A 57,671-nucleotide genomic window follows, 5' to 3' on the forward strand; every position below is an offset into this window, starting at 1 on the left:
TCCGGGAACCGGCCCTCCTGCTTGCGGACTTCGGTCAGGCGAGGCTGAAGTCGTCGGCGTAGACCGCGGCCTGGCCGTACCAGCCGTGGACGTAGACGGTGACCGTTCCGCTGCTGCCGGTGGTGAAGCTGACCTTGAGCTGGTTCCAGCTGCTGCTGTTCGACCAGGTGCTTGCGGTGGCACCGCCGCTGACGCCCAGATAGGCGTACGGGCCCTGCACCCAGCCGGAGAGCGTGTAGGTGTGGTTGGGGGAGAGGGTGACGGTCTGGTCGCATTCGCCGGTGCCGCTGGAGCTCGGCGTGACCTGGAGGCTGTGGCTGCCGCTGTGGACCGGGCCGGAGACGACCGTGCTGCCGCCCGTGCAGGTCCAGGGGCTCGTACTGCCGCTCTCGAAGCCCGCGTTGGTGAGCGAGCCCCCGCCTCCGCCGCCTCCGCCGCCGGAGGAGGTGACCGTGAGCGTGTAGGTCGCACTGTGGCTGCCGCTCGCGGCGGTGCCGGTGACGGTGATCGGGTAGCTGCCCGTGGCCACCGACGAGCCGACCGTCGCCGTCAGCGTCGAACTGCCCCCGGACGTCACGGAGCCGGGGCTGAAGGAGACGCCGACCCCGGAGGGCGCGCCGGAGGCGGAGAGGGCGACGGACTCGGCGCTGCCGGAGGTGACGGCGGTGGCGACGGTCGCGGTCGCCGAACCGCCCTGCGCGACCGAGGCGGAGCCCGGCGACAGAGCCAGGGAGAAGTCGGTGGTGGTGCCTCCGCCGCCCGAACCGCCTGTGTAGGGCACGAACGCGTCGGTGAACGCGAGCGGGTTCTGGCTGATCTCACTGCACGTGGACAGCGAGTTGGCGGTTCCGCTGCACGGCTGGTCCCGGTTGGCCGACCAGAACGCCAGCCGCCCGACGCTGTTCTGCGCGGCGAAGCTCTCCACCGTCTGGGCGTCCGCCAGGGTGAAGGTGGATCCGTCGTCGTTCTTGCCGATCATCGGGGTGATGCCGAGGTTGGCGTAGCTGTAGCCGGAGTCGACGGACTGCATCTGCGCCAGCGTGGCCCGGGACGCGGAGAGGGCGGCCTGGCCCATCTCGGTGCCGGTGCCGGCGTAGTAGTCCATGGTCATGATGTTGACGACGTCGATCTTGATGCCGGCGTTCTTGGCGGCCTTGAGGATGTTGACGCCGTCGCCGGTCAGTCCGCTCGTCAGCACCGGCAGGGTCATGGAGAACTGAAGGCCCGGGTTGGCGGCCTTGAGGTCCTTCATCGCCTGCATCTGACGGGCCGCGGCCGCGGTGTCCGCGATGGCGGCGCCCTCGATGTCGAAGTCGAGCTGGGTGACGCCGTAGTCGTTGATGATGGCCTGGTACCCGGCGTCGATGCTGCTCTGGTTCGAGCACGTCCACGCGAGCGCCTCGCCGGCCGCACCGCCGGAGGAGATGATCACGGAGGCGCCCTCGGCCTTCGCCCTGGCGATCTCCGGGTCGGTGTAGGGGTCGTTGCCGATGGGGAGCGTGTCGCCCCAGATCTGGGTGCAGCCCACGCCGAGGACGAAGGCCGCCGTGTAGGCCTTGAGCCCGTGTCCGGTGACGGCGGTGTCGAGCAGGCCTTCCTGACCGTTCGACATGTCGACGTAGGGCGCCACGGAGTAGACGCTGCCCGCCGCGGCGCTGCCGGCGGGGGCCAGTGCGACGGCGGCGCCGGTGGCCGTGAGGGCGAGGGCGCACGCGGAAGCCGCGAGTCTTGCCAGGTGCATGACAGTGGCCCTTTCGGAATGCCCAACGAGGGCGGAGGGGTGGGGGGGGCCCCGGGGGCCCGCGGGTTTTTTGCCTTGGTTTTTCAGGGGGCCCTTTTGGAACTCCCCAGGGGGGGGGGGGGGGGGGGGGGGGGCCGGGGAGGGGTATTGGTACATACCAAACTCCCCGGGGGTCTCCGCCGTCAAGAGGACTAGACCAAAGGCTCTCCCAAGACGCGCGTCTCCCGTCTCCGGCAGGCGGGTGGCCGGGCCGGAGACGGGAGACAGCGGGCTACTTCGCGGTCAGGAACTCGTCGCCGGACAGCGGGCGGTCGACGATCCGGATGTCACCGATGCCGCCGTGGAACACGATGTCGACGGCGCCCGCGTACTCGTGGCCGCCCACCAGCCAGGGCAGCCCGAGCGAAGTGAGGCCGACCGACAGGCGCTTCGGGTTGTCGACGACCGGAGCGCCCTCGACGTACAGCTTCGTGTGGCGGCCGTCGTTGACCACCGCCAGATGCCACCACTTGAGCTCCACCAGGCCGTGGCCCCAGTTGGTGGTCGGGTAGGTGTCGTTGAGCGGGTAGTGGTTGAACTGCGGCTCACGGCCGTTGTTCGAGATGGCGAGCTGGAGCACGGGCTCGCCCGGGTCGGTGTTCTTGCCGTGCTTGCCGGCGTCGCCGGCCGAACCCCGGCGGCTGAGTATCGACGCCCAGCCGTTGCGGCCGGCGTCCCAGTCCAGCGGCATCCGCACGAACGTCTCGATGGTGTACCCGGACGTGAACGTCTCGGCGTTCAGCGGAGCCTTCGCCCCGGTGGTCAGGTACGAACCGTGGAGCGGGTTCCGGCCGCCCGCGAACGTCAGGCTGGCGTGCGCGGGCTGGTCGGGGTGGTGGTCGTCGGACCAGGTCAGCGCGGAGGCGGCGGTGCCCGGCAGGGTCACCACCGTCAGGTCGTTGCCCTTGCCGGACAGGTCGGGCACGGTCTGGCCCGCGGCGAGCGCGGTGCCGGACGTGCCCTGCCCGTCGAAGCGCCAGTACGCCAGGGTGCCCTTCACCAGCTCCCGGGCGGCCGGCCGGGCCGGGCGGACCGGGACGGGGGCGAAGCCGGAGAACCGCTTCGTGAAGTCGATCGGCACCGAGAAGTTGTCGACCGGGCCGGTGATCCGGGCGTGCTGGGCCGCCAGTTCGGTGCGGGACTCCGGCTTCTGGGCCAGGATCCAGGGGTTGACCGTCTCGACGTCGATCGTGTTCCGGGCCAGGTCGAAGTGGTACAGGCGGATCATGCCGCCACCGCCGAAGTAGCGGTTCTGGTAGTTGGTGATGTGCAGGTGCACCTCGTTGCCGGCGGCGTTCTTCGCCGTGGTGCGCGCGGGCGGCCAGTAATGGCCGTTGAGGGTGAGGAAGACCTGGTCGTTGTCGTTGATCAGCCGGTCCCAGACCGTGCGGCCGTAGTCGGAGAGTACGGCGTTGTCCTCCGGGTCACCGGACTCGTACGGGAAAACGTTGTCATCGTAGTTCGAGTAGACGAGGTCGTGCGTCGTAAGGATCACCGGAAGCTTCGGGTGGGCCTTGATGACGCCGTCGGCCCAGGCGAAACCCTGCTCGCTGGTCCGCCAGTCCAGGGCCAGCAGCAGCCAGGAGCGGCCCGCGGCCTCGAAGACGTGCGCGGTGTTGTAGCCGGTCGCGTCCGCCCCGGCGAACGTCTTGGCGCGCTTGAACCGCTGCGGGCCCATGGTCCGCAGGTACGCGGTGTCGCCGCGGCTGTCGTCGCCGCTCACGTCGTGGTTGCCGGCCAGCACGCTGTAGGCGGCGCCGTGCGCGTCCAGCAGGTCGAACGCCTTGTCCACCTGCTGGAACGAGGACGGGTCCGCGTCCTGGGTCAGGTCGCCGAGGTGTGCCATGAAGACGATGTTGTCGTCGGAGGCGCTGCCGCTGTTGCCGATGACGTAGCGGAACGACTCCTCCTGCGGCGTCCGGTCGACGCTGTCCTGGCTGCCCCAGTACAGGAACTGGGTGTCCGGCATCACCGCGAGGGTGAACCGGAGGGCGGTCGGGTCCGGTCTCCAGGTGCCGGTCCTGCCGCTCTGGGAGGTGCCGGCGGCGAACGCGGGTGTGCCGCCGAGCGTGGACGCGCCCACGGTCGCCGCCCCCGCACCGGCCAGCGCCGCGTTGCGGAGAAAACCACGCCTGCTCTGCCCGGTCGATTCTTGTGACGGAGTGTCATCCTGCATGGACATGGGGCCTTCCCGGGTCGGTGGTTCAAACGGCCACGACGCTACCCAGAAGGATCCTGGGCCGGGCGGACAGGAGATGACAGGCGAAGGCCGGGCAGCTGTCCGGGATCCAAAGACCGACACGTGCACCGTCGTTCCACCCGGCTGCCTTCCGGTCGCCAGGCAGCTCGCTCAGGCCGAGGTCTCCGGCACCGTGTGCCGGCCGCGCCGGACGGTGACGAGGGCCGCCCACCCGATGGCGATCAGCGGAATGACACCCGAGACGATCACCTGGCCCCGGCTGGAGACCAGGCTGTTCGGGGTGCCCAGCAGGAAGCCGAGGCCGATGCAGCTGCGGGACAGCGCCTGGAAGCAGGCCCAGGCGCTGCCGTGCAGTTCGGCCGGTACCCGCGAGTGCACCGCGTTGCGCAGGCCTACGTTGCACGCGCCGTTGCCGAAGCCCGCGATCAGGAACAGCGGGAAGATCACCGCGGCGACCGGGATCAGACCGGCGAGGAGCAGGCCCAGGCCGATGCCCGTGATGCCGCCGAGGATCAGGAGGATGTGCCGGTCCGCCCAGTCCACGCGGCCCGCGAGCAGGGCTCCGGGGACGGACCCCAGGGCCCAGGTCGCCAGGAAGAGGCCGAAGACGGTGTCGTTGCCGTGGACGACGTCCCGGAGATAGAAGACGCCCGCGACGTTCTCGATGCTGGTGGCCAGCATCGCCGCCGCCAGTGCCGGCATCAGCGCGCCCACCACCGGGGCGTCGCGCAGCGCCCGGTAGCCGTCCGCGAGTTTCGTGGCGGGGCGGCGGCCGATCGCCACGTCGACGCTGCTCGGCACCGCCAGCATGGTGCAGCCCGCGAGCACGAGGAAGGACACGGCGTCCACCGCGAGGAGCACGCCGGTACCCCACTGGGAGTTGAGGAAGCCGGTCAGCGGCGGCCCGATCAGCCCCGCCACGGAGAGGCCGGCCGTCAGCAGGCTGTTCGCCCGGCCCGTGTGCCGGTCACCGGCGACGGCGGGCAGCATCTTGAACCCGGCGGCCACCGAGGCCACTCCGGCCAGGGCCGACAGCGCGATCAGCGCGACCTTCGCATGGAACCCGCCGACGACGGTGGCCGCACCGAGGGACAGCGACTGGGCCAGCAGCGCCCACAGACACACCGCGCGCGCACTGAACCGGTCCACCAAGGAGCCGATCAGCGGTGCCGCGAGCACCGTGGGGACGAGTTCGGCGAGCATCACCTCGGTCACCCCGAAGCGGATGTCCCGGTCCGCCGCGTGCAGCACGAGCCCCAGCGAGGCGAGAGTGTCGCCGAGACGGGAGAAGAGCGTTCCCGCGATGAGCACCTGCGCGGCGACCGGCATCGCGGTACTCCGGCGCAGCGCGGCGAACGGCGCTCTCCGCGTCTTTTGCGTGTCCAATCCAGTCCTGTCCGTCCGCTTGCTGTGCCCATTCAGACTGCTCGCCGATCAGATTAGGCTTGCTCGCAGAGTGATGGAGCGTTCACCGGCCACCTGGACGGGCCGCTTTCCGGCCTTTGTACGCCCTGCCGGAATCCGGGGCGGGATCCTGATTTCTCGGCCACGCGGGGTGCTTCACCGAAAATCCACACATGTTCCACATCGGCTCCGGCCGGGCCGGGACGTGTCGGCATGTTCCGGGTGTCACCCGCGACGATGTGCATCCGGGGCGTTCCGGACGTCCTTTACCGGACCGGCCGGGCCGGTGAAGGGGATGAACGTCCTGATGTCCCGCTGGGCGCCGTAAAGCGTGTTTTTCGGCCAATCGCTGGAGTTGCGGCGGTCTCTTCCGGTGAACCTGCTCCACGGCCGTTCACCGAACCGGAAAGCGCCTTCCGTGACGGCGGAGTTATCGATGCCGGCCAGGTGAATGTCCGGAAAATGTCGGGAGTACGAGCCGCCTCATTCCCCGAGGAGCGGCGAAAAGGGAACGAACCGGTATCTCCGGGAAGCACAGGTCCCCTGGTCGGGAAACCGGGGTGCCGTGTCCCGGACCCCTTGCGTGCACTCGCTCGGTATCACGCACCGTAGCCGCGGAAGGCGGGCGCGGTGCTTTGCCGCGACGAGTTCGGACGATTGAGGGGAGGGAGGGTCATGTGCGGCCGCGCGGCCGCCGTCTCTTCCGGTTCCCGCTGCGAGGTGATCCTCGTTCCCCGTCCCTCCGGCGCCCGCTGCGCGGCCGGCGCCGGGCCCCGTGACGCCGGGTCGGGCTTTCAACTCCTGTCATATGCCAGGGCATTGATGTTCCATCAGTTGCAGCCCGGTGAACTCCGCCGCACGGGAATTGCGCCGCCCATTCCAGGCTCCGCCCGGGAACCGCATTCGAAAGGCAACGGGTCATGCGCACCGAACTCCACCCGAACTCCGTCGGCCCCCTTGCATGCGTTCGTAACCTGGGCATCCTCGCCCACGTCGACGCCGCAAAGACCACCGTCACCGAACGCATCCTCTTCGCCGCCGGCACCATCCACAAACGCCGCGAGGTCCACGACGGCACCACCGTCACCGATTTCGACCCCCGGGAACGCGACCGCGGCATCACCGTCTTCGCCGCGGCCGTCGGCTGCGCCTGGGCCGGCCATCGCGTCAACCTCGTCGGCATCCCGCCCCGGCGCCACGCTGTGCACGCCGGACGCCCCGCCGCTCCTGGAGCCGCCCGCCGCCTCGAAACGGTGGTCTCCGTCGCCGTCGAGGGCCGTCGCCGTACGGACACCGACCGGCCGGCCCAGACGCTGGTCCGGCCGGCCGAGGAGGACCTCGCCGCACCGCATCCCCCCGTCGAAACACAACCGTTGTGGAACGCCCCGCCGGCCCTCTCTGCGCAGGTCACGTGCCTTCGGCGCAGGTCACGGCGCCGGGCGTGCGCGTACCACCGACTCGGAACCCGGTGTTCCCCGGCCAGCCTGCACGGATACCCGTGCCGGATCCCTTGACGAGTTACTGTTCGGGGGATTAACTCACGTCCTAAATTAAGCCATGAGGGGCTTCGGGAGCCGAACGGTGGTCTCGGCCTTCGCAATCGCGGGCGGCCGGCCTTCGCGAAGCCCTCTCGGGGTTCTCGACTCCCGGAAAGGCACAGCTGGAGCCATGCGCAGCATCCGAGCCGCGGCCGTAGGCGCCGTCACCATGTCTCTCGCCCTCGCGGCCACGGCCTGCGGTGGCGGTTCATCCACCGGGGGCGGGTCCAACGACTCCCCGAAGACGCTCACCTACTGGGCCTCCAACCAGGGTGCCAGCGTCGAGATCGACAAGAAGGTACTCCAGCCGGAGCTCGACAAGTTCCAGAAGCAGACCGGCATCAAGGTCAAGCTGGAGGTCGTGCCCTGGTCGGACCTGCTCAACCGGATCCTGACCGCGACCACTTCCGGCCAGGGCCCCGACGTGCTGAACATCGGCAACACCTGGAGCGCCTCGCTCCAGGCCACCGGTGCGCTGTTGCCCTGGGACGCCAAGAACTTCGACAAGATCGGCGGCAAGGACCGCTTCGTCGACTCCGCGCTCGGCTCCACCGGCGCCGAGGGCAAGGACCCGGCGGCCGTACCGCTGTACTCGATGGCCTACGCCCTCTACTACAACAAGAAGATCTTCGCCGACGCGGGGATCGCCAAGCCCCCGGTCACCTGGGACGAGCTGATCGCCGACGGCAAGAAGATATCCGCCAAGGGCAAGTCGGTGCTCGGCGCCGAGGGCGGCAACGTGTCGGAGAACATCCACCACACCTTCGTCTTCGCCAAGCAGCACGGCGCCGACTTCTTCACCGCCGACGGCAAGCCCAACTTCACCGACGACAAGGTCGTCGCCGCGGTGAAGCAGTACGTCGACCTCATGGCCAAGGACAAGGTCATCCCGACCGGCGACGCCGAGTACGCGCAGAACCAGTCGGTGAGCGACTTCGCCAAGGGCAATCTGGCGATGCTGCTGTGGCAGTCGGCGTCCTCCAACCTCAAGTCGCAGGGCATGAGCGACAGCGACTACGGCATCGCCCCCGTGCCCGTGCAGTCCGGTGCCCCCGGCACCGGCGCCCAGGTCAACTCGATGGTCGCCGGCATCAACCTGGCGGTCTTCAAGAACACCAAGAACCTCGACGGTGCCACCAAGTTCGTGAAGTTCATGACCAGCGACGACGAGCAGAAGATCCTCAACACCGCCTACACCTCCATCCCGCCGGTCAAGGCCGCCCAGGAGGACCCGGCGTTCAACACCCCGGCCAACTCGGTCCTGAAGAACACGCTCGCCACCAGCGCCGCGGCCCTGCCCCAGGTGGCCGCCGAGTCGCAGTTCGAGACGACCGTCGGCACCGCCGTGAAGAACCTGTTCGCCGCCGCTGCCGCTGGCAAGGCCGTCACTACCGACTCCGTGAAGGCCGAGCTGGAGAAGGCCCAGCAGCAGATGCCGGCGGCCTGAGCACCATGACGACCACCACCGCCGTGCACGAGCCGGTGCAGGCGAACTCCCCCGGGGCGGCGGGCGGCTCGGGCCGCCGCCCCGGGCGGATCCGCCGGATCGGACTGCCCTACCTGCTGCTCCTGCCCGCCCTGCTGCTCGAACTCCTCGTCCATCTCATCCCGATGGTCATCGGCGTCGTGATGAGCTTCAAGGAGCTGACCCAGTTCTACATCCGCGACTGGGGCACCGCCCCCTGGTCCGGGTTCGACAACTACCGGACGTCGATCGAGTTCAACGCCCCGGTCGGCAAGGCCCTGCTGCACTCGTTCCTCGTCACCGTCGGCTTCACCCTGCTCTCGGTCGGCCTGTGCTGGCTGATCGGCACCGCCGCCGCGGTGTTCATGCAGGACACCTTCCGCGGCCGGGGCCTGCTGCGGACCCTGTTCCTGGTGCCCTACGCGCTGCCGGTCTACGCGGCCGTCATCACCTGGGTGTTCATGTTCCAGCACGACAACGGCCTGGTGAACCACGTCCTGCACGACCAGCTGCACCTCACCGACAAGCCGTCCTTCTGGCTGATCGGCGACAACAGCTTCTACGCACTGCTCACCGTGTCGGTGTGGAAGGGCTGGCCGTTCGCCTTCCTGATCGTGATGGCCGGCCTCCAGAACATCCCGCGGGAGCTGTACGAGGCGGCCGCCCTGGACGGCGCCGGCATGTGGCAGCAGATCCGCCGGATCACCCTGCCCTCGCTGCGCCCGGTCAACCAGGTGCTGATCCTGGTCCTGTTCCTCTGGACGTTCAACGACTTCAACACGCCGTTCGTCCTGTTCGGCAGGTCCGCCCCGGAGGCCGCCGACCTCATCTCGGTCCACATCTACCAGGCCTCCTTCGTCACCTGGAACTTCGGCACCGGCTCGGCGATGTCCGTGCTCCTGCTGCTCTTCCTGCTGGTCGTGACCGGCGTCTATCTCGCGCTCACCTCACGCGGACGGAGGACCTCCGATGTCTAGCCCCAGTTCGCCGATGGCCCCGCCGCGCTCATTCCTCTGGGCCCGGGGGATCTTCCTCACGCTGCTCACCGGGTTCGTCCTGATCCCCGTGTACGTGATGATCTCCAGCTCGCTGAAGCCCCTCGCGGACGTCACCGGCAAGTTCCGCTGGCTGCCCAGCGGGCTGACCATCCGCCCGTACATCGACATCTGGTCGACGATCCCGCTCGCCCGGTACTTCGTGAACTCGCTGATCGTGGCAGTCGCGGCGACCGTCTGCTCGGTCGTCGTCGCGGTGTTCGCCGCCTACGCGGTCAGCCGCTACGAGTTCCGCGGCAAGCGTGTCTTCACGGTCACCGTGCTGTCCACGCAGATGTTCCCGGGCATCCTCTTCCTGCTCCCGCTGTTCCTGCTGTACGTCAACATCGGCAACGCCACCGGCATCGCCCTGTTCGGCTCCCGCGGCGGCCTGATCCTCACCTACCTGACGTTCTCACTGCCGTTCTCGATCTGGATGCTGATCGGGTACCTCGACTCGGTGCCCAGGGACCTGGACGAGGCGGCGCTGGTGGACGGCTGCGGGCCGCTCGGCGCGCTGTTCCGGGTGGTCGTGCCGGCCGCGATCCCGGGGATCGTCGCGGTCGCCGTCTACGCCTTCATGACCGCCTGGGGCGAGGTGCTGTTCGCGTCGGTGATGACCAACGACACCACCCGCACCCTGGCCGTCGGCCTCCAGGGCTACTCCACGCTCAACAACGTGTACTGGAACCAGATCATGGCCGCCTCGCTCGTGGTGAGCGTCCCCGTCGTGGCCGGCTTCCTGCTGCTCCAGCGCTACCTGGTCGCCGGGCTGACGGCGGGCGCCGTCAAGTGAACCCCCCTTGTTCTGAAGTTCCGAAGCTTGTCGCGAAAGGAATTACGTGACCATCGACCTCGCCGCACTCCCGCACGACTTCCTGTGGGGAACGGCAACCGCGGCGTACCAGATCGAGGGAGCCGTCGCCGAGGACGGCCGCGCACCCTCCATCTGGGACACCTTCTCGCACACCCCGGGGAAGATCGCGGGCGACGACAACGGCGACATCGCCTGCGACCACTACCACCGCTGGCGCGAGGACATCGGCCTGATGGGCCGGCTCGGCACCAACGCCTACCGGCTGTCGATCGCCTGGCCGCGGGTGCGGCCCGGCGGCGACGGCCCGGTCAACGCCAAGGGTCTCGACTTCTACGACGAGTTGATCGACACCCTGCTGGCGGCCGGGATCACCCCGTCGGTCACGCTCTACCACTGGGACCTGCCGCAGGCCCTCCAGGACCGGGGCGGCTGGCCCGAGCGGGCGACCGCCGAGCACTTCGCCGCCTACGCCTCCGTGGTCGCCGAACGGCTGGGTGACCGGGTCCGGCACTGGACCACCCTCAACGAGCCTTCCTGCTCGGCCTGGATCGGCCATCTGGAGGGCAAGATGGCCCCGGGCCTGACGGACCTCACGGCCGCCGTCCGCGCCTCCTACCACCTGCTCCTCGGCCACGGCCTGGCCGCCCAGGCGATCCGCGCCGCCGCGCCCGACGCCGAGGTCGGCATCGTGAACAACCTCTCCACGGTGTTCGCCGCCTCGGACCGCCCCGAGGACGCGGCCGCCGTCCGCCGCCACGACGGGCACGTCAACCGCTGGTGGCTGGACCCGGTGCACGGCCGCGGCTTCCCGGCCGACATGGTCGAGACGTACGGCGTCGAACTCCCCGAGCGCCCCGGCGACCTGGAGACCATCGCCACCCCGCTCGACTGGCTGGGCCTGAACTACTACTTCCCGGCGTACATCGAGGACGACCCCACCGGGCCCGCCCCGTTCGCCCGTTCGGTGCGCCGCCCCGACGTCCCGCGTACCGGCATGGACTGGGAGATCGACGCGAGCGGCATCGAGACGCTGCTGCTGCGCCTCACCGACGAGTACGGCGCCCGCAAGCTCTACGTCACCGAGAACGGCTCGGCGTACCCGGACGTGGTCCGCCCGGACGGCACGATCGACGACCCCGAGCGCCAGGAGTACCTGGCCGGCCACCTCGCCGCCTGTGCCTCGGCGGCCCGCAAGGGCGCCCCGCTGGCCGGGTACTTCGCCTGGTCGCTGCTGGACAACTTCGAGTGGGCCTACGGCTACGACAAGCGGTTCGGCCTGGTCCATGTCGACTACCGCACCCAGGTCCGCACCATCAAGGGCAGCGGCCACCGGTACGCGGAGATCATCCGCGACCACCGGGGACAGGCCCGCCGGGCGGCCTGACCTTGACCGCGGTGGGCGCGGACCAGGGGAGTTCCGCGCCCACCGCACCGCACTCTCACACGCATGCACGACGGTCCGTGGACACCGCACTCTGAACTGTCATGAACACAACATGTGCACCATCGACACTCAGGAGACCCGCATGCCGACCCGCATTCCCCGCACCCTCCTGGCCGCCCTCGCGACAGCCGCCCTGCTGGCCTCGGGCCCGGTCCTGTCCGTACCGGCGTCGGCCGCCGCTGCCGCCGTGACCTGGGACACCGACCGCGCGGGCACCGCCTACACGGCGAACCCGAACGCCGTCACCGCCTCCGGCAGCGAGAACGGCGGCACCGCCCCCGGCCTGGCCTTCGACGGCAACGGCGCGACCCGCTGGTCCAGCAACTTCGCGGACGACGCCTGGATCCGGATCGACCTCGGCAGCACGATCCGCATCGACCGCGTGGTCCTCGACTGGGAGGCCGCCTACGGCAAGAGATACGTCCTGGAGGCCTCGAAGAACGGCACGGACTGGACGCCGTTCTACACCGAGACCGCGGGCACCGGCGGCTCCGTCACCGCGAGCACCTACCCGCAGGAGGTCACCGGTCGCTACGTCCGGATGCGCGGCATCGAACGCGCCACGCCCTACGGCTACTCACTGTGGAACTTCAAGGTCTACGGCGGTGAACCGGCCCCGGCCTCGACGACCCTGAGCAACCTCGCCCTGAACCACCCGGCGTACTCCAACTACTACCAGCACGCGGGCAATTCACCGGCGTTCGCCACCGACGGCGGCTGGCCGGCCGACCTGAAGGGCGACTACACCCGCTGGTCGAGCGACTGGAACGCCGACCGCTGGATCTCGGTCGACCTGGGCGCCACCTCCACGATCTCCTCCGTGGACCTGTACTGGGAGTCCGCGTTCGCCGTCGACTACCTGCTCCAGGTCTCCGACGACAACGTCAACTGGCGCACGGTGTACCAGCCTTCGGCCGCGGCCGTCGCCGCCCGCCGCGCGAACGTCGCCGCCCCCGGGGACGCCGCGGGCCTGCACGACACCGTCACCCTGCCCTCCCCGGCCACCGGCCGCTACGTCCGGATGCTCGGCAAGGAGCGCCGCAGCTTCTACAACCCGGCCCCCTACACCGCCCAGTTCGGCTACTCCCTCTACGAGTTCCAGGTCTGGGGCACCGGCGGCAGCGCGTCGGCGGCCTACCCCGCCCTCCCGGGCGACCAGTCGGGCACCTACCAGACCACGTTCTTCGACGACTTCACCGGCGCCGCACTCGACCGCTCCAAGTGGCGGGTCGTCCGCACCGGCACCGAGATGGGTTCGGTCAACGGCGAGTCCCAGGCGTACGTCGACTCGACGGACAACATCCAGACGCAGAACGGCGAGCTGATCCTGAAGGCGAAGTACTGCAAGGGCTGCACCCAGGCGGGCGGCGGCACCTACGACTTCACGTCCGGCCGCATCGACACCAACACCCACTTCGACTTCACGTACGGCAAGGTCAGCGCCCGCATGAAACTCCCGGTCGGCGACGGCTACTGGCCGGCCTTCTGGCTGCTCGGCAGCAACGTCGACAACCCCTCCGTCTCCTGGCCCGCCTCCGGCGAGACCGACATCATGGAGAACATCGGCTACCCGACGTGGACGAGCACCGCGCTGCACGGCCCCGGCTACTCGGCCGACGGCAACATCGGCGCCCGCCAGACCTTCCCGAACGGCGGCACCGTCGACCAGTGGCACACCTACGCGGTGGAGTGGACGCCGACCGCGATGCGCTTCTACGTCGACGACACCCTGGTCCAGGAGACGACCCGCAACAAGCTGGAGTCGACACGCGGCCAGTGGGTCTACGACCACAACCAGTACGTCATCCTCAACCTCGCCCTGGGCGGCGCCTACCCGGCCGGCTGGAACCAGGTCACCACCCCCTACTGGGGACTGCCGCAGTCCAGCGTGGACAGGATCGCGGCCGGGGGAGTGCAGGCGGAGGTGGACTGGGTGCGGGTGGAGCAGAAGAAGTAGGGGGATCACCGGGGCCGGGCGGTGGCACCGCACCGCCCGGACCCGGTGAGCGAACGGAGGTGCTTGTTGCCACGCTGCCGCGGCCGCCGTCACTCCGTGCCCGAACCGCCCGTCCGCACCTCGCGTGTCCCCCGGCCGTGGGAGGATCGCTCACCATGAATGCGTCACCGGCGGTACGGAGCCTGCGTGCCGCGGTGTTCGCCGCGGTGTGCGTGCTCCTGGCTGCCGCCGGTCACGGCCTCGCCATGGGCGACATGCCACCGCTGTGGGCCGACGCGGCCGGATTCGTCGCCGTGTTCGCCCTGAGCCGAGCCCTCGCGGGACGCGAGCGCGGACTGCCGGAGATCGGCGTGGGCATGCTCCTCACCCAGGCCGGTCTGCACCTCGGCTTCGACGTGGCCCACGCGGTCACCCCGGCTCCCGCGCCCACCATGACCATGGCCCCTATGCGCATGCACGGTCATGTCATGGCCGGTGTGGCCGGTATGGGCGGTATGGCGCAACAGCACCCGCACGCCCACGCCCTGACCGCGCACGCCACCCTCGCCCATGTCGTCGCCGCTCTGGTCGCCTCCTGGTGGCTGCGGTGCGGCGAGGCCGCGCTGTGGTCGCTGCTGCGCCGCGCGGCCGCTCTCGTACCCGGTCTGGCGGCCTGGTGGCGCGACGCCCCGCTGCCCGCCCCGGCCGCCGGCCCGCTCCGGGCACCGGCCGAACCGATACGTCCCCGTCGGCTGCTCGCGCTGCGGCACGCGGTGAGCCGACGCGGCCCCCCTTCCGCGATCCCGTACCCGGTCTAACACCTGTAAGACCCTCTAACAGACTTCACTTGTACGGAGATCACTCACTCATGTCCACGACACGCACCCTCCTGCGCCGCGCCGGCGCCGTCACCGCCCTGACCGCCGCCGGGCTCCTCGCCGCGGCCGGTGTCGCCTCCGCGCATGTCACCGTCCATCCCGAGAGCTACGCCAAGGGCGCCACGGACGGTGTGCTGACCTTCCGTGTGCCCAACGAGGAGGACACGGCCTCCACCACGAAGGTGCAGGTCTTCCTGCCCACCGACCACCCCGTCCTCGGCGTCCTGGTCTCCCCGCGGGACGGCTGGACCGCGAAGGTGACCACCACCAAGCTCAAGACGCCCGTGAAGACGGACGACGGGACCATCACCGACGCCGCCTCCGAGATCACCTGGACGGGTGGGAAGATCGGGGCCGGGCAGTTCGAGGACTTCGACGTCGCCTTCGGCCAGCTGCCCGAGGACACCGGCGAGCTGACCTTCAAGACCCTGCAGACGTACTCCGACGGCAAGGTCGTGCGCTGGATCGAGGAGGCCGGGAGCGGCGGCGAGGAGCCGGAGAACCCGGCGCCGACGATCAAGCTGACGGCGGGTGACGAGGCCGCGGCCTCGACCGCACCGGCGACGCAGAGCAGCGCCAAGGCGACGACGACCACGTCGGCCGACTCCAGCGACTCCACCGCGCGGGGCCTCGGCATCGCGGGCCTGATCGTCGGCGCACTGGGCCTGGCGGCGGCCGCGTTCGCCTTCGTACGGACGCGAGGAGCACGGGCCTAGGTGTCAACGGCTGTTGGCCCACGCTCGTAGGCAAACGGCAGGGGCCCGGACCATCCCCCGGTCCGGGCCCCTGTGCCGTGCTCGGGCAGGGTCAGTTCACCGAACCGCCAGTTCCAGCATCTCCATCTCCTCCGCGCGCACCTCGACCCGCGCCCCCACACGCACCGTCAGCCGCATCTCGGCCGCCCGGGCCTCCGCCCGCTCCTCCTCCACGAGCGCGGCCACCGCCGGCGCCGCCTCCCGCACCGACACCGCCGGCGCCGCCTCCCGCTCCGTCACCGTCGCCTCCGGCGTCACCCGCGAGTTCCGCCACAGCCACACCACATCGCGCCCGAACGACCACACCAGGGAGCCGAGGGCCAGGAGTGCCACGCCCAGGTTGGCCAGGTACGGGAGCAGGTCCGCGCCCGCGAGGAGCAGGCAGATGCCCTGCATCGCGGCGACGGTCTTGCGGGCCATCGACGGCGGCAGCGGGGCGTTCAGCCAGGGCGCGACCTTCGCCGCCGCGACGAACGCGTAGCGCATCGCGCCGATCAGCAGCACCCACGGGCCCAGCTGCGTCGAGACGTACACGCTCAGCACCAGGATCAGGAACGCGTCGACCTCCATGTCGAAGCGCGCGCCCAGGGCCGTGCAGGTACCCGTACGGCGGGCCACCTGGCCGTCGACGCCGTCGAGGATGAGGGCGACGGCCGTGAGGCCGATCAGCAGGGTGACCGGCGGGGAGCTCTCGAAGGAGTCGGCGACCAGGGCCGTCACGCCGCCGACCAGGATCGCGCGGCCGAGGGTGACCCGGTTCGCCGGACCGAAGGTGCGCGGCCGGGTGCGGTGCAGGGCCCGGGAGAGCACCGCCCAGGTGGCCACCGCGAAAGCGAGCCCCGTCAGCCATCCGGCCGGCCCCATGCCGATCGCCGACCCGAGCAGGACCAGCAACAGGATCTGTACGCCCGCTCCCACAGCGGTCTCCTGCTGGACCAGCCTGGCTTCGTAAGTGTTGTTCAGGGCCACCGCACGTCCTCCGGCCGAGTGACAGAGTCGATCAACGCCGCGTACTGTGCGCGGCCTGTGCACTTCTTGCTGTGCACATCTCGGTACGTGAACAACATCCCGATCGTTCAGGAGGATGCCGATGAACCGCTCGGCCCGCGCGTTCTGGCTCCGCTCTCCGGGCCACGGAGAGCTGCGCGACGTCACCCTCGCGGAGCCCGCCGAGGGCGAGGTGCTGGTGCGCGCGCTGTACTCCGGAGTCAGCCGGGGCACCGAGACCCTGGTGTTCCGCGGCGGGGTGCCGGAGAGCCAACACGCGGTGATGCGAGCGCCGTTCCAGGAGGGCGAGTTCCCCGGGCCGGTGAAGTACGGCTACCTGAGCGTGGGCGTCGTGGAGGCGGGCCCTGCTGAGCTGATCGGCCGCACGGTGTTCTGCCTGTATCCGCACCAGACGCGTTACGTCGTTCCGGTGACCGCGGTGACGGTGGTACCGGAGCGGGTACCACCGGCGCGTGCGGTACTCGCGGGCACCGTGGAGACCGCAGTGAACGCCCTCTGGGACGCCGCGCCCCTGGCCGGCGACCGGATCGCCGTCATCGGCGGCGGCATGATCGGCTGCTCGGTCGCCGCCCTCCTCGCCCGCTTCCCCGGCGTACGGCTCCAGCTGGTCGACGCCGACCCGGGCCGGGCGAAGACCGCCGAGGCGCTGGGGGTGGACTTCGCGACGCCCGAGGACGCCCTCGACGGCTGCGACCTGGTCGTCCACGCCAGCGCCACCGAGCAGGGCCTCACCCGCGCCCTGGAGCTCCTCGCCCCCGAGGGCACGGTCCTCGAACTGAGCTGGTACGGCGACCGGCGGATCGCCCTGCCGCTCGGCGAGGCCTTCCACTCCCGCCGGCTCACCGTGCGCAGCAGCCAGGTCGGCACCGTCTCCCCGGCCGCCCGCGCCGGCCGCAGCTACGCCGACCGGCTCGCCCTGGCCCTCGACCTGCTCGCCGACCCCGCGCTGGACGCCCTCATCACCGGGGAAAGCGCGTTCGAGGAGCTGCCGGAGGTGCTCCCGAAACTCGCTTCCGGGGAGATTCCGGCACTCTGCCACCGGGTCCGCTACGGCGACATCGGCTGACGGAACGTCCAATGCGGGCGGCCAAGAGGTCCTGACCTCAGAAAAGAGTGAGAGTGGACTGAACACGGGGAAGCCAAGAGCCGTATTAAGGGCATCCCCCGGCAGGGATCAGCCGAGGGACCAGACGCGCCGCACCTGGAGGGTCGTCCGTTGTTCAGCATCACCGTCCGCGATCACATCATGATCGCCCACAGCTTCCGCGGCGAGGTGTTCGGGCCCGCGCAGCGCCTGCACGGCGCCACGTTCCTCGTGGACGCCACCTTCCGCCGTGAGCAGCTGGACGACGACAACATCGTCGTCGACATCGGTCTTGCCACCCAGGAACTCGGCGCCGTGGTCAGCGAGCTGAACTACCGAAACCTGGACAGCGAGCCGGACTTCGCCGGGATCAACACCTCCACGGAGTTCCTGGCCAAGGTCATCGCCGACCGGCTCGCCGAGCGGATCGAGAAGGGCGCCCTGGGCGAGGGCGCCCGGGGCCTCGCGGGCCTGACCGTCACCCTGCACGAGTCGCATGTCGCCTGGGCGAGTTACGAGCGTGCCCTGTGACCGACGTGACCATAGGCCGGGCACCGGCCCTCACCTACGTGCCCGCGCAGCGCGCTGCGACCACCGACCCGGCCGGCGAGAACGCCCCCGCGAACATCGGGATCCTCCCCATGTCCCTGCGTATCGTGCACTTCGTCATGCCCGGCGGTGTCGACGACCTGGCCACCCCGAGCGGCGGCAACGCCTACGACCGGCGGGTCTGCCTGGACCTGCCCGGCTTCGGCTGGCAGGTCACCAGGCACCCGGTGGCCGGCTCCTGGCCCCGCCCCGACGCGGCCGCCCGGGACACCCTCGCCCGCACCCTGCGGGACATGCCCGACGGGGCGGTCGTCCTCCTCGACGGCCTGGTGGCCTGCGGGGTCCCCGAGATCGTCGTACCGGAGGCCGAACGGCTGCGGCTCGCCGTCCTGGTGCACCTGCCGCTCGGCGACGAGACCGGGCTGGACCCGGCCGTGGCCGCCGACCTGGACGCCCGGGAGCGCGCGGTGCTGCGCGCCGTGCCGGCCGTGGTGGCGACCAGCGACTGGGCGGTACGACGGCTGGTCTCGCACCACGGCCTGGCACCCGAACGGGTGCACGTCGCCACCCCGGGTGCCGACATCGCCCCGCTGGCCGGCGGCACCGACGGGGTCTCGCACCTGGTGTGCGTCGCCGCCGTCACCCCGCGCAAGGGCCAGCACCGGCTGGTCGAGGCGCTCGCGGCGGTCCGCGACCTGCCGTGGACCTGCACCTGCGTCGGCGGCCTCGGCCAGGACCCCGAGTACGTCGCCCACCTGCGATCGCTGATCGCCCGGCACGGCCTGACGGACCGGCTGCACCTCGCCGGTCCCCGCTCCGGCGCCGACCTCGACGCCAGTTACGCCGCCGCCGACCTGATGGTCCTCACCTCGTACGCCGAGACCTACGGCATGGCGGTCACCGAGGCCCTCGCCCGGGGCATCCCGGTGCTCGCCACCGACGTCGGCGGGCTGCCCGAGGCGGTCGGCCGCGCCCCCGACGGCGGGGTGCCCGGCATCCTGGTGCCGCCGGAGGACCCCGCCGCCCTCGCCGCCGAACTGCGCGGCTGGTTCGGCGAGGCGGACGTACGCCGTCGTCTGAAGGCCGCCGCGCGCGGCCGGCGGGCGGCGCTCGACGGCTGGGCGACCACCGCCCGCAGCCTGGCCGGAGTCCTGCTGAGGCTCCCCGACGAACCCCGGAGGGCGGCATGACCAGCGAGACGACGACCACTACCCCGGTCGGCGCGATCCCCGCGCAGCCCGGACCCGTGGATGTTACGGATGCAGGGGTGGGACGAGAGCACATGGATGCCGCAGCCTCCGGTGAGCCCGGACAGTCCGAGGTGATAGCCGGGGCCGGTCCCGTCGTACGCCTGGGCGAGCGGGCCACCGTACGCCTGCGCGAGAGCGCGCCGGAGGAGCCGCCCCGGTACGCCCCCGAGTGGCTGGAGCTGCGGGAGAGCGCGGACGCGGCCGCCCGGGCGCACGATCTGCTGGATCCGCTGCGGATCCGGCTGGCCAACCTGCCCGGCAAGGCCGGCGGGTTCGTCGTGCACGACCTGGGCTGCGGCACCGGCTCCATGGGCCGCTGGCTGGCCCCGCGCCTGGACGGCGCCCAGCACTGGATCCTGCACGACCGCGACCCCTACCTCCTGCACTTCGCCGCCGTCGCCTCGCCCCGCGTGGCCGCCGACGGCAGCCGGGTCACGGTGGAGACCCGCCGCGGTGACGTCGCCCGCCTCACCCCCGACGCGCTGATCGGCGCCTCGCTGGTGACCGCGTCCGCACTGCTGGACGTCCTCACCAGGGAGGAGGTCGACACCCTCGCGGAGGCCTGCGCCGGGGCCGGCTGCCCCGCCCTGCTCACCCTGTCGGTCGCCGGACGGGTCGAGTTCGGCACGCCCCATCCGCTGGACGCGGAGCTCACCGAGGCCTTCAACGCCCACCAGCGGCGCGGCGGGATGCTCGGCCCGGACGCGGTCACCGCCGCCTGCGAGGCGTTCGCCGACCGGGGCGCCACCGTCAAGGTGCACCCCAGCCCCTGGCGGCTCGGGCCCGACGAGCAGGCACTCACCGAGCAGTGGCTGCGCGGCTGGGTCGGCGCGGCCGTCGAGGAGCGCCCCGAACTGGCCGAGCGCGCCCAGGCCTACTTGGCCGAGCGGCTCGCCGCCTGCGCGGCCGGCGAACTGCGGGTCGTCCTGCACCACAGCGATCTGCTGGCGCTCGCCCGGCCGACCGGAGGCACCTCGTGACCACGCCCACCCTGGTCCGTGAGACCGCCCCGGTCACCCCGGTGACCGTGCCCCGGCGCCTCAGCTTCCGCGCCGTACGCACTCACCTGGGCACCGTCGCCGGTGTCGCCATCATCGCCGTACTGCTGTGGCGGCTCGGCACCGGTGTCTTCCTCGACGGACTGCGCCGCATCGACACCCCGACGCTGGTCATCGGTCTGGTGATCGGCGCGGTCACGACCGTGCTGAGCGCCTGGCGCTGGCAGTTGGTGGCCCGCAGCCTCGGCCTGCGGCTGCCGCTCGGGCCCGCCGTCGGCGACTACTACCGTGCGCTGTTCCTCAACGCGGCCCTGCCCGGCGGGGTGCTCGGCGATGTGCACCGGGCGGTCAGGCACGGGCAGAGCGAGGGCGACGTCGGGCGCGGGGTGCGCGCGGTCGTCCTGGAACGGACCGCGGGACAGATCGCGTTGACGGTGTTCGGCGCGGGCGCGCTGCTGATCCTGCCCTCGCCGGTCCGCGCCGAGGCGCGCAACTTCGCCCCGCTGGTGGCGGCCGGCCTCGCGGGCGCCTGCGCGGTCGTGATCGCGATCCGCATGAACAGGGCCCCGGGCAAGCGCGGCGGCGCCCTGCGCGCGACGCTCGCCGAGGCCCGCCAGGCGCTGCTGTCGCGGCGGAACGGGCCGGGCGTCGCGCTGTCCTCGGCGGTCGTCCTCGCCGGACACGTCGGGATGTTCGTGGTGGCCGCCCGGGTCGCCGGCTCCGCCGCCTCCGTGGCGGCGCTGACGCCGATCGCGGTCCTCGCCCTGGTCGCCATGGGCCTGCCGCTGAACGTCGGCGGCTGGGGCCCCCGGGAGGGTGTCACCGCCTGGGCGTTCGCCGCGGCGGGCCTCGGCGCGGACAGCGGGCTCGCCACGGCCGTCGTCTACGGCGTGCTCAGCTTCGTGGCGGCCCTGCCGGGGCTGGTGGTCCTGGTCGTCCGCTGGTACGCGGGGATGCGCTACGCCCGCCCCGCGGTGAGCAGTTCGAAAACCGCGCCGAAGGAGTCGGCCAGGCTCGCCAGGAGTTCCTTCCCCTTTTCCGCCGACCCCAGGGAGGGACGGCCGATGACGCCCGACTCGGTATAGGCGGACATTCCCAGGGTGAGGAGATGACGGCGGTCGTCAGCGGTGAAATCGGCGGACTCGTGACCAGGGCGGACCAATTCGGGATGAGCGTGCAGCAGAATCGAGGTCTCGATTTCTCCCGCGTGCATGTCGGTGAGTGCCGAGGTCTCGACCCCGGCCCGTCCGAGCGCTGTCTCCCAGTCCTCCGCGGCCGGGTACAGCGCCATCCGCTCGCCCCGTGCGGACGCCTCCTGGACGACATTGCCCAGCACGTAGTTGCCGCCGTGGCCGTTGACCACGACCAGTGCCTCGACGCCCGAGCGGTGCAACGATTCTGCGATGTCCCGGACCACCGCGTGCAGGGTCACCGAGGAGATGCTGACGGTCCCCGGCCAGGCCGCGTGTTCGTGCGAGCAGGAGACCGTCACCGGCGGAAGGAGGTGCACCGGGAACGCGGCGGCGATCTCCCGGGCGACGGCACAGGCGACGAGCGTGTCCGTCGCCAGCGGAAGGAAGGGGCCGTGCTGTTCGAAGCTCCCCACGGGAAGGACGGCGACCTGAGTTGAAACGCCCGCCCCCCTGGTCCGTACCTCTTCCGTGGTGTCCGCCGGCAACAAGCCGTATGCCGCCGTACGCGCGCCCGAACCATTCATCTTTTCACGGCCTTTCGTCTCCTCTTAGGAATCAGATCATGACAGAGAACATCGGCGTACTCGGCAAGAAGTCCCCACGGCGTTCGGGCGTGGAACGCGTCGTCAATGCACCGCTGCCCACCGTTTACGGGAAATTCCAGGCGATCGGCTACCTGGACCACGAGCGCGGTGACGAGCAAGTGGCCCTGGTCTACGGGGACATCGACAGCGACCGAGTGCTGACCCGGCTGCATTCGGAGTGCCTGACCGGTGACGCGTTCGGCTCCCAGCACTGCGAGTGCGGCGACCAGCTGGCCGCCGCCCTGCGCGCGGTCGTGGCCGAGGGCAGCGGCATCGTCGTCTACCTGCGGGGACACGAGGGCCGTGGCATCGGGCTGCTCGCCAAGCTGCGCGCGATGGCCCTCCAGGCGGAGGGCCTCGACACCGTCGAGGCCAACCTCGCGCTCGGGCTGCCCGTCGACGCCCGCGACTACGGCGTCGCCGCCGGCATCCTGCGCGACCTCGGGGTGAGCTCGGTCCGCCTGATGTCCAACAACCCGCGCAAACGGGAGTCCCTGGTACGCCACGGCATAGAGGTCGCCGAGACGGTCCCGCTGCTGATCGAGCCGTGCGAGAACAACATCACGTACCTGCGGACCAAGCGCGAGCGCCTCGACCACGTGCTGCCCCACCTGGACGCGGTGGCGCACTGGTCCTGAGGTACCGGGTGCCCTCCCGGGGAAGGAACAGGGGAGACCGACAGGAGGCGCACGCGTGAATCTTCGGGCCCAGGTCGTGATCATCGGCGGCGGGGTGATGGGCACCAGCATCGCCTACCACCTGGCGAACGCGGGCGTCCGTGACGTCGTCCTCGTCGAACGGGACGAACTCGCCGCCGGATCCACCTCGAAGGCCGCCGGCGGCGTGCGCGCCCAGTTCTCCGACGAGCTCAACATCCAGCTGGGCGCGCGCAGCCTGGCCGCCTTCGCCCGCTTCGGGCAGGAGATCGGGTACGACATCGGGCTGCGCCGCGTCGGCTACCTCTTCCTCCTGTCCACCCCCGAGGAGGTCGCCTCCTTCGAGGCCGGCGTCCGGCTCCAGAACCATCTCGGCGTGCCCAGCCGGATGCTCACCCCGAAAGAGGCGGCCCGGCTCTCCCCGCTGATCGCCACCGACGGACTGCTGGCCGCCGCGTACTCCCCGGACGACGGCCACTGCACCCCCGAGTCCGTCGTGCACGGCTACGCGGCCGCCGCCCGCGCCCACGGCGCCCGGGTACTGCGCCACACCGAGGTCACCGGCATCGAACGGGACGGCGCCTTCGTCACCGCCGTGCACACCACCCTCGGCCGGATCGCCACCGACACGGTGATCTGCGCGGCCGGGGCCTGGTCGAGGGCGGTCGGCGCGATGGCCGGCGTCGACCTGCCGGTGCAGCCGCTGCGCCGCCAGATCGCGGTCACCGAACCGGTCCCGGGGCTGCCGCCGACGCTGCCCATGACCATCGACTTCAGCACCAGCCTGTACTTCCACGCCGAGGGCCCGGGTCTGCTGCTCGGCATGTCCGACCCGGACGAGCGGCCCGGCTTCGCCACCGACCCGCACGACCGCTGGATCCCGCGCCTGTGCGCGGCGATGGAACGGCGCGCGCCCGCCCTGCTCGACCTGCGCCGCACCGGCGGCTGGGCCGGCCTTTACGAGAACACCCCGGACCACAACGCCCTGATCGGCGAGGCGACTTCGGTCTCCCGGTTCCTGTACGCCACCGGGTTCTCCGGCCACGGCTTCCTCCAGGGCCCGGCCGTCGGCGAGGTGATCCGCGACCTGTACCTGGGCCGCGCCCCCTTCCTCGACGTCCGCCCGCTCGGCGCCGGCCGGTTCGCGGCCGACGCTTCCCGCCCGGAGACCAACCTGGTCTGACCGGACGCCCCTTGATCCGGGATCGTCCCCGTCCTGGATCAGTCCTGGATCAGTCCCGGATCAGTCCTGGATCGTCTCGTGGACCAGCCGGCGCAGCTCCGGGAGGATCTTCAGGGTCTTGGGGCGCACCTGGGTGTGGAACTGCACGGTCAGGTCGTGGGTGGGGTCGACCCAGAAGGCGGTGGTGGCCGCACCGGTCCAGCCGTAGCTGCCGGGGCTGCTCGGCGAGAGGGTGCGGGCGGGATCGATCACCACCGAGACGCCCAGGCCGAAGCCGAGGCCGTCGTTGCCGGGCTCCTGGTGGGGAGGGGCGCCGAAGGCCCGCAGGTCGGTGCCGCCGGGCAGGTGGTTGCCGGAGAGCAGGCCGACCGAGGCGGGGGAGAGCAGCCGGACGCCGTCCAGCTCGCCGCCCCGGCGCAGCATCTCCATGAAACGGTGGTAGTCGTACGCCGTCGCCGCGAGGCCTCCGCTGCCCGACAGCAGGCGGGGGCGACCGCGCAACGGCAGCCCGGGGATCGCCGCGAGGCCGCCGTCCTCCGTCTCGCCGTACAACTCCGAGAGCCGGTCGGCCTGTTCGGGCACGATGTGCAGGCCCGCGTCCGGCATGCCGAGCGGGCGGAAGATCCGGTCCGCGAAGAACTCGTCGAGCCGCTGCCCGGAGACCACCTCGATGACGCGGCTGAGCACGTTGAAGCCGACGGAGTAGTTCCACTGGGTGCCCGGCTCGAACTGGAGGGGCATCCGCGCGTACACCTCCATCGTCTCGGCGAGGTTCGCGCCCGCCGGCACCGAGAAGTCCAGGCCGGCCTCGCGGTAGCGGGCGTCCACCGGGTGCGAGTGGTAGAACGCGAAGGTCAGTCCGGCGGTGTGGGTGAGCAGATGCCGGATCAGGATCGGCCCGCCGGCCGGCCGGGTCACCATGGTGTCGCCCGAACCGCTCACGTACACCCGGGGATCGGCGAACTCGGGCAGAAAGCGGCCCACCGGGTCGTCCAGTGACAGCAGGCCGTCCTCCACCAGCAGCAGTATCGCCACCGCCGTGACCGGCTTGGTCATCGAGTACACCCGCCAGATGGTGTCCGGCTCGACCGGCAGTCCGGCCGCGCGGTCACGGTGGCCCTGCGTGGTGAGGTGGGCGATCCGGCCGCCGCGCGCCACGGAAACCAGGTAGCCGGGCAGGCGCCCTTCGTCGACGTAGTGGGCGAAGTGCTGGTCGAGGCGGTCCAACGCCTTCACGTCCAGCCCGACCTCACTGGGGTCGACTTCCTGTCGCAGCTGTGCCATCGCTCTCCTCGGGTCGTGTCGTCCCGCTGTGCGGTCCGACCTCGGACCTCATCGTCGCGCAGGAACAGGGGAACGGTCCCGCTCATCCGCGTGTGGTGTGACGGACGCTATAGAAGAGGCGCCGGGTAAGGGAGACGCGGCCGCCACGCCGAGCGCGGCCAGGAACGCCAGTACGAGCAGCGGCTTTACGACCCCGGACCCCACCAACGTGCCCGCCACGGCCACCCCGAACACCGGCCCGAGGTTGAGCGCGGTCTGCTGCACCCCGCCCGCCACGCCGGCCGACCCTGCGTCCGCCTGCCGTACGACGACCTGGGTCGCCGCCACCATCACGGTGCCGAACCCGGCACCCAGCAGCCCGAACCCGCCGTACAGCGCGGGCGCCGCCGAGGGCCGGATCAGCAGCAGGACGCCGAGCGCGAGGAGCGCCATCGCCGTCGCGGTAGTACGGCGCGGACCGAGGCGGCGCAGGAGGACCGGGCACACGGCGGCGGACCCCACCATCAGTACCGGCAGCGGCAGACTGCGCAGGGCGCTGGCGAACGGGTCGAGGCCGAGCGTGCGCTGCAAGGCGTACACGGCGACGAAGAGCGTGCCGGACAGGGCCGCCGAAGCGGCGACCAGGATGCCGAGGGCCGCCCCGACCGCGGGGGCGCCGATCAGCCCGGGCGGCAGCAGCGGACTCGCCGACCGCCGCTCGTGCCGGACGAACGCCACCCCCGTGACCGCGGCCACCACGAGGCTCAGCGGTGTACCGGTGACCAGTCCGTGCACCAGCCCGGCCGCGGTCACCGCCAGCAGCACCGCGCCCGGCACGTCCAGTGGCGTCGGGACCGCGGACTCCTGCTCCCGCCGGGCCAGCGCGAGCACGCCGAGGACGGCCGCCGGCAGCACATGGAGGAAGAACACCGCCCGCCAGCCCAGCCCCGTCACCAGTGCGCCGCCGATCAACGGCCCGGCCGCGGCCGACAGCCCGATGGCCGCGGTACGCACCGCGAGCGGCCCGGCGAGCCGGTCCGGCGGGTACACGGCCCGCAGCATGCCGAGCGTGGCCGGTTGCAGCAGGGCCCCGAACACCCCCTGCACCGCCCGCAGTCCGATCACCCAGCCGACCCCGGGCGCGAGACCGATGCCCGCGGAGGCGGCGGCGAAGCCGAGCATGCCGAGCCCGAACATCCGCCGCTGCCCGTACCGGTCGCCGAGCCGCCCGGCGCACACCAGCAGGCTCGCCACCGCGATGAGGTAGGCGGTGCTGGTCCACTGCACCTCGGCGAAGGAGGCGCGCAACTCCCGTTGCAGGGTGGGCTGGGCGACGGTGAGGACGGTGCCGTCCAGAGCGACGACCATGGCACCCACGACACTGCTCGCCAGCGTCAGCCGCCGGTTCACCGGCCGGCCTCCGGCCCGAGGTGGGCGTCCAGCGCCGCACGCAGCAGCGGCGCGAAGTCGTCGGCGCCGGTGGCGAGTGGGAGGCTGCCCCAGGCCCACAGCTGGGCGATGCCGTGCAGGTTCGCCCACAGGGCGCCCGCGACGAGCCGTGCGTCCGCCCCGGGACGCGCCCGGCCGACCAGGTCCGCCAGCAGGCCGAACAGCGGCAGGCTGGTCTCCCGCAGCCGCAAGTGGCCGCTCTCCAGCAGATCATGACGGAACATCAGCTCGTACATGCCCTGGTTGTCCCGCGCGAACTCCAGGTACACCCGGGCCAGCGCGGCGACTTGTGCGCCCGGCGCTGCCCTTCCGTCGCCCAGCGCCTCCCCGACGCGTACGGCCAGCTCGGTGAAGCCCCGGCGCGCGATGGCGGAGAGCAGTTCGAGATGGGTGGGGAAGTAGCGGCGCGGTGCCCCGTGCGAGACCCCGGCCCGGCGGGCGATCTCCCGCAGGGTCAGCGCCCCGGCACCCTCGGCGGCCACCAGGGCCACGCCCACGTCGACCAGCCGGTCCCGCAGGCTCACGTCGGACTCGTTCATAGACGGTGTCTACCAGTGGGGAGTAGACACTGTCTACCGAATCGGCCGGGGGAATGCCCGGCGGGCTCTGCGGGGTTGTTCCAGGCATGACCCAGGACGCTCTTCTGAAGCTGCTCGCCGAAGGCCACAACGGGGTGCTGGTCACCCTCAAGAGCGATGGCCGCCCCCAGCTGTCCAATGTCAATCACGCGTACTACCCGGACGAACGGACCGTCCGTGTCTCGATCACGGACGACCGTGCCAAGACCCGCAACCTGCGCCGTGACCCGCGTGCCTCGTACCACGTCACCAGCCCCGACCGGTGGGCGTACACGGTCGCCGAGGGCACCGCCGAGCTCTCGCCGGTCGCCCAGGACCCCTACGACGGGACCGTCGAGGAACTCGTCCGCCTCTACCGTGACGTCCGCGGCGAGCACCCCGACTGGGACGACTACCGCGCCGCGATGGTCCGCGACCGCCGGCTGGTGCTGCGGCTGCGCGTGGAGCGGGCCTACGGCATTCCGCGCGCCTGACGGCGGCAACCGAGGGCCGGGCCTAGGACCTGTGAACGAGGGCGATCGGCCGATGGTTCCGCGCGGGCCGGATACCTAGGCTGCTGAGCAGGGAACGGCAGCTCAGGAAGAGGTCACCATGCCCGTCAACGGTCGCAGTCACATCCGCGTCGCCCGGCCCTCCCGGGATCTCGGCGCGGCCGAGCGTTTCTGGGTGCGGGGGCTGGGACTCGGTGTGGTGTGGCGGGCCGAGGGCGGACCGGAGCCCGGTGAGCACGACCTGCTGATGCTGGGCTGGCCGGACGCCGGCTGGCACCTGGAACTGGTCCACGAGCCCGCCCGGCCCGTCGAGCCGCGACCCACCGAGGAGGACCTGCTGGTGGTCTACGTCGACGGCCCGGTGCCGGACGACCTGGTCGCCCGGCTGGAGGAGCACGGCGGCAAGCGGGTGCCGTCACCGAACCCCTACTGGAACCGGTGGGGCGTCACCATCGAGGACCCGGACGGATACCGGCTCGTGCTCTGCGAACGGGGCTGGTCCAACGCGTGACCGGGGGTGCTTGCCGCTCGCCCCGTCCGCCGCTAGCCTCCGCGCGTGATCAATGGGGCACATGTGGTGATCTATACGCGCGACGCCGAGGCGGACCGCGCCTTCCTCAGGGACGTCCTGGACTGGCCGCACGTCGACGCCGGACACGGCTGGCTGATCTTCGGTCTGCCGCCGGCCGAGGTGGCCTGCCACCCGGCCGACGGCGAACCGTCGCACGAACTGATGCTGATGTGCGACGACCTCGATGCCACCGCCGCCGAACTCACCGCGAAGGGCGTGGAGTTCAGCCGACCCGTCCAGGACGCGGCCTGGGGCCGGGTGACGGGCTTCCGGTTGCCGGGCGGAGGCGAGGTCGCTTTGTACGAGCCGCGCCACCCGCGCGCCCAGCACCGGCCTCCTCCCGTACCCAGCTCTCCAGCAGGTACGTGAACTCGGCCGCCCTGTCCGGCCAGTTGAAGTGCGTGACGGCCGCCTCGCGGCCCCGCTGGGCCGCGGTGTGGCGCAGTATCGCGTCGGCGCTCAGCCGCCGTATCGCCTCCGCCGCCGCGCGCGGATCCTCGTAGGGGACGACGAGACCGCAGCCGTGCCGCTCGACCATGTCGGCCGCCAGCGGGGTGGGCGTGGTGATGACGGGGACGCCGTGCGCCATGTACTCGACGACCTTGGTGGGCCGTGAATGGCGGTAGTTGGGCTGGTCGTGCAGGAGGGAGAGACCGGCCAGGGCGCCCGGGAGCAGCGCGAGGGCGCGGTCGTTGGGCACAAAGCCGTGCCAGCGCAGCACGCCGTCCCGGTCGGCCGCCGCGAGCGCCTCCCGGACGTCCGGGTCGGCCGCGCCGGCCACCTCGACGCGCAGTCCCGGCCCCAGGTGCCGGGCGGTCTCGATCAGGTCCAGCGCGCCGCGGGCGCGGGACAGGTGACCGACGTAGACGACGCGTTCGCTGCCGGGAGGTTCGGGTGCCTGCACCGGCGCCGTCGTGAAGTTGGGCACCACCGGGTGGGTGCGGCGGAACCGTTCCTGGTAGGCGTCCTCGGCGAGCAGCAGCCGCAGATGGCGTTCCGCCAGCCGCTCGGCCGCCCGCACGGCGAGCCGCAGCGGCGGCCGCAGCACCCGGGGCACCCAGCGTTTCACGGCGAGCGCGGCGGCGGTGTCCTCGTGGACGTCCCAGACGACCACCGGTGCCGCCTCGGACCGCCGCCAGCGGCGCAGGGTGCCGGGCAGGGCGAGGAGCAGTTCCGGGTCGTGGAGGAGGATCACGTCCGCCTCGTGGCCGCGGTCGGCGAGCAGCGCGCGGGCCGCGCCCACCGCCGCCCGGCGGCTGCGGCCCGCCGCCCGGGGCAGGTCGATGCCTTCGAGGTCGGCGCGGGGGCGCACCTCGCGGGCCGAGAACGGCGCCGCGTACACGACGTGGTGCCCCCGGTCCCGCAGCGCGGTGATCTGCCGGTGCAGTATGCGCGCGTCCTCGGGGTGGTGGACGACGGTGACGACGAGTATCCGCATCTGAGCGCCTTTCGACTCCGCCGCCCGGAGCCCTCGGACTCCGGACGGCGGAAGGGGAGTTGCCACAGAGGCCGCCTACAGCACCTCGACACCGGGCCGGAAGATCCGCCCACGGGTGTCGAAGAGCAGCCGGGCCTCGTCGCCGAGGGCCGGGAGGTCGTACGCGGAGTGGTCCTGGAGCAGGATCGTCAGATCGTGCGAGCGTACGGCGGCCATGACGTCGGTGACGCGCGGCACGGCCTGACCGTCCACGAACCAGGCGGGCACGAACGGGTCGTGGAAGGCGATCTCCGCCTCCCGGTCCCGCAGCAGCCGCGCCACCGGAACGGCCGGTGCCTCGCGCTGGTCGGCGACGTCCGGCTTGTAGGTGACGCCGAGGAGCAGCACCCGGGAGCCGTGCAGTGCGCGGCCTTCGTGGTTGAGCAGATCCTGCGCGCGCCGGACGACGTACTCCGGCATGTGCGCGTTGATCTCCCGTGCGAGTTCCACGAACCGGAACTCGTAGCCGATCGAACGCACCTTGTAGGAGAGGTAGTTGGGGTCGATCGGGATGCAGTGGCCGCCCACCCCGGCGCTCGGCCGGAAGGGCTGGAAGCCGAACGGCTTGGTGCCGGCGCAGCGGATCGCGTCCCATACGTCGACACGCAACTCCTGGCACAGGATGGCCAGTTCGTTGACCAGGGCGATGTTGACGTGCCGGTAGGTGTTCTCCAGGAGCTTGGCCATCTCGGCTTCCCGGGTGCCCTTGGCCTGTACGACGGTGTCGACGAGCTTGCCGTAGAAGGCGGCCGCCCGGGCCGCGCACGCCGGGGTGTGGCCGCCCACCACCTTCGGTGTCTCGCGCAGCCCGTGGGTGGTGTTGCCGGGGTCGATGCGCTCCGGTGAGAACGCCAGCGCGAAGTCGTCGCCGGCCCGCAGCCCCGACTCCTCCAGGATCGGTTTCAGTACCTCTTCGGTGGTGCCCGGATAGGTCGTCGATTCGAGGACGACGAGCCGTCCGCGGCCCAGCCTGCCCGCCACCGCCCGCGCGGCGGAGGTCACCGCGCCGAGATCGGGACCGCCGTCCTCGCTGAGCGGGGTCGGCACACAGATCACGATCGTCTGCGCCCGGGCCAGACAGGCGTCGTCCGTGTACGCGGTGAAGCCGGCCTGCCGCATGCGGGCGACGTCGTCGTCGGAGACGTCGTCCACATGGGAGTGTCCGGCGTTGAGGCCCTCCACGACCCGTGGGTCGAGGTCGAGCCCCGCCACTCTCAGCCCGACCAGCGACGCCTCCCGCGCGAGCGGAAGCCCGACGTAGCCGAGCCCGATGACGGCCAGTTCGAAGCCGTCGGTCCGTTCTGCATCCCCGAGCGATTCGCTCAATTCCCCGAGCGGTACGGCCTTTTCGACCTGCATAGGGATTCACTCCGCCCTCAACGGCAGACGCCGTATGGATCCGAAGGGCCCGGACGGTGCGCTTCCGGGCGAGGGGGCCTCAGACACATCCAAGAGCGCGATACGCGTCTCGGGTCGTGGCAGCGACCCTTTTCCAGGTGCGGTCTCGCGCTACCAGAGCGCGGGCGGCTGTTCCCCATTCATGCCGCCGTTTTCGACTGTAGAGCAATACTTCGAGAGCTTCTGCCCAAGCATGCGGAGATTCAGGCGAGATCAGCTGGCCGGTGACTCCCGATTCGACCACTTCCCGCAGGGCTGTGAGATCACTGGCCGCCACGGGAAGTCCGCTCGCCATCGCTTCGACCGGCTTGAGCGGGGTGACCAGACGGCAGACCCGCTCATCGGTGCGCGGCACCGCGAAAACATCCAGAACCGCGTGGTAGGAGCGCACTTGGCCGTGCGGGACGCGGCCGGTGAACAGCGCGACGCCGGCGCCGAGTCCCAGCCGGCCGGCCAGCGCCTCGAGCGCCCCGCGCTCGGGTCCGTCACCGACGATCAGCAGCCGCAGCGGAACCCCTCGGCGGCGCAGCTCGGCACCCGCATGGAGCAATGTGCCGATTCCCTCGTGTGGAGTAAGGCTGCTGACGGTGCCCACCACGTAGTCGTCCGCCGCGATGCCGAGACGGGCACGCAGTTCCGCCCCGTCCGGCGGCGGGGCGAGGAAGGCGTCGTCCACCGCGTTGGGCACGGTCAGGACCCGCTCCTCGGGCACCCCGCGGGACACGATCTCGGCCTTCATCGCCGCGCCCAGCGTCAGCACCAGGTCGGCCTGGCGCATGCAGTACGTCTCCAGGGCGCGCCGCGCCCGGTAGGTCCCGTCGTCCGGAGTACGGCCGGCCGCCTGGGTCAGCCAGGTCTCCTCCAGGAACCCGCGCACCTCGTACACCACCGGCAGCCCGTAGGTCTCCCGCAGGGCCAGCGCCACCCGCCCGTTGCCGTGGTCGGTGGCCGCGTGCAGCACGGCGGGCCGCAGCCGCTCCACCAGGCGCCCGGCCAGCTCGGCATTGCGGGCCAGCACCGGGCCCTGCCCGTACGGCAGGTTCAGCGGCAGCAGCCGGTGCTGCGGCACCCCGTTCACGATCTGCAGCGGGCGGGCGTCCAGGACGCCCTGCGCCACCGGGAACCCGATGCGGGTCACCACGTGCGGATCGAGCCCGGCGGCCCGCTGGGCCTCGGCGAGGGCCTGGGTGCGCACGGTGTATCCGGCGTGCTTGAACGGCAGCCCGTTGGTGACCAGATGGAGCACCCGGCCGGGCTCGGGCCGTACCGGCCGCCCGGCGGGTGCCGGTACCCGGGCGGCGGACGGCGTCGCGGTCGGCCCGGCCGTACGGGCCCGGGCGGCGAGCCGCCGTTCGACCGGACCGAGCCCGCGCCGCACCCGCCCCGGCAGCAGCCTTACGCCGAGCAGCACGGCCCGCGCGGGGTCGCTCCGCAACTCGCCCCATGCGACGGATGCGGCCAAGCTGAGGGCACGGGGGATTCGACGCGGCGTGTGCCGGGACAGAGGTCGGGCCATGTCGTCAAGGTAGGCCGACAGAGCGGAGAACGTACGACATGAACGGCCGCGTACTCCATGTCGTAGGGACCAGGCCGAACTTCGTGAAGGCCGCGCCCGTCGTCGCCGCCCTGCGTGCGACCGGGCACGACCAGGTTCTGGTGCACACGGGTCAGCACTACGACGAACGGATGTCGCACATCTTCTTCCGCGAGCTGGGTCTGCCCGCTCCGGACACCGATCTGGGCGTCGGCTCCGGCAGTCAGGCCCGGCAGACCGCCGACCTGCTGGTGGCGCTGGAGGGTGAGCTGCTGGCCCGTGCCCCGGCCCTGGTCGTCGTGTACGGCGACGTGAACTCCACCCTCGCCGCGGCCCTGGCCGCCGCCAAGCTGGGCATCCCGGTCGCCCATGTCGAGGCGGGCCTGCGCAGCTTCGACATGGCGATGCCGGAGGAGGTCAACCGGCGCCTGGTCGACCAGCTGGCCGAGCTGCTCTTCGCGACCAGCCCGGAAGCCGTCGGCCACCTCGCCCGCGAGGGCGTCGACCCGGGCCGGGTGCACCTCGTCGGCAACCCGATGATCGACACCCTGCTCACCCATCTGGACCATTTCGACCCGGCCGCCGCCCGCACCGCCCACGCACTGCCCGAACGCTATGGCGTGGTCACCCTGCACCGGCCGGCCAACGTCGACGACCCCGATGCCGCCGCGGCCGCCGCCCGCGCCCTGACCGAGGCGGCCGGCCACCTCGACCTCGCCGTACCCCTGCACCCGCGCGGCCGGGAGGCACTGCGCAAGGCGGGCCTCGCCGACGCGCCCGGCATCCATCTGCTCGAACCGCTCGGCTACGTCGAGTTCATGGGCCTGGTGCGGGGCGCCGCCGCCGTGATCACCGACTCCGGCGGGGTCCAGGAGGAGACCACCGTGCTGGGCGTCCCCTGTCTGACGCTGCGCACCACGACCGAACGCCCGGTCACCGTCACCCACGGCACCAACCGCCTGGTGAGCCACAGCGAACTGGTGCCCGCCCTGCGCAAGGTCCTGGACGGACCGCCGGCGGCCGACCCCGAAGGTCCGCCGCTGTGGGACGGCAAGGCCGGCCCCCGCATCGCCCGCGTCCTCACCGAGTGGCTGGAGCGCCATGACTGACGCCACCCGCACCCGCCCCGAGAGTCCCCGCACCCTCGGGCACACCGCCCGCACCTACTGGGACACCCGGCACCGCGAACGCGACGACCTCGCCTCCGGCGGCCACATCGGCCTGGACCGGCCCGGCAACGAGATCTTCTACGCGGTACGGCTCGGCCAGCTGCTCACCCTGATCGGCGACCTGTCCAGCCCGGCGTCCCCGCTGTTCGTGCTCGACGCCGGCTGCGGCAAGGGGCACTTCGCCCGCGCCCTGGCCCGCTGCGGCCACCACGTGGACGCCTTCGACGCCAGCGAGGAGGCCGTCAGCCAGGCCCGGGCCGAGGGCGGCGGACCCCGCTACGCCTTCGCCGCCCTCGACGAGTGGCGCAGCCCCTGGCTCTACGACGTGGTGATGTGCGTGGACGTCCTCTTCCATGTCATGGACGACGCGGAGTGGGCGGCCGGCCTGCGCAACCTCGCCTCGCTGGTGCGGATCACCGGCCGGCTGATCGTCACCGACGAGCACACCGAGGAGCCCGTCCCGCGCGGCGACTACATCGTGCACCGGCCGATCGCCGCCTACCGCAAGGAACTCGAGCCCCTGGGCCTGAGCCACTCCCTCTTCCGGCCCTACGGTTTCCGCGAGAACCGGGTCGGCTTCCATGTCTTCACGAGGACCCGCTGATGCGCCTGACCGATCTGCTCCACCCGCACCTGGACGACGTGACCTCGGTCGTGGACGCGACGCGCGGCGGCCTGCGTCTCGACCCCTATCTGCACCTCCCGCCGGGCGTCGAACCGACCCGGCACGAACAGCCGGTCGGCGAAGGGGAGCTGATGCTCCTCTGCTACGGCCCCGACCCCGCCCTGCACGGCGACGAGGCGGACTGCCTCGCCGCACTGGAACGGATGCGGCCCGGCGGCCGCGGCCTGATCGTCTTCGGCCACCCCGGGACCGACCTGCCCTACCACCGCCTCCTCGACGCCCTGGTGGCCCACCGCTGCCAGGTGCTGCACGCCGCCGCGCTCGGCTACACGCATCTGCACGCCGGCGCGGTCTTCGCCTGCACCGAGGAACTCCTGCCACCGCACGACTGGTTCGGCCACCCGCTGCCGGCCGACGGTTTCGCCACGGCCCTGCGGATCGCCGACGAGTACGTGCTCGCCGACTTCGTCTCCCGCTCCCAGCGGGCCCGCCTGATCGACCTGGAGCGGGCGGCCGAGGAGACCGCCCGCGCCCTGGAGACCGCCCGCGAGGACGGCCTCGCCGAACGGCTGGCCGCCGCCCTGCGGGACAAGGACCAGCTCTCCTCCGCCCTGCGCGGGGCCCGGGAGCGGACCGGCGTGCTGGAGGCCCGCGTGGCCATGCTGGAGGGCTCCACCTCGCTACGGGTCGGCAAGGCGCTGGTGTCGGCCGCCCGGTCGCCCAAGCGGGGCGCCGCCCGGCTGCCGGGGGAGCTGTACGGGCTGTGGCGGCACCGGAAGGCCAAGGGGCGGCCGGCGCGGGCCGCGAGCGCCGCCCCGGCACCGGAGGCGGCGGCCGACGACCGCTTCTACCTCTCCCACCGCGCCCTGTCCGTGGCCCCCCGCGACCGGCTGGTGATCACCGGCGTGCTGACCGACCGCACCGCCGCCGACTTCGCGGCCGACGCCGTGGTCAGCCGGGTGCTGCCGCACGACGGGCGACTGCTGGTCGAGCGCACCGACCCGGACGTCTTCCTCGTCCAGCTCGGCGCGTGCACCGGCGAGACCGGCCCCTGGACGCTCACCGGCACCGGACACGCCCCCGACCTGGACCGGCGCCTCGCCGAACTGATCAGCCAGGCACGGGGACTGGGCCGGGCCGCGGTGCTGTGGCGGGACGGCCCGGCGTCCTCGGCGCCGGGCCTGTCCCAGCTGCCCTGGGACGCCGTCCTCGACGGCGACACCGGGACGGCGCTCTCCCGCCTCGACCCGGTCACCGACGGCCGGGACCGGCTCCGGGACGTCTTCCAGCAGGACAGCACCCGGGTACGGCTGGCCCGGCTCGCCGAACTGGCCGGCGCCCCCGCCCCGACGGCCGAGCGCCGGGTCGCCGTCCTGGCCGCGCCCCGGAACGCCACCGACGTCGCCCGGCTCGTCGCTCAGACGCTCTGCCAGCTGCACCGGCCGGCCGAGGTGGTCGTCGCCGACCCCGTGGGGCTCGACCTCGGCGAACTCACCGCCGCCTCCGTCACCGTCCACTCCGGACCGCCCACCGCGCCCTGGGTCGCCGACTGGACGGACCTGACCGAGGACCGCCCCGACACCCTGCTGCTCGACCTGCTCTGCGCCCAGGAGTTCTCGGGCGCCGACGCGGTGGGCCACACCCCCGCCGCCGACGACTACGCCTTCGTGCCGGCCCTGACGCCGCTGCTCGTCCGCCGGTCGCTCCTGGACACCGGCACCCCACCGGACACCTGGTCGCGTGCCGGGCACCGCCTGTTCGCCGTGCGTGGAAAGGAACCGTCATGACCCGCACCCTCAGGGCGCTCGTCTACGGCGACGTGGACCTCAACCTCATCGACGGCTCCGCCGTCTGGGCCCAGTCGACGGTGCAGGCGCTGTCCCGCGCGGGCTGCCGGACCCGGCTCGTCCTCAAGGCCCCCGTGGAGACCGGCCGGCTGACCGACCCGCTGGCCGGACTGCCCGGGGTCACCGTGGTCCGCCCGTACGAGGAGCACCTCGTCCCCGGCCAGGGCGCGCACCCCCTGTCCCCCTACCAGGCCTCGCAGCTGCTCGCCCGCCTCGACGAGGAGGAGCCCTGCGACCTGCTGGTGCTGCGCGGCCGCCGGCTCGTGAAGCAGATCGTCGGCGACGGGCACTTCCACGGGCGCATCTGGGCCTACCTCACCGACATCCCGCAGTCCCCGGCCGAGATGACCGAACAGGACCGCGTCGACCTCGTCCGTATCGCCAACGCCTCCCGGCAACTCCTGTGCCAGACCGAGGAGTTGCGCTGCTTCCTGGAGGCGTGGGTGCCGGAGGCCTGCGGCCGGGCCGTGCTCTGCCCGCCCGCGGTGCCCGAACCCGGCGTCCCGCTCCCGCAGCGCGACGGACTGCACGATCCCGTACGCCTCGTCTACACCGGCAAGTTCGCGCCCCGCTGGAACACCCTGCCCATGACCCGGCTGCCCGCGCGGCTCGCCGAACGCGGCATCCGGACCGAACTCCACGCCGTCGGCGACAAGATCCACAAGGATGCCGCCCACCCCGGCTTCGACATCGCCATGGCCGAGGCGCTGCGCACCACCCCCGAGGTCGTCCACCACGGCGGTGTGCCCCGCGAGGAGGCCATGCGTATCGCCGCCGACTGCGACCTCGGCCTCGGCTGGCGTGACTCCTCCCTGGACGCCAGCCTCGAACTCTCCACCAAGGTGCTGGAGTTCGGCTCCCTCGGCCTGCCCGTCGTCCTCAACCGGACCCCCGCGCACGAGGCGCTGCTCGGCACCGACTACCCGCTGTTCGTGCCCGGCGACGCGGCCCTCGCGGACGCGGTGGACGCCGTCACCGTCGCCGTACGCGACACCGAGGCCAGGCATCTCGCGGCCGACCGGTGTGCGGCGGCGGCCCGGCAGTACACCATGGAGGCCGCGGCCGCCCGCTGGCGCGCCCACCTCGACGGCGCCTTCCCCTCCGCACCCGCCGCCGTCGCCACCCGTGGGCGCCCGCTGCGGATCGGGGTGGCGGGCCACGACCTGAAGTTCCTCACCCGGCTGCTCGACCACTTCCGCGCCCTGCCCGGCCTCGACGTACGCGTCGACGCCTGGCCCGCGCTCGCCCGGCACGACCCGGCCGCGAGCCGTGAACTCGCCGACTGGGCCGATGTGGTGGTCGTCGAGTGGTGCGGCCCGGCGGCGGTCTGGTACAGCCGTCACAAGCGGCGCGGCAGCAGGCTGATCGTCCGCCTGCACCGCTTCGAACTCGACGCCGGCTACCCGCAGCAGGTCGACATCGACGCCGTCGACCGCGTGGTGTGCGTCAGCCCGTACTACGCCCGCAGCACCCGGGAGCGCACCGGCTGGCCCGCCTCGAAGATCACCACGATCGGCAACTGGGTCGACGTCGACCAGCTCGACCGGCCCAAGGCCCCCGGCGCCCGGCACCGGCTCGGCATGATCGGCATCGCGCCCAGCCGCAAACGCCTCGACCTGGGCCTCGACGTCCTGGAGGCGCTGCGCGCCCACGACCGGCGCTGGCACCTCTCGGTCAAGTCCAAGCCGCCGTGGGAGTACTGGTGGATCTGGAACAAGCCCGAGGAGCGCGCCCACTACGAGGCGATCCTGCGCCGGATGCAGACCTCGCCGCTGCTCGAAGGGGCCGTCGTCTTCGACCAGTTCGGCCCGGACGTGCCGAACTGGCTGCGCCGCATCGGCCATGTCCTGTCCACCAGCGACGACGAGAGCTTCCACCTCGCACCGGCCGAGGGCATGGCCTCCGGCGCCGTACCCGCGCTGCTGCCGTGGCCGGGCGCGGACGAGATCTACGACCGGCGCTGGATCCACGACGCCCCGGAGGCGATGGCCGGGTCGATCGCCGCACTGGCCGACCAGGATGACTGGCGCGCGGCCGGGGAAACGGCCCGCGGCCAGGTACGGGAGGGCTTCTCGCTGGAACGGGTGGCGAAGGACTGGACGGAGCTGCTGGTGTCCGGCTGAGACACGCGTGGCTTGACCCTCGTGCCCGTCCGCATCCTCCGGGGCGTGCCCGAAGACCCCGCCCCCGGCGGTTCCGCCGTGGACGGGGTCTTCGCTGCGGGGGTCAGGCCGCGGACTCCTGCTGGGCGGCCGGTTCGGGCAGCAGGCGGGCGCTGAGACGGTCCGCGCTCGGCCAGCGGACGTCGTGGGCCCAGCCCAGCCTCTCGAACACCCAGATCATGCGCGCCGACGGGTCGATCTGGCCCGGCAGCACACCGTGCCGCGCGCCCGTGGGGTCGGCGTGGTGCGAGTTGTGCCAGCTCTCGCCGAAGGACAGCACGGCCAGCGGCCAGAAGTTGGTGGCCTTGTCCCTGCTGGCGAAAGGACGCCTGCCCGCGACATGGCAGACCGAGTTCACCGACCAGGTGACATGGTGCAGCAGCGCCATCCGCATCAGACCGGCCCAGAAGAACCCGGTCAGCGCACCCGTCCAGGTGCCGGTGACGAGCCCGCCGACCAGCGCGGGGGCCAGCAGCGAGACGACGGTCAGCGGCCCGAAGAGCCGGCCGACGAGCCGCAGGTCGGGATCGGCGGCGATGTCGGGCGCGAACCTGGCCCGGTTGCTCAGTTCACGCTTGAGCATCCATCCGATGTGCGCGTGCAGCAGCCCCTTGAGCAGCGCGCGCGTGTCGGTACCGAAGCGCCAGGGGGAGTGAGGGTCGCCCTCGCGGTCGGCGAAGGCGTGGTGGCGGCGGTGGTTCGCCACCCACTGCACCGGCGAGCCCTCGACCCCCAGCGAACCCGCGACGGCCAGGGCGATGCGCAGGCCCCGCTTCGCCTTGAACGAGCGGTGCGTGAAGAGGCGGTGATAGCCGACCGTGAGGCCGAAGCCGGACACCAGGTAGGCGACCACGGCCATGGTGACGTCCAGCGCGGACAGGCCCCGTCCCCACACCAACGGCACGGCGACGAGCAGGCAGATCAGCGGGCCGACGACGAAGATCCACATCGCGACGCCCGCCGCGGCCGTCTGCGGGGCGTCGAGCAGCGGCTTGACTCCGGCCGCGGTCTCGGCGTCGCCTTCGGCGACGGTCTGTTCGGGAAGGTCGGCTTTGCTCGGGTTCATCGCTTCCTCGCCGTTGCTCGAGGTCGTCGGACACGGTGCCGGACCGACCGGGAGAAGGCGCGCGCGTGCGCTGTCGAGAGTGCTCGGCGGCCTACGTCACACCATCGCACCGGACGGCATCCCCGCAGGTCACCGCTCATGTCCAGGGTATGAACGGCGCGGGACCAAATCTCCTCCACGACCCGCCGGAACCGTCGGTCCTCGCCGGGCCGGCGACCGGCTCCGCGAACCACCCTCGGCGTGCCCGTCACTCGACAACTGCCCTCCCTCCGGCCGCGGTTGACCCGAGCCTGGTGAGTGAGAGGGGCCTCGCCCTCGCTCCCCGGAAACGCTTGATCTCAAGTGCACTTGAGGTTCTACAGTCGAATGCGTTGATGCCGACGTCGTGGAGAGGAACGGCCATGAGGACACTGGTGCTCGGGAGGACGCCCGCCAGGGTGACGGCTGTGTTGGCCACGCTGCGTGAAGACGGCTTCGACGCGGAGGGCGTGAGCACCGACGACGAGGCCCGAAAACTGTTGGAGACCGGGCAGTTCGGGGTGCTGATCATCGGCGGGGGCGTGGGGCCCGAATCCCGCGCGGAGATCAAGGAGTTCGCGGCGGGGCACCAGGTGCGGCGGGTGATCGACGGGGCGCTGTCGGAGCCGTTCGACGTCTACGTACGGCGGGAGTTCGAGCCGCTGATCCGGGAGACCGCCGCAGGATGACGGCCGCGGTCCGCCCGGACTCCGGTCCGGGCGGACGTGGGCCCTCTCCTCGGCGGCAGGGCTCAGGCCGTCACCGTCTCCGGGCGGGACGCCTCCCGGGGGGTGCGTGCGCCGAGGTCCTCGGTGGCCAGCCGGTGGGTCTCGCGTGCCGAGAGGGCGGCGATGACCGGCGGCACGCACAGGGCCGCGGTGAACAGCGCCACCGCCGACTAGTCGTCCCCGCCCGGACCCGCGATCTGCGCCGCGAAGGTCACCGCGAACCCGGCCACCGCGAACCCGGTCTGGGTGCCGATCGCCACGCCGGACAGCCGTACCCGGGTCGAGAACATCTCGCCGTAGAAGGACGGCCAGACACCGTTGGCCGCGCTGTAGACGACACCGAAGGCGACCACGCCGAGGACCAGGACCAGCGGGTACGAACCGGTGGAGATCGCCCGCAGGTAGCCGGACATCGCCACCGCGCTGCCCACCGCACCGACCAGGAACACCGGCCGCCGGCCGATCCGGTCCGACAGCGCCGCCCACGCCGGGATCGCGCCCAGTGCCACCAGGTTCGCCAGCGCGCTCACCCACAGCATCGAGGTCCTGGACATCCCGACCGAGTCGCTCGTCGCGTACGCCAGCGCCCACACCGTGAAGATCGTGCTCACCGAGGCGATCAGCGCGCCCCCGACCACCCGCAGCACATCCGCCCAGTGGTGCCGCGCCAGCGTCACCAGCGGCAGCCGTACGACACCCTCGGTCGCCGCCTGCCGCGCGAAGGCGGGCGTCTCCTGGACCGTGCGGCGGATGAACCAGCCGGCCACGGCGACCGCCGCACTCAGCCAGAACGGCACCCGCCAGCCCCAGGACAGCAACTGGTCCTCGGGCAGCCGGGAGACCGGGATGAAGACGAGGGTGGCGATCAGCTGGCCGCCCTGGGTGCCGCTCAGCGTGAAACTGGTGAAGAAGCCACGCCGGTTCGGCGGCGCGTGCTCCAGACTCATGGAACTGGCGCTGGCCTGCTCGCCGGCGGCCGAAACTCCCTGGAGCACCCGGCACAGCACCAGCAGCACCGGGGCCAGGCCGCCCACCTCGGCGCGGGTCGGCAGACAGCCGATCAGGAACGTCGACAGGCCCATAAGCAGCAGTGTGAAGAGCATGATCTTCTTACGGCCGATCCGGTCCCCGAAGTGGCCGAGGAACAGTGCGCCGACCGGACGGGCCGCGTACGCGACACCGAAGGTGGCCAGGGACAGCAGGGTGGCGGTGGCCGGGTCCGACGCGTCGAAGAAGACCTTGGGGAAGATCAGCGCGGCCGCGCTGCCGTAGATGAAGAAGTCGTAGTACTCCAGGGCGCTGCCGATCCAGGCGGCCAGAGCGGCCTTCTTCGGCTGGCCGCCGGGTGGTACGGCGGTGTCGGCGGGCATGGCGGGGACGGACACGGCGGTGCTCCTTCGGAGGACTCCGGCGTCGGCGGAGTGAGCGGCGGGGGAGGAGGCCGGTTCCCAGGGATGACGGGTCGGCGGACCCAGCGGGCGATGTTAATTAACCCACTGGGTAGTTAGTCGCGATGGGTAGGGATGTTGCGCTCGCGTTTCCCCGCTGTCAAGAGGTCGTGCGGATTCCCCGGCTACGGCGGTCAGCCCGCCGCGCGCTCCGCGGTGAGGTAGGCGATCACCATGTCGCCGAGCATGGTCCGGTAGTGCGCGCGCTGCGCCGGGTCCACCAGGTCACGGCCGAAGAGGGCACCGAACGTGGCCCGGTTCGCGACCCGGAAGAAACAGAACGAGCTGATCATCGCGTGCAGGTCGACCGCGTCGACGTCGGCCGTGAACAGCCCGGACTCCTGGCCCTGGCTCAGGATCCGGCGGATCACGTCGAGGGCCGGTGAGCCGATCCTGCCGAGCTTCTCGGAGGCCGCGATGTGCTCGGCGCCGTGGATGTTCTCGATGCTGACCAGGCGGATGAAGTCCGGGTGCTGCTCGTGGTGGTCGAAGGTCAGCTCCGCCAGCCGGCGGATCGCCGCGACCGGGTCCAGGTGATCGACGTCCAGCTGCTGCTCGGCCTCGCGGATCACGCCGTACGCCCGCTCCAGGACCGCCGTGAACAGCTGTTCCTTGCCGCCGAAGTAGTAGTAGATCATCCGCTTCGTGGTGCGGGTGCGGGCCGCGATCTCGTCGACGCGGGCACCGTCGTAACCGGCCCGGGCGAATTCCTGCGTGGCCACGTCGAGGATCTCGGCCCGGGTGCGGGCGGCGTCGCGGATCCGCCCGCTGGTCTGTGCCGGTTCTTCGACGCTGGTCATCGGGTTCCTTCGGGAGTACGGCTCCGGTGCCGGAGATTCTAGAAGGCGGGCCGGGTCCGGTGGCCAGGGTCTTCCCGGAGGACGGTTCGCCTGATATAGCTAACGTACTAGTTCGTACATTAGGGCTCAGCTCAGGAGGTCCCCGTGGCCAAGGACTCGTTTCTCGTCGGACTGATCGGCTCCGGAATCGGACCGTCGCTCAGCCCGGCCCGGCCCTGCACGAGCGCGAGGCCCACCGGCAGGGGCTGCGGTACCTGTACCGGCTGATCGACATCGACGTGCTGGGCGTGCCGCCCGAGGCCGTGGGGGATCTGGTGCGGGCCGCCCGTGACCTCGGCTTCGACGGGCTCAACATCACACACCCCTGCAAGCAGCTCGTCATCGAGCACCTGGACGCGCTCGCCCCGCAGGCCGAGGCGCTGGGCGCGGTCAACACGGTGGTCTTCGAGGCCGGCGGGAGGGCGGTGGGCCACAACACCGACGTGACCGGGTTCGCGGCGTCCTTCGCGCGGGGGCTGCGGGACGCTTCGCTGGAGCGGGTGGTGCAGCTCGGCGCGGGGGGTGCGGGGGCCGCCGTCGCGCACGCGACGCTCACGTTGGGGGCGGAGCGGGTCACTGTCGTGGACGCGCTCGCCGACCGGGCCGCGGATCTCGCGAGCTCTCTGAACCGGTATTTCGGCGAAGGGCGGGCGGTCGCCGCGACGCCGGACCGGCTGGCGGGGCTGCTGGCCGATGCCGATGGGCTGGTGCATGCGACGCCGACGGGGATGGCGGCGCATCCGGGGCTGCCGTTGCCGGCGGAGTTGCTGCATCCGGGGCTGTGGGTGGCCGAGGTGGTGTATCGGCCGCTGGAGACGGAGCTGGTGCGGGCCGCTCGGGCGTTGGGGTGCGCCGTGCTGGACGGGGGCGGGATGGCGGTGTTCCAGGCTGCGGATGCGTTTCGGTTGTTCACGGGGAGGGAGGCGGACAGCGTGCGGATGCTTGCTGACATTGCGGCGTTGGCTCGTGTGCCGGAGCGCGATGTCGTGTGACGGGTGCGGGCCGAATGTGGCTGGTCGCGCAGTTCCCCGCGCCCCTGAAAGAAGGGGCGCTGCACAACACGTAAGGAATGCCGCAATGCATACTTCAATCGCGACTGTTTCGCTCAGTGGGTCCCTCACCGAAAAGCTCGCCGCCGCCTCCCGGGCCGGGTTCGACGGCGTAGAGATCTTCGAGAACGATCTGCTGGCCAGTCCCCTCTCGCCCCGCGAGATACGGGCCCGGTGTGCCGATCTGGGGCTCAGTATTGATCTCTACCAGCCCATGCGGGACATCGAAGCCGTCCCCGCCGACGAGTTCGCGCGCAACCTCCGCCGCGCCCGGCACAAGTTCGAGCTGATGGGGGAGTTGGGGGCCGACACCGTCCTCGTCTGTTCCTCCGTCTCCCCGCTCGCTCTCGACGACGACGATCTCGCGGCCGAACAGCTCTCCCAACTGGCGACGATCGCCCAGGACTTCGGTATCCGCGTCGCCTACGAGGCACTCGCCTGGGGTCGGCACGTCAGTACGTACGACCATGCCTGGCGGATCGTGGAGGCGGCCGACCACCCCGCCCTCGGGACCTGTCTCGACAGCTTTCACATCCTCTCCCGCGGCTCCGACCCCAAGGGCATCGAGGCCGTCCCCGGCGAGAAGATCTTCTTTCTCCAGCTGGCCGACGCTCCGTTGCTCGCCATGGACGTGCTCCAGTGGAGCCGCCACCATCGGTGCTTCCCGGGGCAGGGCGGCTTCGATGTCGCCGGGCTGGTGCGGCACGTGCTGCGTACCGGATACGACGGGCCGCTCTCCCTCGAAGTCTTCAACGACGTCTTCCGGCAGGCCGAGGCCGGGCCGACCGCCGTCGACGCGCACCGTTCGCTGCTGGTGCTCCAGGAGGCCGTAGGCGTGGGGGAGTTGCCCGCGCCCGTCGTGCCGACGGGAGTCGCCTTCGCCGAACTCGTCACCCCCGACGCCGAACCCGTCTCCGCGCTGCTCGGCGCCCTCGGCTTCGCCCGGACCGCCCGGCACCGCAGCAAGCCGGTGGACCTGTGGGAGCGGGGCGAGGCCCGGATCCTGGTCAACACCGGCCCCGCCGCCCGCCGCGACGGCACCCAACTCGCCGCGATCGGCCTGGAGTCCCCCGACCCCCGGGCCGCCGCCCGCCGCGCCGAGGCCCTGCTCGCCCCCGTACTGCCCCGCCGCCGCGCCCCGAAGGACGCCCCGCTCGACGCGGTCGCCGCCCCCGACGGCACCGAACTGTTCTTCTGCGCCACCGGCCGCGACCCCGAACACCCCCACTGGCGGGCCGACTTCGTCGGCGTGGCGCACACCCCGGCTTCCGTCCCGGCACGCATCGACCACCTCGCGCTCACCCAGCCCTGGCACCAGTACGACGAGGCGACCCTCTTCCACCGCAGCGTCCTCGGCCTGCACGCCCAGGAGAGCGTCGACGTCGCCGACCCCTACGGGCTGCTGCGCTCGCGCGCCGTCACCAACGCCGACGGCAGTGTCCGGATCGCCCTCGGCGTCGGCGCGGCCCCGGCCGACGACACCCTGCACGCCCAGCACATCGCCCTGGCCACCGACGACGTCGTCGCCGCGGCCCGCGCCTTCCGCGCCGCCGGCGGCAGCCCGCTGCCCATTCCCGCCAACTACTACGACGACCTGGCCGCCCGGTTCGAGTTCGCCGACGGCGAGCTGGAGACCTACCGCGCTCTCGGCATCCTCTACGACCGGGACGCGGGCGGTGTCTTCCGGCACTGCTACACCCGGACCGTCGGACGGGTGTTCTTCGAACTGGTCGAGCGTGATCCCGGCTATCGCGGATACGGCGCCCAGAACGCGCCGGTGCGCCTCGCGGCCCAGCACGCCGGGCGGCCCGCCCGCCGAGCCGCCGGGTGAGCTTGCGGTGAGAGGCCGGTGAGACACGGCCCGGATGCAGGCTGCTCACAGGCGCTGCGGCGGATACTCACGAAGATCCGGAATGTTCTCACCGTTCCGGATGTGACCTTCGCCGATTTCCACCCGTCCTAGAGGCCGTAGCAATCCAGGACGTACCGGAAGTCCTGGAACCCGGGAGTCCTGGAGGCCGCCTCCGATGCCGAGCCCTGCCGTCACCGTGCCGCTCGTCCGTGTCCAGGGTCCGCCGCCTCCGCCGACCCCGGCGCGGACCCGCACCGAGCGCTACGAGCGCCCGTTGCTCGGTGCCGTCGCCGCCGTCGCCGCGCTCCTCTACTTCTGGGGCATCTGGCACAGCGCGTACCACGCCTTCTACGCAAGCGCGGTCCGCAGCATGACCGACAGCCCGGTCGCCTTCTTCTACGGCTCCTTCGACCCGGCGGGCTCGATCACCCTCGACAAACTGCCCGGCTTCCTGTGGCCGCAGGCCCTGTCGGCGCTGGCCTTCGGCTTCCACCCCTGGGCCCTGGTGATCCCGCAGGGCCTGGAAGGCGTGGCCGCCGTGGTGCTGCTGCATGTGGTGGTACGGCGCTGGGCGGGGGTGGGGGCGGGGCTGCTGGCCGCCGCGTTTCTCACGCTCACCCCGGTGACCGTGGGCCTGGCCCGTTCCGTCACCGAGGACGCGCCGTTCGTGCTGTTGCTGCTGCTCGCCGCCGAGGCCGCCCAACGGGCCACCGCCCGCGCCCGGATGCGCACCCTCGTCCTGGCGGGCGTCTGGGTCGGGGCGGCTTTCCAGTGCAAGATGCTGGAGGCCTGGGCGGTGCTGCCCGCGCTGGCCGTGCCCTATCTGGTGGCCGCGCCGACGTCCCTGCGCCGCCGGATCCGCGACCTGGCCGTGGCGGGCGCGGTCATGCTGACGGTGTCCCTGTCCTGGATGCTGGTGGCCACGCTCACTCCGGCTTCGGGCCGCCCGTACCTGGACGGTACGACCGACAACTCGCCGTTCGGGCTGGTCGTCGGCTACAACTTCCTCACCCGTTTCCGTGCGCTGGGCGTCGACGCGGCCGGCACCGGCAGCATCGTCGCCGACCGGGCGCACAGCACGCTGTCGGCGGGCATGGGCGACACCGTCTGGAAGATGTTCAGCCCCGGCATCGCCACCCAGACCGGCTGGCTGTATCCGCTGGCGGCGCTCGGCCTGGCGGCCGGGCTGTCGGCGCTGTGGCGCAGTCGCGTCCCGCGCACCGACCCCGCCCTGGCCGGGTATCTGATGTGGGGGGTGTGGCTGGTGACCTTCTTCCTGGTCTTCAGCTTCGGCAGCGTGACCGGACACACCTACTACATGGGCGTGGTGGCGGTGGCCCTGGCGGCGCTGGCCGGGGCGGGCGTGACCCGGCTGCGGCGGCGCGGCGTGCTGGGTGCGGTGCTCGCCGTCAATGTCGCCTGGTGCGCGGCCCTCGCCCTGACCTACCCGCGCTTCTTCGTCTGGTCGGTCGCTGTCGCCGTAGGACTGTCCCTGCCGGCCCTGGCGCTGCTCGTCGCCGACCGGCCGCGCGGGCACCGGCCCGGTATCGCCGTCGCCCTCATCGCCGTCCTCGTCATCCCCACCGTGTGGTCCGCGTCCGCGCTGTCCCTGCGGTACAACCAGCCCGGCGGTTTCGGCCGGGTCGGCCCGGCCAGCGTCCGCGTCCACAACGCCACCTCGGCCCTGACCCCGGCCCAGCAGCGGGTCCTCGTCTACCTCACCGGGCACCGCGACGGCGCCCGCTATCTGGCCGCCGTACCCCGCTGGCAGGCGGCGGCACCGTACATCCTCGCGGCCGACGCCCCGGTCCTGCCGGTGGGCGGCTTCACCGCCCAGGTGCCCTACCCCGCCGCCCCGGCCTTCCAGCATCTGATCGACACCGGCAGACTCCGGTACGTCCTCCTGGGCCGTGCCGACCTCACCCGCCGTGCCCGGGGCGCCAGGACCCCGGGCCGGGCCCTGATGCGCTGGGTCATCGGCCACTGCTCGCCGGTCCATGTCTCGGCCTACACCGTGTACCGCTGCGGGCCGGGGCACGGCGGGTGACCGGGCCGAAGGGTCAGCCGATGTCCGAGAACACGAAGGAGAACTCGGCCGGTCCGGCGTGGAGTTGGTACGGCGGCAGGACACCCGGTCCGCAGGACTGCGAGCCGATGCCGTGCTGGCCGTGGTCCAGGTTGACCCACACGGTGGAACCCGGGGTGAGGTCGGTGCGGTGAGCGGCCGCGTCCAGCTGTTCGGTGGTCCAGCGTCGGGCGGTGAACCAGAACTCCGGGGCTCCCTCGATCCGCAGGCCGCCGATCTCCGCCCAGCGGACGTCCGCGCGGGCGCCGTTCTCCTGCGGGCGGAGGTACGGGGTCTGCATGTCGTCCACCGTGGACTGCCAACGGCCCACCATCGAGGCCGCCTTGGTGTCCGGATACGCCTCGCCCGGGCCGCCGCCGAACCATCGCACGCGGTCGGCAGCCGACAGGCCGAAGCGGACGCCGAGCCGGGGCAGCGGCACCGTCCAGTCGCCGTCGGGGGTCACGGAGACGGTGAGTCCGAGGCGGCTGCCGTCCGTGGTCCAGCGGTAGACGGTCACCAGTCCGAACTCCCAGGCGGCGGGCGCCACCCGGGTGCGCACGGTCAACGCGTCGCCGGTCGGCTCCACCGCGTCCAGGCGGTGCCGCATGCGGTGCAGACCGAACTTCCGCCACAGCGTGCCGTAGCGGAGGTCGCTCTGCCAGGCGGCGCCGTCGTCGTTGTCGGTCGTCGCCCGCCATACGTCCAGCCGCAGTCCGGTCACCGCCACGTCGCCGATGCTCCGCAGCGTGCCGCTGCGCGCATCGAAGGCGGCCGGGCCGAGAGCGATCAGCCCGCCGCCGGACACCACCGGTCCGGCGGAGGCGGCGAAGGACGGCAACTGCCGCCCCGAGACCGGGAACTGGCCCCAGGCCACGACATGCCCCTGCGGTCCCCAGGCGGTGTCGGCGGCCAGTACCGCCCGCACCGTCCACTGCGTCTCGCCGCTGCCGGTGGCGACCGGGGGCTCCGGCAGCTTCACCTCCGCCGACTCACCGGCCGCCAAGGCGGGTACGGCCAGTCGGCCCGACTCCACGGTCTCGCCGCCGACCTCGTACGACCAGGTGAAGGCCAGCGCGGACAGGTCGGCGAAGTCCTGCTTGTTGGTGACCCGGACGGCGGCGCCGTCGCCCTCGAACCGGACCGGCTCGATCACTTTCTTGTACTCGACCAGACCGGGGGAGGGCCGCCGGTCGGGGAAGACCAGTCCGTCGCAGACGAAGTTCCCGTCGTGCAGCTCCTCGCCGAAGTCGCCGCCGTAGGCGTAGCCGTAGCGCTCGTCCTTGATGCCGTGGTCGATCCACTCCCAGATGAAGCCGCCCTGGATCCGGTCGTACGACTCGAAGATCCGCTGGTAGTCGGCCAGGCCACCGGGGCCGTTGCCCATGGCGTGCCCGTACTCGCACTGGATGAAGGGGAGTTGCCGTCGCTTGTGGGTGCCGCCGTCCAGGCCCCGGCCGATCAGCTCGACCTCGGCGTGGTCGGCGTACATCCGCGAATAGACGTCCGTGTCACGGCAGTTGATGTCACCCTCGTAGTGCACGAGCCGTGACCGGTCCCGGCCGTGGATCCACTCGGCCATCGCGGTCAGGCCCCGGCCGGTGCCGGCCTCGTTTCCGAGCGACCAGATCACCACCGACGGGTGGTTCTTGTCGCGCTCGACCATCCGGGCCGCCCGGTCGAGCAGGGCCGGGGTCCAGCGGTCGTCGTCGACCGGGTTGTCCCGCCAGGCCTGCTCGGTGAAGCCGTGGGTCTCCAGGTCGCACTCGTCGATCACCCACAGGCCGTACTCGTCGCACAGGTCCAGGAAGGCCGGGTGGGGCGGGTAGTGGGAGGTGCGGACCGCGTTGATGTTGTGCCGCTTCATCAGCAGCACGTCCGCCCGCATGGTCTCCAGGTCGAGGGCGCGGCCCCGCTCGGGGTGCCACTCGTGCCGGTTGACGCCCTTGAAGAGGACGGGCGTGCCGTTGACCTTGATCAGCCCGTCGGCGAGTGCCACCGTCCGGAAGCCGATCCGCAACGGCACCCGCTCGCCCTCGGTGGCCAGCACCCCGTCGTACAGCTTCGGGGTCTCCGCCGTCCACGCCTGGACCGGGACCGTCACCGGCTCGCCGGTCGCGACATCGATGTCCAGGGCGGGCACGGACACCCGCCCGTCGACATCGGAGTCGACGCGCAGGGTGCCCTCGCCCGTGAGGTGGTCGTAGGAGGCGTGGACGAAGAAGTCCAGGACGCTGCCCGCCGGGCGGTGCAGCAGGGTCACGTCACGGAAGATGCCGGGCAGCCACCACTGGTCCTGGTCCTCCAGGTAGGAACCGGCCGACCACTGGTGGACGCGGACGGCGAGTACGTTGCCGGCCGGCCTCAGCAGGTGGCCGACCGCGAACTCGTGCGGCAGCCGGGAGCCCTTGAACTCGCCGATGTCCGTGCCGTTCAGCCAGACCCGGGCGCAGGACTCGACCCCGTCGAAGCGGAGGACCGCCCCGCCGTCGGTCAGGTCCCAGCCCTCGGGCAGGTCGAAGACGCGGAGGTGGTCGCCGGTGGGGTTCTCGGTCGGGACCCGCGGCGGGTCGACCGGGAACGGGTAGAGGTGGTTCGTGTAGATCGGTGCGCCATGGCCCTGGAGCACCCAGTGGCCCGGGACCGAGACCTCCGCCCAGCCGCCGGCGTCGTACCCCGGCTCGGCGAACGCGTCGTCCTCGGCGTCGGCCGTGGGCGACAGCCGGAAGCGCCAACTGCCGTTCAGGGAGAGCGACTCGGCGTCCGAGTGCGGGTACCGGGCCCGGGGCGGCAGGGCGCCGGAGCCCGGGGAGACGTCCTCGACGTAGTCGGTGGCGGAGGTTCGGAAAGACATCGGTCTCCAGGTCGTTCGAAGCGTGTCAGCCCTTGATGCCGGTCTGCGCGATCCCCTGCACCAGCCAGCGCTGGAGGAAGAGGAAGACGAACACCAGGGGCAGGATGGAGATGGCGGTGGCCATGAAGATCGTGTGGAAGACGACCGTCTGGTTGGTCATGTACGACGAGAGCACGACCTGGACGGTCCACGCCCCCGGGTCCTGACCGATGACCAGTGGCCACAGGAAGGCGTTCCAGGCGCCGATGAAGGTGATGGTGGCGATGGCCGCGAAGAAGTTCAGCGAGTTGGGTACGACGACGCGCCAGTACGCGCCCCAGTACCCGAGCCCGTCCACGCGTGCCGCCTCCTCCAGCTCCTTCGGGAACCCCAGGAAGTACTGCCGGAACAGGAAGCAGGTGAAACCACTGAACAGGCCCGGGACGATCAGACCCCGGTAGGTGTCCACCCAGCCCAGCGAGGAGACCAGCACGAAGCTGGGCACGAAGGTCACCGAGGTCGGGACCATCAGGGTGCCCAGGACGACGTAGAAGATCTTGTTGGCGTGCTTGTAGGGGATGCGGGCCAGGGCGTATCCGGCCAGGGAGCACACCAGCAGGATGCCGGCGGTCATGGAGACGGCGACGACCAGCGAGTTCCACATCGACCGGGCGAAGTCGACCTGCGGGTCGTCGAAGAGTTCCTTGACGTTGCCCCACTGCAGGTGCGTGGGGAAGATCTCCCAGTGCTCCCCGGTGATCTGGGGGTCCGTGGAGAGGGCGTTGCGGAGCAGGATGTAGAACGGCACCAGGAAGAGGAGGGTGGCGACACCGGTGGCGATGTAGAGGCCGGTGCTGCCCATCACTCCGCCGCGCCGGCCGGAGCGCCTGCCCTTCGCGGGCGTGGTCTTGTGCATGTCGGGCGTGGTGGTGGTCACTTGGCCTCCTCCCCCCTTCCGAAGCCCATGATCTTCCCCTGGAACAGGGTGACGATGATGATCAGCGCGGTCAGGATGACGGCCCCCGCGCTGCCGGCGCCGTAGTCCTGTTGCGTGCCCAGGGCGGTGCTGTAGAGCTCGACCAGCGGAGGCCGGCCCCAGGTGGTCTTGTCGAGCAGGTTGTAGAACTCGTCGAAGGCCTGGTAGGCGGCGATGAGCAGGAGCAGGACCACCGCGGTCGAGGTGGCCCGCAGCTGGGGCAGGGTGATGTACCGGAAGGTCTGCCAGCCCGGCCTCGCGCCGTCGATGGCGGCGGCCTCGTACAGCTCGCCGGGGATGTTCTGCAGGGCCGCCAGGAACAGGATCATGTAGAAGCCGGACTGCAGCCACAGGCGGAGCGTGACGATGACCAGCCAGTACCAGGGCGGGCTGGGGGAGGCCAGCCAGGCGATGTTCTCGATGCCGAACCAGCCGAGGACGGTGTTCATCAGGCCGAAGCGGACCCCGCTGAAGATGGACATCTTCCAGATCATGGACGCGGCGACATAGCTGCACGCGGTCGGCAGGAAGAACACCGACCGGAAGAACGCCCGCATGAACCGGATCCGGTTGACCAGCAGGGCGAGGCCCAGCGACACCGCCCAGGTGGTGGGCACGATGAACGCGGCGAACACGGTGAAGGTGCCGAGCGAGCCGACGAACTTGGGGTCCGTCAGCATGTAGGTGTAGTTGTCGAGGCCGATGAACTTGTCCGGCGTGACGGTGAACCGTGCGTCGAAGAAGCTGAGGTAGATGCTCCAGCCGATCGGCACGTAGATGAAGACGATCAGCCCGATGAGGAAGGGGCTGATGAAGAGCCAGAAGCTGAGGGTGCGGCTGCCCCGCAGGCCCCGCCGCGGCTTGGCCGACTTGGCCTTCGCCGGGGCGGGGTTGGCGAGGTCGCGCGTCGTGGTCGTCGACATGGTCTGTTCCGTCCGCCGACTTATCCGAAGAGCTTCTTCAGCTCGCGGTTGACGGTCTTGTCGCACTGGTCGAGCGCCTTCTCCGGGTCACCGTCCTTGCGGACGCAGTTGGAGAGGAGGTCCCACGTGCCCTGGATCATCGCCTGGGTCCAGCCGATGTTGTCGAAGTGCCCGAACTCGTTGAAGAGCTTCACGCCCTCCGCGGGCAGGCCCGACTTGAGCTTGGTGGCCGACGCGGCGATCGAGGTGCGCGGCGGGATGTGGAAGCCGTACGACGTCGCCCAGTCCTCCTGGTACTTCTTCTGGTCGATCCACAGCCACTTCACGTACTCCTTGGCCGCGTCGACGTTGTCGCCCTTGGCGTTGACGAACATCGACCAGCCGCCGTTGTAGACGGACTGCTTGCCGGAGTCGATGGTCTTCGGGAAGGGGAAGACCCCGAGGTCGTCGCCGAGCACCTTCTGGAACTGCGGCATCGCCCACATACCGCAGAACTGGATGGCACACAGGCCCTGGTTGAGCGAGGACGGGTCCCAGAAGTCGGTCGGGGCGCCGAGCAGCAGGTCGCCGCTGGTGAACAGCTTGCGCAGCTTCTTCAGGCCCTCGACGACGCCGTCCGTGTGGTAGGCGATCTGGTTCTTGTCGTCGAGCGTGTCGGCACCGGCCGACCAGATCAGCGGGCTGATGATCGCGTGCAGGTCGTTGCCGAGGTACAGGCCCTTCATTTTGCTGGTGGTCAGCTTGGCGGCGGCCTCGATCAGCTCGTCGAGGGTCTCCGGGACCTTGACACCCGCCTTCTCGAAGAGCGACGGCCGGTAGAAGAAGAACTGCGGGTCGTCGATCATCCGGACGCCGTAGATCTTCCCGTCGACCGTGTGCGACTTGATGTCGGCCGGGTTGAAGTCGTCCTTGACCGGGTCGATGAGGTCGCTCAGGTCGGCGACCTGACCGCTCTTGACCATCTGGATCTGCGGGTGGAACTCGAACAGATCGGGGGCGCTCTTGGTGAGCAGCGTGGCGAAGAGCTTGCTCTCGAAGTCGGAGCTGGTGATCCACTGCGTGGTGACGTCGGCGTCCTTGTAGGCGGCGGCGTACCGCTTGATCGCCTGCTCCGTGCCCGCCTCGCCGTAGGCGTGGAACATCTGGGTCAGCTGCTTGCCCGACCCGGAGCCCCCGCCCCGCCCGTTGTTGCCGCCGCAGGCGGCCAGTGTGCCGGCTGCGGCCATACCCGCGGCCGCCCGGAAGAGAGACCGGCGGGACCAGTTGTTGTTGCTGAGTGCCGACATGCTGACGTCCTTGTCTGTCGAGTGCGGCTGCGACTCCGCGGCCGTGGGAGGCCCTGAAAACCCCCGGGAGCCAGATGGCTGAAATTGCGCTGCGGTGCGGGACGTTAACCTTCGGCTAATACTTCGGCAAGAGGTTGGACGAAGTCTGCGCGAAACGTTGTACCCGGTTCGGGATGGCGAACAGGACGGAAAGCAGGGTGAGTTGAGGGCCGCCGGATCAGGGGGTGGCCGGCGGCCCTCGGTTCGTGCGGAGTGGTGCGGCTACTGCCTGGTCCAGGCCTCGTTGGCGCCTCCGTTGCAGCTGTAGAGGATCACCTTGCCGCCGTCGGAGGTGGCCTGCCCGCTCACGTCCAGGCACTTGCCTGACGCCTCGCTGAGGATCTGGCCGTTGGCGTTCAGCAGCCAGCGCTGGCCCGCGTCACCGGTGTAGTCGGCGGTGGTCGTCAGACCGGAACCCGAAGCCGTCAGGTAGCCGTTCGCGCCCTTCAGGGTGCCCTTCGCGTCGTACGACCAGGACTGGTCCGTGCCCGTGCAGGTGGCGATGGCGGCCCCGGAGGCGCCCGCGGTCAGGCACTTGCCGGACTGCCTGCCCACCAGGGAACCGGTCACGGCCGAACTGCCGTGGCCCTTCTGGTCGAAGACGTAGGTGGTGACCGAACGGGCCGCGAGTGTCGCGGAGGCGGTACCCGAACTCACCGTCGGCCGCGCGACGTCGGCCCAGTCCTCGGTGGCCGAGGTCCGCACCGCCTCCCTGGCCCGTACCGGCGTCTTGCCGTTGAAGTGCAGGCTCAGCGGGGTGTCCACGGTGTTGTGGTTGTTGACCACGACCACCCACTTGCCGGTGGGGGTCCCCCCGGGCGAGTCTGTTCGAGCCTGGGGGAGGTCGTACGCCGACACCTCGACCCCGTCCGGAGCGCCGGTGACGTTGTGCGCGACCGAGCCCGGCTTGACGAACTTGCTGTACTGGCCGAGCGCGTAGTACCGCTTCGTGAAGTACAGCGTCTGGTTGCCGTTCGTCGCGTAGTCGGGGTCGTAGTAGATCAGGCCGTCGTTCCAGCCCTCGTCGTTCCTGGCGTTCGGGTCGCTGCCGTACCCGCTCGCGAGCGCCACCCACCACTGGAAGGCGGAGTCGTGGGAGCTCGCGAAGTCCTTGTAGACGATCCGGGACATCAGCAGGGCGTTGTCGATCGTCGGGTCGTACTCCTGGTTCCAGCCCGTCGAGCCCTTGCCGAAGCAGCAGATCTCCGAGGCCCAGGACGTCTTGCCGGCCGTCCTCGCGGTCTCGTAGACGTTGCCCAGCTGGCCGTCGCCGGGGTTGTTGTACGTGTGGTGGGCCAGCTTGGACACGTACTGCGCGGTGTCCGGCTGGGACAGCCACTGCGGGACCTCGGTGGTGAACTGCACGGTGCTGCTGGACTCGTCGGCGATGATCCCGGTCCCCTGGTGCCGGGCCCGCTGCTCGGCGCCCAGCGCCCTGACGATGTCGTCGCGTTGGTCGACGGTGACCTGCATGCCCTCCTGACCGCACGAACCGAAGTCGTTGTCCGGCTCGTTGAAGGGGCTGATGTAGTCCAGGCGCACGCCCTGGCGGGCGAAGTGGTCGGTGACGTCGGCCACGTACTTGGCGTAGTCGGTCTCGTTCGCCGTCTTCAATTGGCCGCCGCAGCTCTGCCCGTTGGTGGTCCACTCGGCGGGCGCGCTGTTGACGAAGCCGATCAGGTCCTCGACGCCGTACTTCGCGGCGTACTCGAGGAAGGTCCGACCGCCCTTGTCCTTGCTCCAGTCGTAGGTGCCGTCGGGGCCGGTGAAGTCCTCGGCGGCCCGGGCCGGGGTGGTGACCGCGACCCCGCCGCCGCCGATGTTGTACCGGTACGAGCTGAGGTCCAGGCCCTGCTTCGAGAACAGCAGCTTCGCCACCCTGGCCTGGACCTTGGGGTCGAAGTGCTGGAGGTCGTTGACCCACCAGGCGCCCGAAGCTCCGATGTCGTCGATGGTCTGGGCGGCGTGCGGGGAGACCTCCGCCGATGCCGTCCCGGCTGTGCCGGCTGTGTCGGCTGTTCCGGCGGAGTCGGCGGCGTTCGCGGGCGGGGAGCTGATCAGGGCCCCCGTCACGGTCAGTACGGCCGTGGCCGCGGCCACGGCGAGGACCGCTCTCTTCGTGCGCGTCGTGCGGATCAAAACGGCATCCCTTCCGTCGTCATGAAGGTGGTGCGGTACGGCTCCTTGCGGGGGTGGTGCGTCTGGAGGGCCGCTGCCCCACCGACTGCAGGGCGCCCTCCAGCGCGGACGTGGCCGCGCCGAGGCACACCGGGTCGGTGGGGACGGGGGAGAGGACGATCTCGGTGGCGGCGAACGGCCGCCTCAGCGCGTGCCGCCCGACGGCCTCGCGCACTTCGTCGAGCAGCGGTGTGCCCAGCTTCCTGGCGACCCAGCTGCTCAGCACGACCACCTCGGGGTTGAACAGGTTCACCAGGTCCGAGATGCCGGCGCCCAGGTAACGGGCCGTGTCGCGGACGACCTTGACGGCCACCGGATCGCCCGCGGCGACCCCGCGGGCGAGCGCGTCGACGGTCGCCGTCTGGTCCTCGGGGTGCAACAGCGTGCTGCGCGGGCTGAGTTCGCGCAGGTTGAGCATGATCCCCGGCGCGCCGACGTACGTCTCGACACAGCCGTGGTTGCCGCAGTGGCACAGCCGCCCGTCCAGCACGAGGGTGGTGTGCCCCCACTCCCCGGCGCTGTTGCTCACCCCCCGGTACAGCCCGCCGGCCAGGACCAGCCCGGCGCCCACCCCGGTCCCGAGGTTCACCACCACCGCGTCCTCGTGTCCGCGCGCGGCCCCGAACCACAGCTCGGCCACCGCGCTCGCCCGCAGCGGGTTGTCCAGGTACAGCGGGTAGGCGATGTGCTCGGACAGCAGATCCAGCAGCGGCACGTCGTGCCAGTCCCAGTTGGGCGCGTACTCGGCGATCCCGGTGCCCCGGTCGACCTGCCCCGGCACGCTCACCCCGACGCCCAGCACCCGCGCGCCCTCCACCCCGGCCTGGGCGACCACCGAGCCGACGGCGGTGGCGACATGGCCGACCACCTGCGCGGGCCGGTGCTCGCCCGGGCGCATGTCCTCAACGGCGCGGGCCAGCACGTTCAGGCCCAGGTCGAACAGCTCGACCCGGATGTAGGTCTCCGCCATGTCGACGCCGATCAGCGCGCCGCCCGCCGCGTTGACGGCCATCAGACCCCGGGGACGGCCCCCCGCGGAGTCCTCGAAACCGACCTCGGTGATCATCCGCAGGTCGAGCAGCTCGCCGACGAGCGTGGCGACCGTGGCGACGCTCAGTCCGGTGGCGGCGGCCAGCGTCTGCCGGGAGGTGGGGGACTGGGCGATGATCTGGCGCAGCACCTCGTAGCGGTTCGCGGTGCGGATGTCACGCGATGTGCGCTTCACGCGGCTGCCCCTCCCATCCGTCACGACCGGGCCCGGTCGGACGACGGCACCGGCGCGGCGCAAGGCTATGGGCTTCGCGGGACTTTCGACAAGGGGTTAGGAAAGGGGCCGTAGAAACTCGCGACGCCTCGGCCCCGAGGTCGGCACGGATCGCGGGCACCGCCCGGGATGGTCCGGGGGCGGTACCGGGGCGGTCCAACACGTCGAAACGGCCCGCCAGTTGCTACTGACGGGCCGTCACGAGGCCGCTTACGGCGTCTTGTTCCACTCGGCGATCACGGGCCACCCGTGCTCCATGGACAACCGGCTGACCGTCCCGGTGGCCAGCTGGAACAGCCGGCCCTCGGCGGGCGGCAGCCCCAGGCGGCGGGCGGTGAGCACCCGCAGGAAGTGGGCGTGGGCCACGAGGACCACATCACCGTCGTCGCCCGCGAGGGCCTTGTCCACCGTGGCGAGCACCCGGTCGGCCCGGGCGCCGATCTCCTGGGGCGACTCGCCGGGGTGGCCCGCCGGGCCCGGAGGCACGCCGTCGGTCCACAGGTACCAGTCGGGGCGGGAGCGGTGGATCTCCACCGTGGTGATGCCCTCGTAGCCGCCGTAGTCCCATTCGTGCAGGTCGGGATCGGGTACGACCCCGGTGAGGCCGGCCAGCTCGGCCGTGCGTATCGCGCGGTTCAGCGGGCTGGCCAGTACCAGTGCGTAGGTCCGGCCGGTGAGCAGCGGGGCGAGGGACTTGGCCTGTTCCTCGCCGTGCTGGGTGAGGGGCAGGTCGGTCCAGCTGGTGTGCTGTCCCGACAGGCTCCACTCCGTCTCACCGTGGCGGACC

The 57,671-nt window shown here is 71.5% G+C and carries 42 protein-coding genes and 5 pseudogenes (1 of these 47 running past the window's edge); 26 read left to right on the forward strand and 21 right to left on the reverse strand.

What is annotated here, in order from left to right:
- Positions 1–34 precede the first annotated feature (34 nt).
- The 3 genes from ACFWXC_RS06825 to ACFWXC_RS06835 form a co-directional block, all read right to left on the reverse strand.
- On the reverse strand, positions 35–1,741 hold the full coding sequence (locus ACFWXC_RS06825) for a carbohydrate binding domain-containing protein (RefSeq protein ID WP_384474203.1): 1,707 nt from the start codon (positions 1,739–1,741) through the stop codon (positions 35–37).
- A gap of 271 nt (positions 1,742–2,012) precedes the next feature.
- Entirely contained in the window at positions 2,013–3,962 is a 1,950-nt protein-coding gene (locus ACFWXC_RS06830) for a LamG-like jellyroll fold domain-containing protein (RefSeq protein WP_384474206.1), read from the reverse strand.
- Between the two features lie 168 nt (positions 3,963–4,130).
- A complete protein-coding gene (locus ACFWXC_RS06835) occupies positions 4,131–5,309 on the reverse strand; it encodes an MFS transporter (protein ID WP_384474209.1) in 1,179 nt (392 codons plus the stop codon).
- A 995-nt stretch (positions 5,310–6,304) separates the two neighbouring features.
- Between ACFWXC_RS06835 and ACFWXC_RS06840 the strand changes: the two are divergent.
- From ACFWXC_RS06840 to ACFWXC_RS06875, 8 genes and pseudogenes are all read left to right on the forward strand, one after another.
- Positions 6,305–6,571: pseudogene (locus tag ACFWXC_RS06840) on the forward strand (GTP-binding protein); the annotation flags it as partial.
- Between the two features lie 481 nt (positions 6,572–7,052).
- Positions 7,053–8,369, forward strand: coding sequence for an ABC transporter substrate-binding protein (locus ACFWXC_RS06845; protein ID WP_384474212.1), 1,317 nt, complete (start codon positions 7,053–7,055; stop codon positions 8,367–8,369).
- A gap of 5 nt (positions 8,370–8,374) precedes the next feature.
- Positions 8,375–9,364: a carbohydrate ABC transporter permease gene (locus ACFWXC_RS06850; protein ID WP_384474215.1), complete on the forward strand. Its 990-nt coding sequence runs from the start codon at positions 8,375–8,377 to the stop codon at positions 9,362–9,364.
- A gap of 13 nt (positions 9,365–9,377) precedes the next feature.
- The gene (locus tag ACFWXC_RS06855) at positions 9,378–10,217 is read left to right on the forward strand and encodes a carbohydrate ABC transporter permease (RefSeq protein WP_351730964.1); all 840 of its coding nucleotides are present in this window, start codon (positions 9,378–9,380) and stop codon (positions 10,215–10,217) included.
- Positions 10,218–10,263: 46 nt separating this feature from the next.
- Complete coding sequence (locus ACFWXC_RS06860; protein ID WP_384474218.1) at positions 10,264–11,622, forward strand: GH1 family beta-glucosidase; 1,359 nt, start codon at positions 10,264–10,266, stop codon at positions 11,620–11,622.
- Between the two features lie 142 nt (positions 11,623–11,764).
- On the forward strand, positions 11,765–13,639 hold the full coding sequence (locus ACFWXC_RS06865) for a discoidin domain-containing protein (RefSeq protein ID WP_384474221.1): 1,875 nt from the start codon (positions 11,765–11,767) through the stop codon (positions 13,637–13,639).
- Between the two features lie 155 nt (positions 13,640–13,794).
- Positions 13,795–14,436, forward strand: coding sequence for a hypothetical protein (locus ACFWXC_RS06870; RefSeq protein WP_384474224.1), 642 nt, complete (start codon positions 13,795–13,797; stop codon positions 14,434–14,436).
- A gap of 50 nt (positions 14,437–14,486) precedes the next feature.
- Positions 14,487–15,212, forward strand: a complete 726-nt coding sequence (locus ACFWXC_RS06875; protein WP_384474226.1) for a YcnI family protein — start codon at positions 14,487–14,489, stop codon at positions 15,210–15,212.
- Between the two features lie 96 nt (positions 15,213–15,308).
- On the opposite strand, the gene ACFWXC_RS06880 is transcribed toward ACFWXC_RS06875, so the two are convergent.
- Positions 15,309–16,220, reverse strand: a complete 912-nt coding sequence (locus ACFWXC_RS06880) for a CDP-alcohol phosphatidyltransferase family protein (protein WP_384474229.1) — start codon at positions 16,218–16,220, stop codon at positions 15,309–15,311.
- 121 nt (positions 16,221–16,341) lie between these two features.
- Here ACFWXC_RS06880 and ACFWXC_RS06885 point away from each other — a divergent pair, with 121 nt between their 5' ends.
- The 5 genes and pseudogenes from ACFWXC_RS06885 to ACFWXC_RS06905 all read left to right on the forward strand — a co-directional run.
- Positions 16,342–17,325 (forward strand): dehydrogenase, encoded by a 984-nt coding sequence (locus tag ACFWXC_RS06885; protein WP_384474232.1) that lies wholly within the window; start codon positions 16,342–16,344, stop codon positions 17,323–17,325.
- Positions 17,326–17,475: 150 nt separating this feature from the next.
- Positions 17,476–17,874, forward strand: coding sequence for a 6-carboxytetrahydropterin synthase (locus ACFWXC_RS06890; RefSeq protein ID WP_361302165.1), 399 nt, complete (start codon positions 17,476–17,478; stop codon positions 17,872–17,874).
- Positions 17,871–19,082 (forward strand): glycosyltransferase family 4 protein, encoded by a 1,212-nt coding sequence (locus ACFWXC_RS06895; protein WP_384474236.1) that lies wholly within the window; start codon positions 17,871–17,873, stop codon positions 19,080–19,082. Before ACFWXC_RS06890 ends, ACFWXC_RS06895 begins: the two co-directional genes overlap by 4 nt.
- Positions 19,083–19,174: 92 nt before the next feature.
- Positions 19,175–20,122: an SAM-dependent methyltransferase gene (locus ACFWXC_RS06900; protein WP_384474239.1), complete on the forward strand. Its 948-nt coding sequence runs from the start codon at positions 19,175–19,177 to the stop codon at positions 20,120–20,122.
- Between the two features lie 47 nt (positions 20,123–20,169).
- Positions 20,170–21,000, forward strand: a pseudogene (locus tag ACFWXC_RS06905) (YbhN family protein); the annotation flags it as partial.
- 98 nt (positions 21,001–21,098) lie between these two features.
- Here the strand turns inward: ACFWXC_RS06905 and ACFWXC_RS06910 are convergent.
- Complete coding sequence (locus tag ACFWXC_RS06910) at positions 21,099–21,857, reverse strand: creatininase family protein (RefSeq protein WP_351730597.1); 759 nt, start codon at positions 21,855–21,857, stop codon at positions 21,099–21,101.
- A gap of 38 nt (positions 21,858–21,895) precedes the next feature.
- Here ACFWXC_RS06910 and ribA point away from each other — a divergent pair, with 38 nt between their 5' ends.
- Together ribA and ACFWXC_RS06920 are read left to right on the forward strand one after the other, a co-directional pair.
- Positions 21,896–22,555 carry a GTP cyclohydrolase II gene (gene ribA / locus ACFWXC_RS06915; RefSeq protein WP_351730600.1) on the forward strand — a complete coding sequence of 220 codons (660 nt, stop codon included), beginning with the start codon at positions 21,896–21,898 and terminating at the stop codon, positions 22,553–22,555.
- 55 nt (positions 22,556–22,610) lie between these two features.
- Positions 22,611–23,756: an NAD(P)/FAD-dependent oxidoreductase gene (locus ACFWXC_RS06920; protein WP_384474243.1), complete on the forward strand. Its 1,146-nt coding sequence runs from the start codon at positions 22,611–22,613 to the stop codon at positions 23,754–23,756.
- 60 nt (positions 23,757–23,816) lie between these two features.
- Here ACFWXC_RS06920 and ACFWXC_RS06925 read toward each other — a convergent pair whose 3' ends face one another.
- From ACFWXC_RS06925 to ACFWXC_RS06935, 3 genes are read right to left on the reverse strand one after another with little or no spacing between them, the layout of a single operon-like run.
- Positions 23,817–25,040 (reverse strand): serine hydrolase domain-containing protein, encoded by a 1,224-nt coding sequence (locus ACFWXC_RS06925; RefSeq protein ID WP_384474246.1) that lies wholly within the window; start codon positions 25,038–25,040, stop codon positions 23,817–23,819.
- A gap of 48 nt (positions 25,041–25,088) precedes the next feature.
- Positions 25,089–26,429: an MFS transporter gene (locus ACFWXC_RS06930; protein WP_384474249.1), complete on the reverse strand. Its 1,341-nt coding sequence runs from the start codon at positions 26,427–26,429 to the stop codon at positions 25,089–25,091.
- A complete protein-coding gene (locus ACFWXC_RS06935) occupies positions 26,426–27,007 on the reverse strand; it encodes a TetR/AcrR family transcriptional regulator (RefSeq protein ID WP_384474253.1) in 582 nt (193 codons plus the stop codon). Before ACFWXC_RS06935 ends, ACFWXC_RS06930 begins: the two co-directional genes overlap by 4 nt.
- Positions 27,008–27,093: 86 nt before the next feature.
- Here ACFWXC_RS06935 and ACFWXC_RS06940 point away from each other — a divergent pair, with 86 nt between their 5' ends.
- The 3 genes and pseudogenes from ACFWXC_RS06940 to ACFWXC_RS06950 all read left to right on the forward strand — a co-directional run.
- The gene (locus tag ACFWXC_RS06940; protein ID WP_384474256.1) at positions 27,094–27,519 is read left to right on the forward strand and encodes a PPOX class F420-dependent oxidoreductase; all 426 of its coding nucleotides are present in this window, start codon (positions 27,094–27,096) and stop codon (positions 27,517–27,519) included.
- 118 nt (positions 27,520–27,637) lie between these two features.
- Complete coding sequence (locus tag ACFWXC_RS06945) at positions 27,638–28,048, forward strand: VOC family protein (RefSeq protein ID WP_384474258.1); 411 nt, start codon at positions 27,638–27,640, stop codon at positions 28,046–28,048.
- A 66-nt stretch (positions 28,049–28,114) separates the two neighbouring features.
- Positions 28,115–28,333: pseudogene (locus tag ACFWXC_RS06950) on the forward strand (VOC family protein); the annotation flags it as partial.
- Here the strand turns inward: ACFWXC_RS06950 and ACFWXC_RS06955 are convergent.
- The 3 genes from ACFWXC_RS06955 to ACFWXC_RS06965 all read right to left on the reverse strand — a co-directional run bounded on the left by ACFWXC_RS06955 (position 28,332) and on the right by ACFWXC_RS06965 (position 32,445).
- Complete coding sequence (locus tag ACFWXC_RS06955; protein ID WP_384474261.1) at positions 28,332–29,546, reverse strand: glycosyltransferase; 1,215 nt, start codon at positions 29,544–29,546, stop codon at positions 28,332–28,334. The pseudogene ACFWXC_RS06950 and the gene ACFWXC_RS06955 sit on opposite strands and share 2 nt — an antisense overlap.
- 75 nt (positions 29,547–29,621) lie before the next feature.
- A complete protein-coding gene (locus ACFWXC_RS06960; RefSeq protein ID WP_384474264.1) occupies positions 29,622–30,944 on the reverse strand; it encodes a nucleotide sugar dehydrogenase in 1,323 nt (440 codons plus the stop codon).
- 79 nt (positions 30,945–31,023) lie between these two features.
- Positions 31,024–32,445: a glycosyltransferase gene (locus ACFWXC_RS06965; protein ID WP_384474267.1), complete on the reverse strand. Its 1,422-nt coding sequence runs from the start codon at positions 32,443–32,445 to the stop codon at positions 31,024–31,026.
- Between the two features lie 92 nt (positions 32,446–32,537).
- Between ACFWXC_RS06965 and wecB the strand changes: the two genes are divergently transcribed.
- From wecB to ACFWXC_RS06985, 4 genes are read left to right on the forward strand one after another with little or no spacing between them, the layout of a single operon-like run.
- The gene (wecB, locus tag ACFWXC_RS06970) at positions 32,538–33,626 is read left to right on the forward strand and encodes a non-hydrolyzing UDP-N-acetylglucosamine 2-epimerase (RefSeq protein ID WP_384474270.1); all 1,089 of its coding nucleotides are present in this window, start codon (positions 32,538–32,540) and stop codon (positions 33,624–33,626) included.
- Positions 33,619–34,290 carry a class I SAM-dependent methyltransferase gene (locus ACFWXC_RS06975; protein ID WP_384474273.1) on the forward strand — a complete coding sequence of 224 codons (672 nt, stop codon included), beginning with the start codon at positions 33,619–33,621 and terminating at the stop codon, positions 34,288–34,290. The genes wecB and ACFWXC_RS06975 overlap by 8 nt, the downstream gene beginning before the upstream one ends.
- Entirely contained in the window at positions 34,290–36,098 is a 1,809-nt protein-coding gene (locus tag ACFWXC_RS06980; RefSeq protein ID WP_384474276.1) for a hypothetical protein, read from the forward strand. The genes ACFWXC_RS06975 and ACFWXC_RS06980 overlap by 1 nt, the downstream gene beginning before the upstream one ends.
- Entirely contained in the window at positions 36,095–38,281 is a 2,187-nt protein-coding gene (locus ACFWXC_RS06985; RefSeq protein WP_384474279.1) for a glycosyltransferase, read from the forward strand. Before ACFWXC_RS06980 ends, ACFWXC_RS06985 begins: the two co-directional genes overlap by 4 nt.
- Positions 38,282–38,384: 103 nt before the next feature.
- Here ACFWXC_RS06985 and ACFWXC_RS06990 read toward each other — a convergent pair whose 3' ends face one another.
- Positions 38,385–39,386, reverse strand: a complete 1,002-nt coding sequence (locus tag ACFWXC_RS06990) for an acyl-CoA desaturase (protein ID WP_384474281.1) — start codon at positions 39,384–39,386, stop codon at positions 38,385–38,387.
- Positions 39,387–39,787: 401 nt separating this feature from the next.
- On the opposite strand from ACFWXC_RS06990, the gene ACFWXC_RS06995 reads away from it, so the two are divergent.
- Positions 39,788–40,093 (forward strand): hypothetical protein, encoded by a 306-nt coding sequence (locus ACFWXC_RS06995; protein WP_384474284.1) that lies wholly within the window; start codon positions 39,788–39,790, stop codon positions 40,091–40,093.
- Positions 40,094–40,155: 62 nt separating this feature from the next.
- Here the strand turns inward: ACFWXC_RS06995 and ACFWXC_RS07000 are convergent.
- Together ACFWXC_RS07000 and ACFWXC_RS07005 are read right to left on the reverse strand one after the other, a co-directional pair.
- Positions 40,156–41,517: pseudogene (locus tag ACFWXC_RS07000) on the reverse strand (MFS transporter).
- Positions 41,518–41,714: 197 nt separating this feature from the next.
- Positions 41,715–42,380 (reverse strand): TetR family transcriptional regulator, encoded by a 666-nt coding sequence (locus tag ACFWXC_RS07005; RefSeq protein ID WP_384474287.1) that lies wholly within the window; start codon positions 42,378–42,380, stop codon positions 41,715–41,717.
- A 144-nt stretch (positions 42,381–42,524) separates the two neighbouring features.
- On the opposite strand from ACFWXC_RS07005, the pseudogene ACFWXC_RS07010 reads away from it, so the two are divergent.
- The 3 genes and pseudogenes from ACFWXC_RS07010 (at position 42,525) to ACFWXC_RS07020 (ending at position 47,367) form a co-directional block, all read left to right on the forward strand.
- A pseudogene (locus ACFWXC_RS07010) lies at positions 42,525–43,411 on the forward strand (shikimate dehydrogenase).
- Positions 43,412–43,496: 85 nt separating this feature from the next.
- Entirely contained in the window at positions 43,497–45,299 is a 1,803-nt protein-coding gene (locus ACFWXC_RS07015; protein WP_384474289.1) for a bifunctional sugar phosphate isomerase/epimerase/4-hydroxyphenylpyruvate dioxygenase family protein, read from the forward strand.
- A gap of 196 nt (positions 45,300–45,495) precedes the next feature.
- The gene (locus tag ACFWXC_RS07020) at positions 45,496–47,367 is read left to right on the forward strand and encodes an ArnT family glycosyltransferase (RefSeq protein WP_384474292.1); all 1,872 of its coding nucleotides are present in this window, start codon (positions 45,496–45,498) and stop codon (positions 47,365–47,367) included.
- A gap of 13 nt (positions 47,368–47,380) precedes the next feature.
- On the opposite strand, the gene ACFWXC_RS07025 is transcribed toward ACFWXC_RS07020, so the two are convergent.
- The 7 genes from ACFWXC_RS07025 to ACFWXC_RS07055 all read right to left on the reverse strand — a co-directional run.
- A complete protein-coding gene (locus tag ACFWXC_RS07025) occupies positions 47,381–50,239 on the reverse strand; it encodes a glycoside hydrolase family 2 TIM barrel-domain containing protein (protein ID WP_384474295.1) in 2,859 nt (952 codons plus the stop codon).
- A 25-nt stretch (positions 50,240–50,264) separates the two neighbouring features.
- Positions 50,265–51,134 (reverse strand): carbohydrate ABC transporter permease, encoded by an 870-nt coding sequence (locus ACFWXC_RS07030; protein WP_384474873.1) that lies wholly within the window; start codon positions 51,132–51,134, stop codon positions 50,265–50,267.
- A 17-nt stretch (positions 51,135–51,151) separates the two neighbouring features.
- Positions 51,152–52,117, reverse strand: a complete 966-nt coding sequence (locus ACFWXC_RS07035) for a carbohydrate ABC transporter permease (RefSeq protein WP_384474298.1) — start codon at positions 52,115–52,117, stop codon at positions 51,152–51,154.
- A 20-nt stretch (positions 52,118–52,137) separates the two neighbouring features.
- Positions 52,138–53,403 (reverse strand): ABC transporter substrate-binding protein, encoded by a 1,266-nt coding sequence (locus ACFWXC_RS07040; protein WP_384474301.1) that lies wholly within the window; start codon positions 53,401–53,403, stop codon positions 52,138–52,140.
- 261 nt (positions 53,404–53,664) lie between these two features.
- Entirely contained in the window at positions 53,665–55,578 is a 1,914-nt protein-coding gene (locus ACFWXC_RS07045; RefSeq protein ID WP_384474876.1) for a glycoside hydrolase, read from the reverse strand.
- 22 nt (positions 55,579–55,600) lie between these two features.
- Positions 55,601–56,845, reverse strand: coding sequence for an ROK family protein (locus ACFWXC_RS07050; RefSeq protein WP_384474304.1), 1,245 nt, complete (start codon positions 56,843–56,845; stop codon positions 55,601–55,603).
- Between the two features lie 249 nt (positions 56,846–57,094).
- Positions 57,095–57,671 carry the 3' portion of a histidine phosphatase family protein gene (locus ACFWXC_RS07055; RefSeq protein ID WP_384474307.1) on the reverse strand. 17 nt of this gene lie beyond the right edge of the window, so the window shows 577 of its 594 coding nt (coding positions 18–594); its start codon lies beyond the right edge, outside the window; it ends in the stop codon at positions 57,095–57,097.

It is taken from the genome of Streptomyces sp. NPDC058683 (assembly GCF_042716195.1).
GTDB lineage: Bacteria > Actinomycetota > Actinomycetes > Streptomycetales > Streptomycetaceae > Streptomyces.

Bases quoted from the DNA above. Each gene is read 5' to 3' on its own strand.
- ACFWXC_RS06825 (WP_384474203.1), bottom strand. From the start codon at position 1,741: ATGCACCTGGCAAGACTCGCGGCTTCCGCGTGCGCCCTCGCCCTCACG.
- ACFWXC_RS06830 (WP_384474206.1), bottom strand. From the start codon at position 3,962: ATGTCCATGCAGGATGACACTCCGTCACAAGAATCGACCGGGCAGAGC.
- ACFWXC_RS06835 (WP_384474209.1), bottom strand. From the start codon at position 5,309: ATGCCGGTCGCCGCGCAGGTGCTCATCGCGGGAACGCTCTTCTCCCGT.
- ACFWXC_RS06845 (WP_384474212.1), top strand. From the start codon at position 7,053: ATGCGCAGCATCCGAGCCGCGGCCGTAGGCGCCGTCACCATGTCTCTC.
- ACFWXC_RS06850 (WP_384474215.1), top strand. From the start codon at position 8,375: ATGACGACCACCACCGCCGTGCACGAGCCGGTGCAGGCGAACTCCCCC.
- ACFWXC_RS06855 (WP_351730964.1), top strand. From the start codon at position 9,378: ATGGCCCCGCCGCGCTCATTCCTCTGGGCCCGGGGGATCTTCCTCACG.
- ACFWXC_RS06865 (WP_384474221.1), top strand. From the start codon at position 11,765: ATGCCGACCCGCATTCCCCGCACCCTCCTGGCCGCCCTCGCGACAGCC.
- ACFWXC_RS06870 (WP_384474224.1), top strand. From the start codon at position 13,795: ATGAATGCGTCACCGGCGGTACGGAGCCTGCGTGCCGCGGTGTTCGCC.
- ACFWXC_RS06875 (WP_384474226.1), top strand. From the start codon at position 14,487: ATGTCCACGACACGCACCCTCCTGCGCCGCGCCGGCGCCGTCACCGCC.
- ACFWXC_RS06885 (WP_384474232.1), top strand. From the start codon at position 16,342: ATGAACCGCTCGGCCCGCGCGTTCTGGCTCCGCTCTCCGGGCCACGGA.
- ACFWXC_RS06900 (WP_384474239.1), top strand. From the start codon at position 19,175: ATGGATGCCGCAGCCTCCGGTGAGCCCGGACAGTCCGAGGTGATAGCC.
- ACFWXC_RS06910 (WP_351730597.1), bottom strand. From the start codon at position 21,857: ATGAATGGTTCGGGCGCGCGTACGGCGGCATACGGCTTGTTGCCGGCG.
- ribA (WP_351730600.1), top strand. From the start codon at position 21,896: ATGACAGAGAACATCGGCGTACTCGGCAAGAAGTCCCCACGGCGTTCG.
- ACFWXC_RS06925 (WP_384474246.1), bottom strand. From the start codon at position 25,040: ATGGCACAGCTGCGACAGGAAGTCGACCCCAGTGAGGTCGGGCTGGAC.
- ACFWXC_RS06935 (WP_384474253.1), bottom strand. From the start codon at position 27,007: ATGAACGAGTCCGACGTGAGCCTGCGGGACCGGCTGGTCGACGTGGGC.
- ACFWXC_RS06940 (WP_384474256.1), top strand. From the start codon at position 27,094: ATGACCCAGGACGCTCTTCTGAAGCTGCTCGCCGAAGGCCACAACGGG.
- ACFWXC_RS06945 (WP_384474258.1), top strand. From the start codon at position 27,638: ATGCCCGTCAACGGTCGCAGTCACATCCGCGTCGCCCGGCCCTCCCGG.
- ACFWXC_RS06955 (WP_384474261.1), bottom strand. From the start codon at position 29,546: ATGCGGATACTCGTCGTCACCGTCGTCCACCACCCCGAGGACGCGCGC.
- ACFWXC_RS06960 (WP_384474264.1), bottom strand. From the start codon at position 30,944: ATGCAGGTCGAAAAGGCCGTACCGCTCGGGGAATTGAGCGAATCGCTC.
- wecB (WP_384474270.1), top strand. From the start codon at position 32,538: ATGAACGGCCGCGTACTCCATGTCGTAGGGACCAGGCCGAACTTCGTG.
- ACFWXC_RS06975 (WP_384474273.1), top strand. From the start codon at position 33,619: ATGACTGACGCCACCCGCACCCGCCCCGAGAGTCCCCGCACCCTCGGG.
- ACFWXC_RS06980 (WP_384474276.1), top strand. From the start codon at position 34,290: ATGCGCCTGACCGATCTGCTCCACCCGCACCTGGACGACGTGACCTCG.
- ACFWXC_RS06985 (WP_384474279.1), top strand. From the start codon at position 36,095: ATGACCCGCACCCTCAGGGCGCTCGTCTACGGCGACGTGGACCTCAAC.
- ACFWXC_RS06990 (WP_384474281.1), bottom strand. From the start codon at position 39,386: ATGAACCCGAGCAAAGCCGACCTTCCCGAACAGACCGTCGCCGAAGGC.
- ACFWXC_RS06995 (WP_384474284.1), top strand. From the start codon at position 39,788: ATGAGGACACTGGTGCTCGGGAGGACGCCCGCCAGGGTGACGGCTGTG.
- ACFWXC_RS07005 (WP_384474287.1), bottom strand. From the start codon at position 42,380: ATGACCAGCGTCGAAGAACCGGCACAGACCAGCGGGCGGATCCGCGAC.
- ACFWXC_RS07015 (WP_384474289.1), top strand. From the start codon at position 43,497: ATGCATACTTCAATCGCGACTGTTTCGCTCAGTGGGTCCCTCACCGAA.
- ACFWXC_RS07020 (WP_384474292.1), top strand. From the start codon at position 45,496: ATGCCGAGCCCTGCCGTCACCGTGCCGCTCGTCCGTGTCCAGGGTCCG.
- ACFWXC_RS07025 (WP_384474295.1), bottom strand. From the start codon at position 50,239: ATGTCTTTCCGAACCTCCGCCACCGACTACGTCGAGGACGTCTCCCCG.
- ACFWXC_RS07030 (WP_384474873.1), bottom strand. From the start codon at position 51,134: ATGCACAAGACCACGCCCGCGAAGGGCAGGCGCTCCGGCCGGCGCGGC.
- ACFWXC_RS07035 (WP_384474298.1), bottom strand. From the start codon at position 52,117: ATGTCGACGACCACGACGCGCGACCTCGCCAACCCCGCCCCGGCGAAG.
- ACFWXC_RS07040 (WP_384474301.1), bottom strand. From the start codon at position 53,403: ATGTCGGCACTCAGCAACAACAACTGGTCCCGCCGGTCTCTCTTCCGG.